The 57671-nt window shown below is 49.3% G+C and carries 39 protein-coding genes and 1 pseudogene (1 of these 40 running past the window's edge); 24 read left to right on the top strand and 16 right to left on the bottom strand.

The annotated features are described in order from the left end of the window. Nucleotides 1–45: the 5' portion of an MgtC/SapB family protein gene (locus H6995_05870; GenBank protein ID MCP5214515.1), read on the bottom strand. 450 nt of this gene lie to the left of the window's left edge; the window shows 45 of its 495 coding nt (coding positions 1–45); the start codon lies at nt 43–45; the stop codon falls past the left edge of the window. Nucleotides 46–56: 11 nt separating this feature from the next. After that, the gene (gene ptsP / locus H6995_05865) at nt 57–2294 is read right to left on the bottom strand and encodes a phosphoenolpyruvate--protein phosphotransferase (protein ID MCP5214514.1); all 2238 of its coding nucleotides are present in this window, start codon (nt 2292–2294) and stop codon (nt 57–59) included. Between the two features lie 372 nt (nt 2295–2666). Between ptsP and H6995_05860 the strand changes: the two genes are divergently transcribed. Continuing rightward, nucleotides 2667–4403: an outer membrane protein assembly factor gene (locus H6995_05860; protein ID MCP5214513.1), complete on the top strand. Its 1737-nt coding sequence runs from the start codon at nt 2667–2669 to the stop codon at nt 4401–4403. Beyond that, nucleotides 4400–7885, top strand: coding sequence for a translocation/assembly module TamB domain-containing protein (locus tag H6995_05855; GenBank protein MCP5214512.1), 3486 nt, complete (start codon nt 4400–4402; stop codon nt 7883–7885). The genes H6995_05860 and H6995_05855 overlap by 4 nt, the downstream gene beginning before the upstream one ends. A gap of 20 nt (nt 7886–7905) precedes the next feature. Here H6995_05855 and H6995_05850 read toward each other — a convergent pair whose 3' ends face one another. Then, entirely contained in the window at nt 7906–8937 is a 1032-nt protein-coding gene (locus tag H6995_05850; protein MCP5214511.1) for a DUF21 domain-containing protein, read from the bottom strand. 209 nt (nt 8938–9146) lie between these two features. On the opposite strand from H6995_05850, the gene H6995_05845 reads away from it, so the two are divergent. The 11 genes and pseudogenes from H6995_05845 to H6995_05795 all read left to right on the top strand — a co-directional run bounded on the left by H6995_05845 (nt 9147) and on the right by H6995_05795 (nt 23284). Beyond that, on the top strand, nt 9147–9938 hold the full coding sequence (locus H6995_05845) for a hypothetical protein (protein MCP5214510.1): 792 nt from the start codon (nt 9147–9149) through the stop codon (nt 9936–9938). 72 nt (nt 9939–10010) lie between these two features. Beyond that, nucleotides 10011–10889: a mechanosensitive ion channel family protein gene (locus tag H6995_05840; protein ID MCP5214509.1), complete on the top strand. Its 879-nt coding sequence runs from the start codon at nt 10011–10013 to the stop codon at nt 10887–10889. Nucleotides 10890–10898: 9 nt separating this feature from the next. Beyond that, a complete protein-coding gene (locus H6995_05835) occupies nt 10899–12563 on the top strand; it encodes a Na/Pi cotransporter family protein (GenBank protein ID MCP5214508.1) in 1665 nt (554 codons plus the stop codon). 62 nt (nt 12564–12625) lie between these two features. Then, a complete protein-coding gene (locus tag H6995_05830) occupies nt 12626–13240 on the top strand; it encodes a DUF4136 domain-containing protein (protein MCP5214507.1) in 615 nt (204 codons plus the stop codon). Nucleotides 13241–13475: 235 nt separating this feature from the next. Beyond that, a complete protein-coding gene (locus H6995_05825; GenBank protein MCP5214506.1) occupies nt 13476–14315 on the top strand; it encodes a mechanosensitive ion channel in 840 nt (279 codons plus the stop codon). Then, nucleotides 14305–15186 carry a magnesium transporter gene (locus H6995_05820; protein MCP5214505.1) on the top strand — a complete coding sequence of 294 codons (882 nt, stop codon included), beginning with the start codon at nt 14305–14307 and terminating at the stop codon, nt 15184–15186. Before H6995_05825 ends, H6995_05820 begins: the two co-directional genes overlap by 11 nt. Beyond that, nucleotides 15186–16493, top strand: a complete 1308-nt coding sequence (gene mgtE, locus H6995_05815) for a magnesium transporter (GenBank protein MCP5214504.1) — start codon at nt 15186–15188, stop codon at nt 16491–16493. Before H6995_05820 ends, mgtE begins: the two co-directional genes overlap by 1 nt. Further along, a pseudogene (gene rimK / locus H6995_05810) lies at nt 16490–17899 on the top strand (30S ribosomal protein S6--L-glutamate ligase). Before mgtE ends, rimK begins: the two are co-directional and overlap by 4 nt. A gap of 1 nt (nt 17900) precedes the next feature. Then, nucleotides 17901–18947 carry a succinylglutamate desuccinylase/aspartoacylase family protein gene (locus H6995_05805; protein MCP5214503.1) on the top strand — a complete coding sequence of 349 codons (1047 nt, stop codon included), beginning with the start codon at nt 17901–17903 and terminating at the stop codon, nt 18945–18947. A 43-nt stretch (nt 18948–18990) separates the two neighbouring features. Continuing rightward, the gene (acnA, locus tag H6995_05800) at nt 18991–21657 is read left to right on the top strand and encodes an aconitate hydratase AcnA (GenBank protein ID MCP5214502.1); all 2667 of its coding nucleotides are present in this window, start codon (nt 18991–18993) and stop codon (nt 21655–21657) included. 259 nt (nt 21658–21916) lie between these two features. After that, nucleotides 21917–23284, top strand: a complete 1368-nt coding sequence (locus tag H6995_05795; GenBank protein ID MCP5214501.1) for a class II fumarate hydratase — start codon at nt 21917–21919, stop codon at nt 23282–23284. A gap of 86 nt (nt 23285–23370) precedes the next feature. Here the strand turns inward: H6995_05795 and H6995_05790 are convergent, their stop codons facing one another. After that, entirely contained in the window at nt 23371–24312 is a 942-nt protein-coding gene (locus H6995_05790) for a serine hydrolase (protein ID MCP5214500.1), read from the bottom strand. Continuing rightward, nucleotides 24309–25898 (bottom strand): hypothetical protein, encoded by a 1590-nt coding sequence (locus H6995_05785; protein ID MCP5214499.1) that lies wholly within the window; start codon nt 25896–25898, stop codon nt 24309–24311. Before H6995_05785 ends, H6995_05790 begins: the two co-directional genes overlap by 4 nt. Here H6995_05785 and H6995_05780 point away from each other — a divergent pair. Beyond that, complete coding sequence (locus tag H6995_05780) at nt 25897–28674, top strand: hypothetical protein (GenBank protein MCP5214498.1); 2778 nt, start codon at nt 25897–25899, stop codon at nt 28672–28674. The two genes, H6995_05785 and H6995_05780, sit on opposite strands and share 2 nt — an antisense overlap. Before the next feature lie 2 nt (nt 28675–28676). Then, nucleotides 28677–29993: a serine hydrolase gene (locus tag H6995_05775; protein MCP5214497.1), complete on the top strand. Its 1317-nt coding sequence runs from the start codon at nt 28677–28679 to the stop codon at nt 29991–29993. A gap of 22 nt (nt 29994–30015) precedes the next feature. Here the strand turns inward: H6995_05775 and gss are convergent, their stop codons facing one another. From gss to H6995_05760, 3 genes are all read right to left on the bottom strand, one after another. Beyond that, entirely contained in the window at nt 30016–31908 is a 1893-nt protein-coding gene (gss, locus tag H6995_05770) for a bifunctional glutathionylspermidine amidase/synthase (protein MCP5214496.1), read from the bottom strand. A gap of 160 nt (nt 31909–32068) precedes the next feature. Next, nucleotides 32069–33445: an APC family permease gene (locus H6995_05765; protein MCP5214495.1), complete on the bottom strand. Its 1377-nt coding sequence runs from the start codon at nt 33443–33445 to the stop codon at nt 32069–32071. 66 nt (nt 33446–33511) lie between these two features. Further along, entirely contained in the window at nt 33512–34879 is a 1368-nt protein-coding gene (locus H6995_05760; GenBank protein MCP5214494.1) for an aminotransferase class III-fold pyridoxal phosphate-dependent enzyme, read from the bottom strand. A 161-nt stretch (nt 34880–35040) separates the two neighbouring features. Between H6995_05760 and H6995_05755 the strand changes: the two genes are divergently transcribed. The 5 genes from H6995_05755 (at nt 35041) to asnB (ending at nt 41152) form a co-directional block, all read left to right on the top strand. Beyond that, complete coding sequence (locus tag H6995_05755) at nt 35041–35814, top strand: gamma-glutamyl-gamma-aminobutyrate hydrolase family protein (protein MCP5214493.1); 774 nt, start codon at nt 35041–35043, stop codon at nt 35812–35814. Nucleotides 35815–35968: 154 nt separating this feature from the next. Continuing rightward, nucleotides 35969–36418, top strand: coding sequence for a hypothetical protein (locus tag H6995_05750; GenBank protein MCP5214492.1), 450 nt, complete (start codon nt 35969–35971; stop codon nt 36416–36418). Beyond that, nucleotides 36415–37842, top strand: coding sequence for a sodium:solute symporter family protein (locus H6995_05745; protein MCP5214491.1), 1428 nt, complete (start codon nt 36415–36417; stop codon nt 37840–37842). Before H6995_05750 ends, H6995_05745 begins: the two co-directional genes overlap by 4 nt. A gap of 112 nt (nt 37843–37954) precedes the next feature. Then, nucleotides 37955–39034, top strand: a complete 1080-nt coding sequence (locus H6995_05740; GenBank protein ID MCP5214490.1) for an aspartate carbamoyltransferase — start codon at nt 37955–37957, stop codon at nt 39032–39034. A 105-nt stretch (nt 39035–39139) separates the two neighbouring features. Beyond that, nucleotides 39140–41152 (top strand): asparagine synthase (glutamine-hydrolyzing), encoded by a 2013-nt coding sequence (gene asnB, locus H6995_05735; GenBank protein ID MCP5214489.1) that lies wholly within the window; start codon nt 39140–39142, stop codon nt 41150–41152. Between the two features lie 32 nt (nt 41153–41184). On the opposite strand, the gene H6995_05730 is transcribed toward asnB, so the two are convergent. Next, complete coding sequence (locus H6995_05730) at nt 41185–42420, bottom strand: Zn-dependent hydrolase (protein ID MCP5214488.1); 1236 nt, start codon at nt 42418–42420, stop codon at nt 41185–41187. Nucleotides 42421–42645: 225 nt separating this feature from the next. On the opposite strand from H6995_05730, the gene speB reads away from it, so the two are divergent. Then, nucleotides 42646–43569: an agmatinase gene (gene speB, locus H6995_05725; protein ID MCP5214487.1), complete on the top strand. Its 924-nt coding sequence runs from the start codon at nt 42646–42648 to the stop codon at nt 43567–43569. A 45-nt stretch (nt 43570–43614) separates the two neighbouring features. Here speB and H6995_05720 read toward each other — a convergent pair whose 3' ends face one another. Next, nucleotides 43615–45048: an aldehyde dehydrogenase family protein gene (locus H6995_05720; protein ID MCP5214486.1), complete on the bottom strand. Its 1434-nt coding sequence runs from the start codon at nt 45046–45048 to the stop codon at nt 43615–43617. A gap of 252 nt (nt 45049–45300) precedes the next feature. Between H6995_05720 and H6995_05715 the strand changes: the two genes are divergently transcribed. Continuing rightward, nucleotides 45301–46158, top strand: coding sequence for a helix-turn-helix transcriptional regulator (locus tag H6995_05715; protein MCP5214485.1), 858 nt, complete (start codon nt 45301–45303; stop codon nt 46156–46158). 8 nt (nt 46159–46166) lie between these two features. On the opposite strand, the gene H6995_05710 is transcribed toward H6995_05715, so the two are convergent. Next, nucleotides 46167–47018, bottom strand: coding sequence for a hypothetical protein (locus H6995_05710; GenBank protein ID MCP5214484.1), 852 nt, complete (start codon nt 47016–47018; stop codon nt 46167–46169). 75 nt (nt 47019–47093) lie between these two features. Beyond that, the gene (locus H6995_05705) at nt 47094–48428 is read right to left on the bottom strand and encodes a glutamine synthetase (GenBank protein ID MCP5214483.1); all 1335 of its coding nucleotides are present in this window, start codon (nt 48426–48428) and stop codon (nt 47094–47096) included. Between the two features lie 223 nt (nt 48429–48651). On the opposite strand from H6995_05705, the gene H6995_05700 reads away from it, so the two are divergent. Continuing rightward, nucleotides 48652–49968: an FAD-binding oxidoreductase gene (locus H6995_05700; GenBank protein ID MCP5214482.1), complete on the top strand. Its 1317-nt coding sequence runs from the start codon at nt 48652–48654 to the stop codon at nt 49966–49968. 153 nt (nt 49969–50121) lie between these two features. Continuing rightward, nucleotides 50122–50682 carry a helix-turn-helix transcriptional regulator gene (locus H6995_05695; GenBank protein MCP5214481.1) on the top strand — a complete coding sequence of 187 codons (561 nt, stop codon included), beginning with the start codon at nt 50122–50124 and terminating at the stop codon, nt 50680–50682. A 12-nt stretch (nt 50683–50694) separates the two neighbouring features. On the opposite strand, the gene H6995_05690 is transcribed toward H6995_05695, so the two are convergent. From H6995_05690 to H6995_05675, 4 genes are all read right to left on the bottom strand, one after another. Then, nucleotides 50695–52044, bottom strand: coding sequence for a glutamine synthetase (locus H6995_05690; protein MCP5214480.1), 1350 nt, complete (start codon nt 52042–52044; stop codon nt 50695–50697). Nucleotides 52045–52112: 68 nt separating this feature from the next. Continuing rightward, complete coding sequence (locus tag H6995_05685) at nt 52113–54383, bottom strand: TonB-dependent receptor (protein MCP5214479.1); 2271 nt, start codon at nt 54381–54383, stop codon at nt 52113–52115. 285 nt (nt 54384–54668) lie between these two features. After that, complete coding sequence (locus H6995_05680) at nt 54669–55022, bottom strand: cupredoxin domain-containing protein (GenBank protein MCP5214478.1); 354 nt, start codon at nt 55020–55022, stop codon at nt 54669–54671. A gap of 11 nt (nt 55023–55033) precedes the next feature. Then, nucleotides 55034–57304 (bottom strand): copper-translocating P-type ATPase, encoded by a 2271-nt coding sequence (locus H6995_05675; GenBank protein MCP5214477.1) that lies wholly within the window; start codon nt 57302–57304, stop codon nt 55034–55036. Nucleotides 57305–57671: the final 367 nt, after the last annotated feature.

Here is a 57671-nt window from a genome sequence, read left to right as displayed (position 1 = left end):
GTGCCAATCGTAGGGGGCAATAGAAACTATTTGTTCAAAATCCACCTCTTCTCTCCTTAACGAATTAGCTCTGCCAACCCTAAGTCTTTTATCATGCTTCCAACCAGCGCTCGTATTGCTTGAGGATTATCCATCTTCAACGCCTTGCCAACAATCCTCTTCGCTTGCACGATAGAAAGGTTTCTAATTAACCATTTAATAGAGGGCAGCTTTGCCGCACTCATACTCAATGTGCGTAGCCCTAATCCCAATAACAGCACCACTGCCACCGGATCGGCCGCCATCTCTCCACATAAACTAACCGGCATATTGATCGCTTTTGCGCTTGCTAGAATGCGTTTGAGTTCATGCAATACCGCCGGGTGAACATGATCATAGCGTGATGCAACTCTGGCATTGTTCCTGTCCAGCGCCAGTAAATACTGGCTGAGATCATTTGAGCCTATTGAAATGAAATCCACTTTCCCCTTGAGAAAGCTGATTTGCGCAATCATCGCAGGCACTTCAATCATTATTCCCAATAACGGCCGCACTATTGCTACGCCGCTCTCATGCAGTTGATCGCAGGCATCCGCCAAGATACTTTTAAATTCCTCAATTTCCCGAATAGAAGTCACCATCGGCAATAATAAGTGCAAATTATTAATGCCTTCAGATGCTCTTAACATCGCTCTTACTTGCGTCATTAATAGCGGGCTATTATCCAAAGTAAAGCGAATCCCACGCCAGCCTAACGCCGGATTTTCCTCATCACTGATCGGAAAGTAAGGTAATTGTTTATCACCGCCGATATCCAGGGTACGCATATAAACCGGTTTACCCTGATAGGCTTCCAACACCTGTCGATAAACCTGGAACTGTTCATCCTCGGAGGGAAAGCTGTCACGAATCAGAAAGGGGATTTCTGTCCGATAGAGCCCCACACCCTGAGCACCGTTATTTAATCCGGGAGAAATATCAGTCAATAATCCGGTATTGGTGTAGAGTTTGACCCGCTCATTATCCAGGGTCAGGGCTGGCTCGTCGCGCAAGCTCTGAAGCTGACGAGATAACTTATGTCCTTCCTCAACGAGCTTGCCATATTCTCTTAACAACATCTCGTTGGGAGCGACATAAACCTGGCCCTGGTCGCCATCGACAATTAACCGCTTGTGCTCGGCCAATCCGCTAATCGACCCGGTACCCATCACCGCAGGGATGCCCAGCGCATTAGCCAAAACTGCAGTATGGGACAGTCCGGATCCGCCAAAGCAGACAATCGCTTTAAGCCGATCGGCCGGAGTCGCTGCAATATCCGAAATACTAATCTGCCGCCCCACTAAAACAATATCTTCCAGGCTATCATGCGCTAACGTCTTAACACCACGCCAAGCATTGAACAGCTTATTGCCTAACTGGTGGATATCCTCATGTCGAGCCTGTAAATAAGGATCATCCATAGAAAGAAATAGTTCTGAAAAATACTGTACCGTTTGCTTGAGAGCACCCGGCAGCCAATTATTTTCCCGAATACTAGCCTCTACTTCTCCGACAAAGGTAGCGTCAGTGAGAAGCATTTTATAGGCATTGAATATGCCTCCAACGCCCTCACTCATTTCATCACCCAAGGCCAATTGCTCTTCATCAATTTGCTGACTGACACGCGCAATCAGTTCACGCCATTCGGTAATGGCTTCGTCGATATTATCGCAAGGGGAATTAGCAACCTCGTAGAGTTCACCATGATCGCATAGATAGCTATAGCCAATGGCCACGCCTGGCGCACCCTTAACGCCTCGCACTCGTACCGTACGTTCTATATCATCGACAGACTCCTGGTAGCTATCCAACATTAAAGCCAGTTGGGCACCAAGCGTCACCAAAAATCCCTCTTCGTCTTTAGAAAACTGACGCTTTTCCGTAGTTTGCACGACCAAGACCCCGATCACCTTGCCGCCGGATACCAGCGGCACAGCGCAGAAACCATGAAACCTTTCTTCTTCCGTTTCGGCGACGTAATAATAGGTCGGATGCTGTTCTGCGTCGGCAATATTAATTGGGTGTCGGCTGGATGCAACCAAACCAACCAGCCCTTTGCCGACGGGTAGCTTTACCTTTCGGACAGCCTGCGTAGCAAGACCATGAGATGCCAGCAGTATCATTTCACCCTGATCGTTCACCAAATAAAGACTGCATACGTCCACCGCCATGGTATCGCTGATTAATTCAACCATGAGCGCTACCTGCTTATCCGGAGATGCCGCGAGTGATACCGCTTGAACTATGTAAGCTAATTCTTGAATAACGTTTTTCATGTCTACCTATATAAGCCGAATCGCTCAGGAAAGTATGCTTAAAAACTGGATTTTATCTGTGGCAACTATCCTTTTAAGCACAATAATACGCTCTTTCGTGCCTATATAGGATTAATCAAAACAAATATCAAGTACAATAAAAACGTTGTTCAACCTCCCCCTTGTCCTTTCTGGAAATCCATTAAAAAAGTATCAACCCAGTCTGCAAATTAGTGGCGCGAAATTTCCTGCAAGGTTAAGCTTCGCTCTAACTGGCGTTGGTTATTTGCCCACACAAATCATTAACCCTCATTAAGTCGCAACTCACTAAGCTGCTACAAATATAAATATTCAACCAGCGAATTTGCACACAGGAAAATAGTCGTAAGCAGAATGAATTATTTTTTTAAATTATCTGGTTTTAGCCTGTCTGCCTTATTGCTTGCCGGTGCAACCCTTGTTGCCGCGCAGCAACATCCAAAACTCAGCATTCATAACGTTTCCAAAGAGGCAGAAGAAAATATTACCAATCATCTTGCACTACAGGATGAAAATTGTGAGATCAGCGAAAGACGCGCACGCACCCTAGTCGGCGCTGCCGATGAGAAAATTGAAGAAGCTTTGCGCGCCATCGGTTATTACCAGGCCAGCTGGCGAAAAGAACTAACCTTCCAGGATAAATGTTGGCAGTTGCGTTTGGATGTCGAACTTGGCGACCCGATCATTATTACCCAAGTGCAGATAGAGATTTTAGGCCAGGCACAGCAGGATCCAATATTTATCCAGCTCTTGAAGAACACTCCTTTAAAAACCGGCAATAAACTCGATCACGGGGAATATGAGGCATTTAAGCATACCTTACAGAAACTGGCCTTACAGCATGGCTACCCTGAAAGCCGATACCTGAAACAGCAACTTGGTGTGAACATAGAGCAATTAAGCGCCGACATTCAACTCAGCTTTAACAGCGGCCCACGTTACGCTTTCGGCCCGATTTTTTACGAACAAAATTACTTTGATGAAAGCTTTCTTGCCCGCTACCAACCCTTTTCAACAGGGCAACCATTCGACGCCAATCTGGTTGGCCAATTTCAACAAGCCTTGATCAATAGCCGTTATTTTAAAGATGTGAGCGTTGCACAATTGCCGCCAGACCGGGATAAGCTAGAAATTCCTCTGCAAGCACTATTAACACCCGTTGCTAAACACGCCACTTCGCTCGGGCTCGGTATTGCGACTGATACCGGACCTCGCGCCAGCCTCTCCTATATGAATAATCGCGCCAATCGCGCCGGGCACAGTTACGGTGCCGATATTGAATTATCCCAAATCAAATCAGCCGTCAATGCCGATTATCAAATTCCTCTCGCACAGCCAAATCAAGAACAGATAAAGCTCAAGACCGGCTGGGAAGATGTCAATACTGACAACGCTGATAACGAGACTTGGTCTTTGGGTATTTCCCACACAACAGTGACATCACATAACTGGATCCAGACGCTAGACCTCTCCTATCAAGTGGAATCTTTCTCCGTTGCGGAGGAACATGAAACCACCCAACTCTTAATCCCAGGAATTAGCTGGCATCGCAGCCACGCCAATAACCTCGCCTATCCAACTTCCGGCTGGCGCATTCACGCTAGCATGCGCGGTAGCGCTGAACAACTGGGTTCAGACATATCATTCCTGCAGCTGAGCACTTCTACCAAATATATTCTCAGCCTGGGCAAAGGACGTCTATTAGGACGTCTTGAAGCCGACGCCACCATGGTGAATCAATTTGCCCAGCTGCCGGCATCATTGCGGTTTTTTGCTGGTGGCGATAATAGTGTCAGAGGTTATGATTATCGAGAGCTAGGTCCCACCAACAGCGACAACCAGGTTATCGGTGGTAAACATTTGTTGGCCGGATCCTTAGAGTTCGATTATCCACTCTTTGATAAATACGGCATTGCACTGTTTTATGATACGGGTAACGCCTTCGATAATAGTCAATTTACACTCAAACACAGTGTTGGCTTTGGTGGTCGCTGGCGCTCACCTATCGGCCCTATCCGCTTGGATTTTGCCTTCCCCATAGGCGACGAACAGTCGTTTCGCCTACATCTATCCATGGGGCCCGATTTATGAGAGCACGCATTGTCGCTAAATGGGCGCTGCTGCTAAGCTCTGCGGGAACACTGCTATTGGCAGTTTTGCTGAGTTTTACTTACGCGCTGCTCACCACACAAGCTGGATCGCGCTGGCTCGTCAATCAGGCGCTAGGATTTCAGAATAATAAAATTTCCTGGCAGTCCATTGAGGGCACCCTGATGGACGGCATTAAAATAACTGAAGTGCAAGCAAGCTTACCAGACTTAGAACTATCGGCAAATACGCTATCGGGAAAGTGGGATTTGCTGAGTTTTCTGGGTGGTCAATTTCAAATTGAGCAACTCTATGCAAAAGACTTACTGATTATTAACAACGATAGCACGGAGGCCCCCACTAATACGCCTTGGCCGACAATCAATTCGCCGTTTCCTGTTAATATCAATGATCTCAGCCTTGACCAGATTCGCATCCGCAAGGCTGACTCAGAAACTCGTATTGAGACCATCCGTTTTTCCGGCATCATCGGCCTGCTCACCACCCAAATCAAAAAACTCAACCTGCGCCAAGACCAACAGTGGCTTGAGGTCAGCGGCAAGCTGGGAGCCAGACCTCCCTATAAACTCGACCTTAATCTCCGTTGGCAGGCGACCTTATCTGATGGCAAAACATTGGATGGTATTAGTGAGATTAAGGGTGATCTGGCAGAAATTAAGCTCAAACATCGTTCAACGGCTCCTTTCCAACTCGGTCTGTCAGGCCTCGTCACAACTGACTTCAACCCTAAAAAAATGGCATTGGATTGGAATCGCTTTACCTCTGTTATAGACGCACACTGGCAAATAGAGAATTGGCAAGCGCCCGCCTATCAGCAGAGCATCAGCTCAACCGGGCAGTTAAGTCTGAATGGGACAGTCAATGATTACCGCGCCAACGGCCAGTTTGACCTGACTACAGATCAAACGACAAAATTACCCAAGCTTCAAATCACTCTCAATGCCAACGGAGATATGGAGACTATCCGTTTCCAACAATTATCCATCAAAAGTGACAGCACCAACATCCATGGGCAGGGTAAGGTTTCCTGGCAACAGGATCTCACTTGGAATTTAGCACTCAATGGCGACAAAATTAACCCCGGCTATTTCTGGCCCGACTGGGCAGGAGAAATAACTACAAGCCTCCGCTCTCAGGGTTCTCTCACAGCACAGGGCTTAACACTCGAAGCACAGATAGAGCAGATGACAGGCACACTACGTGGCTATCCCTTGTCCGCCTCCGGCAAGATCGGCTACCACGCGGGGGTTTTTTCCGCGACAGGATTCCAACTGAAACAGGGTGATAACCAACTTGTGCTGGATGCCGCCTTTGATCAAGCTTGGCAGGCAAGCTGGACTCTCACAGCGAATGATTTAGCCGCCATCTACCCTGGCTTGAAAGGCCAGGCGCGCTCGCAGGGAACGCTGGCCGGAAGCATACTGCACCCCCAGTTCAACGCTGAGATAATGGCGCAATCACTCACCTATGACGATATTGTTATCAACTCATTAACCGCCAACCTCAGCAGCCAAGATAATGATACCTACCAGCTCCGTTTAGATGCCGTTGATTTAGTGAGCGGTTCACAACTACCCACCCAAATATCACTATCAGCAGTCGGCACCCAGGCCGCACATCATTATGATTTTTCTGCCAAGCAAGCCGATCTGGCACTGCTCATCAAAGGGAGTGGCACATGGCACCAACAGCAATGGCAAACCGAGCTCGCCACCGCGGACATTAACTCTGAAACTTTGGGACAATGGCAATTAACTCAGCCAACGCATTTGCGCGTGCAAAAAACTCAGGCTAATCTCAGCTCAACCTGTTGGCAGCGGACAAACAATGAGGTCTGCTTCGAAGTCAGCTACGCAACACAAACCGGCGTTAATCTCGCCGCCACCATCCATCGCTTGCAGCTGGCCACGATGAATCATCAGCTACCGGAAGATACTCAGATCAATGGTGAGCTAAAGGGTGCGATAACGCTTTCCGGCCCCCTCGACAACCTAACTGGCGAGCTTAATTTGGCCACGGATAATGCCCGCCTGATGTTGAACCCTGCAGATGGGAAACCCAACCAGATTCAACTCCACGCCATCAATATCGCAGCCCTTCTCAAGGACCATACCCTCAGCCTCAATGCTAAGGGTCAGTTACTTGAAACCGGTTTTGCCGAGGCCCATCTGCTCTTACCCCTCACTAAGCTCGATACGCCTCTGAGCGGTAAACTTATCGCGCAATTTAATGATTTGAGCTGGCTCGATCCTTTCGTTGTTTTCTTAAGCGATCTGAACGGGGAAGCCGATATCACGATACAACTGGCGGGGACACGCAAGCAACCACTAATCACGGGTAGTGCAAACCTTGAAAAACTATCCGCGTTTGTGCCTCGCTTAGGGGTTAACTTGAAAAACGGCACATTAACCCTGAACAACCAGCATTTGCGAGATTGGACGATAACCGGACAGCTTGATTCAGGAGAAGGTTCGGTGCATCTCGATGGTGCGGCAACACTCAACAGTCTAACTGACTGGCAAGGCCATTTGGCGGTCGAGGGGAAGGATCTGCAAACGCTGGAGTTGGAAAATATCAAAGCCCTAATCAGCCCTAACCTCGTGTTCGACGCGGCCCCAAAAAAGCTCAAAATCCAGGGTAACATCGAAATCCCACAGGCAAAAATAAATCTCAAAGAGCTACCACCAAGTACCGTTTCCGTTTCCAAAGACGAAGTCATTCTGGATAGCCGAAAAACATCCGAACAGCAGCCATCAACCTTGGCGATATATACCGATATAAAACTGATACTGGGCAAACAGGTGGCCTTCAAAGGTTTTGGCGTTACCGGCGAATTGACTGGAAGTTTACGTCTACGGGAAGCGCCTGAGCGGCCATTGCGCATAGATGGCATTGTGGAGATACCAGAAGGCTTTTACCAAGCCTACGGCCAAAAATTAACCATCAACCCTGGACGATTTATTTTTCAGGGATCACCAGAAAACCCGGCAATTGATGTACGCGCGTCACGTCAGGTCGACGAGATTGTCGTCGGAATTCAGATCGGCGGCACAGCAGAAGCGCTTTCGAGCGAGTTGTATGCCATACCACCATTGCCACCGACCGAAACCATGGCGCTGTTAATCACCGGCAAGCCGCTCAACAGCGCGACTCAAGCGGATGCCAGTGTGTTGATGTCCGCAGTCGCCTCTCTCGGCATAACCCAGAGTGCGGGATTGACTCAGCGTTTACAACGGAGTTTCGGGCTGGATGTGTTATCACTGTCAAGCAATGGCGGTATCGAACAAAGCGCAGTGACCATCGGCAAATATCTGACACCCAAACTTTTTATCAGCTATGTACAGGATATATTGACCCCCAATGCCAGCGTCAACCTGGAATATTCCTTATCGGAAAAACTCAAGGTAAAGGCTGAGTCGGGTACCAGCCAGAGCATGGATATTCTCTATCGTATCGAGCGTTAGCCTCCTTTTTGAACGGGAAGCTAGCTCTTGAGCGACTCAAGCGAGCTGTGCAGGCCGATACCCTTGAGTAGGCGACCCAATATATCCGCACCGGTGATAATGCGTTTTGTCGCTGACCACAAAATAATAATGTCGTTTTTTAACGGCGCATCCGACTGAGCCTTGGTTGGTTTAAAAGCAGAAATGACAGTCCCTAAGTGTGTATTTGGATCCGTCACTACAATCGGTTGGTGACAAAAAACATACGGGTTCAGTATTCTATCATCGGCCGTATAAATGGCACGTAGGTAAGCATCCGCATCGAGCGCTAACATCGGAAAATTATGGTCATCGAGCAAAATAATCCAGGCCCGGCCCACCTGGGCTATGCGTTGTGCAAAAGCTCGTTGCGACTCGCGGGTATCAGGAAACACTGGCTTAGTCTTTTCGATAGGCAAGCTCATAATACTTTCAGCAGCAATTATTTCCCCTTCCTGGGAAACCGGCACATCGTCCATTGCCAGAAAGTTAAGCGCACCAATACCTTCTACAACATCAACCTCCGACTCAACTGCATTGATATGTTTATGGATTAATTGGCGTAAATCGCGCTCACGAAAATACTGAATGCCTTCTTTACCCAACCAAAGGTCTAGCAACAAGGCTGTCGGCTTGACCAGAAAATACAACAGCATCTGATAGAAACCTAATAACGGCGCGAGTAGAGATGCCATTCGCAAAGCGTTTCTCGAAAAATACGCCTGCGGCAGAATTTCACCCCCAATAGTGATGACAATGGTGGAAAAAAAGAAGGCGCTGAGCCCCACCATCACTGAATTCGATAACAGCGTCAGCAGCACATTAATCCCAACATTCCCCCATAACACTGTTGCCAACAAGAAGTTAGCGTCGTTGCGCAGGGCTAGCACTTTGCTGGCCGCGGGATTCCCATTCGCCACCTCAACTTCCAGACGCAATCGACTCATGGTAAAAAAAGCCAAGTTAAGCCCGGAAAACATCGCTGATTGGCTTAGACAAAAAAGTATTCCGGCCCAAGTGAGATAAGAGGACATCTCGGAATTCTGTATGGTTTCTATCACTACTTTGATCCCGTTATGATTTAATCCGTTTAGTCCATCGAGTTTATCAGTTACCAAGATTAATTTTCTGATAAGTTTGAACTTTGTATCCTTGGTTATCATACTGAGCCATATCAGCAGTCTATCATTTTCACAACCACTTGAGCAGAACATTTCAGTTAACCCTAATGGGCCTTAAGCGTATGAAAAGTAAGAAAAATACAGATATTTGGTCAACCCCGTGGAAAGTTGAGCAAAAGCCATTACGTGTTGAAATTGGCGACCTTTCGTTAACGATCAACCACCAAAACCACGAATGGCAATTAGTCTATTTCTGGACCAAAAAAGAGAATCAGGGCGAATTCTCGTGCCATTACATCGATGAGTTTCCAGAGACGCCAACGTCTTTAAGTGGTATTCACAATGGTCTGGCCCGCATTGCGATGGAAACCATGACGGATGAGTTGACCTTCAATCCACAACTGGCGGACCGACCGGTAGTCGTGCGGCCCTATTCGCCGTTGTTGATTCCAGCCAATAATAAAATAACGCTCTATATCAGCGCTCCGCTTTGGCTCTGTATTAATTTTTCAAAGAAAGTAAAACGCGAACTACCCGTGCAACAGCTCTCTGATACATGGATGGGCTTAATCACAGGCAAAGGCGAGCTTTGCTATGGATCCTATACACATGCCCGGCTTGATCAGGACATGCTCCTCCGACTCCCCTACCGGGCATTGACGCCGGTCACCATGCGCAACAAAAGTAACGCCGACTTCACCCTTGAACGTTTGAGTATCCCCGCTCCCTATTTATCTTTGTACGCGGGTGACGGCCAATTGGTGACTGAGCCTCTGTCTATTGTCATGGATTCGGAAAAACATCAGGGTGTGGTTGAAATTGGTAAGGTTTCGGGCAAAAAAGCCATCACGCCACCACGCAAGAAAGCCGATAAGGGAATTCTGGTTAACACTTGGGAAAACCTATTTGCATAACAGTGCGCGCTAAAATAGAGTAATTGCAGAACAGACACGCAGTAACATCTTTCAACTACTGGTATTTTGAGAATGAATGACATAGTAACTGTCCCAAATGTAGAGGAGGCGATTAGCCTAATTGCTGTGCTAAGAGCAATCGCTATGCTGGTCATCGGCTGGGTCGCAGCAAAACTAAGTGCTCGATTTTTCAAACGGGCCGCCGCCTTTAAATTAAGCGCACACCATCTCTCCCTGTTCGGACGCTTGATATTTTATACCGTGTTCACTTTATTTTTTGCTACTGCCATTCACCAACTCGGTTTTAAAATATCCGTGCTACTCGGCGCCGCAGGGATTCTGACGGTAGCATTGGGTTTTGCTTCGCAGACTTCCGCATCAAACCTGATCAGCGGTTTATTTTTACTGGGTGAAAAACCCTTCGAGTTAGGCGATGTCCTGCGCGTCGACGGCGACACCGGCGAGGTCATCAGTATTGACCTGTTATCCGTCAAATTACGCACGCCGGATAATCTGTATGTGCGTATTCCAAACGAGCTGTTGATTAAAAGTAAGTTCATTAACCTGACTAAATTCCCGGTGCGGCGTATCGACCTTGTAGTGGGTGTTGCCTACCGCGAAGATTTATCTCAGGTGATCAGGCTATTGCTGGAACTGGTCAATAGCGAACCACGCTGTATGGAGGAACCGCAACCTTTCTGCACGGTGACAAACTTTGGTAGCTCATCGGTTGATTTGCAGCTCTCGGTTTGGGGGCGACGCGAGTTATTCCGGGAGCTTAAAAGCGATTTAATGATTGCCATTAAATCCACCTTCAATACTCACGGTATAGAAATCCCCTTTCCCCATCTATCGCTTTACAGCGGTTCTAAGACAGACCCACTCCCCATTTTTCAGGTCGGCGAGAAAAACCAGCACTCCGCGTCATCCGATAATGGCACCCCACACTAGGCTGTTAGCATGTTGACCTGGAATGCAGTGTCACAACTTTTTGGTGGCCTCGGCTTATTTCTGCTCGGCATGTGGCTGCTGACCGAAGGACTAAAGTTAGCTGGCGGTGGCAAGCTACAGCACGTTCTTGCCACCTGGACAGTCACGAAGTTCCGCTCCTTTATCTCCGGTTTCACGCTGACCGCCATTGTCCAGTCCTCCAGCGCCGTGACGGTGGCCATTATTGGTTTCATTAATGCCGGATTATTAGACCTGTCGCGCTCCTTATGGATTATCTTCGGCAGCAATGTCGGGACCACCATGACCGCCTGGATTGTCGCACTGATCGGATTTAAATTTAAAATTGATGCCGCAGCACTACCAGCCATTGGTATCGGTGCCATCCTACACTTATTTGGCACCGATGCCCGCGCCAAATCTCTCGGTGGCGCATTAGCCGGTTTGGGATTATTATTTTTAGGCATACAGATATTACAAAACGCTTTCGTTCATATCGAACAGATGGTCGACCTTTCCAGCCTGGTACAAAATGATGCCTGGGGTATGCTAGCAATGGTTTTGCTTGGCTTGGCATTGACCGCCGCCATGCAGTCCTCCAGCGCCGCCATGGCCATTGTCTTGACCGCTGTATCCACTGACCTATTACCTCTCGCCGCCGGAGCGGCGGCCGTTATTGGCGCTAATGTCGGCACTACCATCACTGCCATTATTGCAGTGCTCAAGGCAACCGCAAATGCACGCAGAGTTGCCGTTGCGCATATGATATTTAACCTTATTACGGCACTGGTGGCGCTGACTTTACTGAGTTTTTTCCTGGTGCTGGTGCAGTGGTTACAGCAGGCACTCAACCTGGAGCCAGACGCCGCTATTTCTCTGGCATTATTTCACACCGTTTTTAATCTACTGGGTGTCGCTCTGATGATTCCACTTGAGCCGAGACTGAGTCGATGGTTATTAACGCTATTCACCCCTAGCGAGTCACAGACGATAAAGCCGCAATACTTGGATAAGAACATTATTTCCATGCCCGATCTGGCGCTCAACGCTGCAATTTTGGATCAGCAGCGCGTATTGGCCGAACTAAGATTTCAGATCTTCAACATGCACAGGGGTATCAACGTATCCAATGAACCTATCGCCAACTTATACAGTTTGATTTCAGCGATCAACAATTACGTGGTTGAATGTTCGCAACAACAACTATCGCCGGACATTGCGACCGCCTTCCAAAACGTCATTCATACTAACCTGGAACTCTCCATCTGTCTGGATAATATCGAGGAATTTTCAGAGCTACAGATATTAAAATTATCCTTAGCGACAGCCGAGCGGGAGATCATCTCCCAGCTCGAATCAGAAGTCACAACTATCATCAATACCTGTAGCGAAAAACCAGGAGTCGATTTCCCGAATAATGGCGTCGAACAAAAACTCGCTGTGTTTGAGCAGCATTTTGCGACAACCATTCAATTTGTTATAGAGGGCGTCCGCGAACAACGAGTGCCCACCCAAACCATGGATGATTTACTAAAAAAATTAGGCGCTTTACGCCGAATGATTCGACATTATGTGAAGGCTTGGGGTTATATACAAATACTATTACAGTTGCGAAAACCGGGAACAGAAGCACTTGAAGCACCAAACCTGAAAGATGAACTTCCCCACAAAAACTAAACCCCAGTCGATATCCTGTTCAGAGCAGAGTCGACTAATAGCGACACTAACAGGAAACATCTATGAAACAACGTAGCGCTTACCGGAAAATGTTTAGTTCTTTTCACAAAGCCCTGTATCACCTGCCGTTTATGCTTGCGATACTTTTCATCGGCTCCGGCTGTTCATCCAATGCCGTCGATTCCGACGCACTTTCCGAATCCATGGCCATTGCCTTCAGTCAACCCGACTTCTGGCTTGAACCAAAATCAAGTTTTTATTGGCACTCTGATGTTGTTTTTTTCCATAACGACAACCGCGAAAACCCAGAGGAAACCCGGCTCTTTTTACAGCAGGAGATACAAAGCTACCTAGCCGCGAGGACATATCAATTTCCCAACAATAGAAATCTTGCTCAATATGGCTTGGTCGCTGTTGTCGTGCTCGGAAAAACTGTGACTGCCACCGATATCCTCAAGCAGTTTAAATTGACGCCTTCTTTTCAAACATCAAGTCGTTTTGAAAAAGGCACTATTGTCATCGCCATTTTGGACGCTATGACGGAAAAAATCTTATGGCGTGGTGCACTACAGGCAAACATTGATCTCAACCTCTCACCAGCAGTTCGTCAGCAACGCGTACGCGAAGGAATAAGCCGACTACTGAGGCATGTGCCAAGCCAAAAACCGGACGTTTGATGCCACAAGATTGACGCTCAACCTGATCCGATTTTATGGACAGATCCGTTATATATTGAATTCAGTCTTTACCATATCGACACTGGATAAAATGGAATACCGACCAAACACAGTTGGCGTAAATACCCAGAATTCGGGTACTATGAGCTATGCGTCGATTGATTGAAATTCCAAAAAACCATCGCTAAATAGGCAGCTAATCTCTTCCTGGCTCACTTTATTTTGGAGAAACATCATGCCAAGCGCGACAGAATTCTCAGAGCAGTTTAAGAATACGATTCTCACTTCGAGCAATGAGGTTATCGAAAATCTACCCAGTATTGCTGGCGCAGTAATACTGCTTTTTGCGGGCTGGCTGGTGGCACGCCTCATCCGCCTTGCCGCTATCAAATTCCTCAACCTCATGAATCATTTTTTAGAGCGACTTTTGACTGGCCGCACCAGAGCCGTTGTGCGTTTTTCCAGCGGTGTGACACGCCTGGTCGGCGGGGTGCTGTTCTGGATCACTCTATTTATTTTTACCACGGCGGCCCTGCGTATTGCCGGTTTGGCAGGTATCGCTTCGTGGCTGGAACGTATTGTTGAATATCTTCCCTCTATCATTACCGGTGGCTTGATCATACTCTTCGGTTACGTCCTCAGCTCCTTGGTCAAGGATGTCACTCTCGCTGCCGCGCATTCCGGCGAACTCGCGGAAGCTGAGATTATCAGTCGGCTGGCGCAAGCTATTACCTTTGTCACGGCGCTCATTATCGGCATTGATCAGATTGGCATTGATGTCACCTTTATTACGACCATGCTGGGCGTTTCAACGGCAGCCCTCTTAACCGGATTTGCCCTGGCCTTTGGCATTGGCGCACGCACGCTCGTCAGCAACCTGATTGCTTCACACTATATTAAAGAACTGGTTGAACCCGCCCAAAAAATTCGTATCGGCGAGTGGGAAGGCACCGTGCTGGCAATTTCCGCTACTTCCGTAATTCTCAACACCCCGGAAGGACGTATATCCATTCCGGCCAAGCTTTACCAGGAACAACCCCTGGTGGTGCTGGTTGAGGATACCGATGATGAATAACGCCAACTTCCTGAGCCTGGCGTTCCTCGAACACCAGCCCAAGGCGGCGGCATCTATTTTGCAGGAATTTCCCGCAGAGCAACTGGTCGACTTCTACAAGCAAACACCCATCGCCCTGCTCGTGCCCGTGGTCGAACACATGGCAAGCTGGCCCGCCGCTCGCGCCTTGTCATTGTTGCCGGAAAAAATGTCGGCAAATATCCTGCGCAACCTACCTGCTAACGAAGCAGAAACCTTATTACGCCTGATGGCAAACGAACAGCGCGGTGCTGTGCTGAAACACATGCCGGATGCCATCGCCAAAAGCTTCGCTCGCAAACTGAACTACCCGCTCAGCACCGTTGGCGCCTGGATGGATACCGCTATCCCCTACTTTACTACTGACAGTTCAGTTGACCATTGTTTGGATTTGGTGAAACGGCAAAAGAGTCATCTGGGCGGTGTTGTGATAGTTGTCGATAACCGCCGTCATCTGGTGGGGCTGGTTGAGGTGGAACGACTACTGACCAGCGACGGCGGGCAAAAACTTGCTGAATTGCTCAATACCGACATTGAGGCGCTGCCGACGCGGGCGACACTTTGGGAGGTGGAAAATCACCAAGGTTGGACACAGTTCCCGACCTTACCGGTAATCGATCACAACAACATTATGCTCGGTGCACTCACGCACAGCGCACTGCGGGCTGGCATGATCAAATCCTCCCACCCCAGCGACAAGAACCTGAAATTTTCACTGGTGGCGCACATGGGAAAAGCCTTTATTGTTTCCTTAACCGGTTTACTGCATGTCATTTCAGGTGTTTCAGAAATTCAGGAGAAAACACTGCCAAGTTCACCACGCACGGATAACGATATGGGAGGCAATGGCTGATGGCCTCAGAAATCTCGGAAGTAGTTGAAGTTTTGAACCGCCACTTTTTACAGGACTATCCTGTTGATGCGGCGATCTACTTGGAATCTATGGCGGCTACTGACATATTACCCGCACTCAAGGAGCAACCAGCGCAAGTGCTGGCGCCGGTATGGAGCAAACTCGTTCCCCGAGTCGCAGCGACACTGACCACTCTGTTGCCAAAAACCTTGGCAACTCAGGTGTTGACAGAAATCGCTCCGGATAACGCGGTAAGAATTCTATTCCAGATGGCTGAAAAAGCACGTCAGGAGCATCTTGAATTGTTGGATACGGCAACGCGTAACGAAATAACCCGCCTCATGTCTTATCCGGAAAATTCTGCCGGGCGCATTATGGATACACGCGTGCCCTCCTACCGTGGCAGCATGCGGGTGGAGGAAACGCTGAACGCTCTGCGCCGAACCAAAATGAAAACGGCGCGCTCGCTGTTTATCGTTGACTCGGACGGCCGTATCACTGCGCGAGTGCTATTGCAGGATTTGGCATTAGCGGACCCTTCGGCGACGCTCGATAGCCTATCTTCACGCGTGCGTGCCACCGTACAGGTGTTAGCCACCCATGAAGAGGTCGCCGACGCCCTCGCCAAACATGCCTTGTTAGACCTGCCGGTGGTGGATATCAATGGTGTGCTGCTTGGCGTTATCGTGCACGCCAGCCTGATCCAAACCGCGCAAGAAGACAGCGCTTCCGACATTCAGGCCATGGTGGGTGTGAGTCGTGAAGAAAGAGCTTTATCCAGCCCGCTGTTTGCAGTTAAAAAACGCATGCCCTGGTTGCAAATTAACCTGCTCACCGCATTTCTGGCGGCGTCAGTCGTCGGCCTATTCGAAAACACCATAGCGCAGTTTACCGCGCTGGCAATCCTGCTTCCCGTGGTCGCCGGCCAATCCGGTAACGCCGGAGCACAGGCGCTGGCAGTAACCATGCGCGGCCTGGCATTACGCGAAATCACCATTCGTCACTGGTTAATTGTCATGTTCAAAGAAGTCCGTGTCGGCTTCCTAAACGGCCTTTGTATTGCTTTAACCTGCGGTTTAGGTGTATATGTTTGGAGCGGCTCACTCGGCCTGGTAGCGGTCATCTGTCTTTCAATGGTACTGGCAATGGTTGCCGCTGGTTTTGCTGGCGCGGTAGTACCCATCGCACTGGTGCGCCTAGGACAGGATCCGGCACAATCTTCATCCATTATTCTGACGACTGTCACCGACGTTGCAGGATTCTTTTCATTTCTGGGTATAGCCACACTACTAATGCGATTTCTATGACGCAAAAACCAACAAAAACCAAGTCAAAACTTATTATCGGCTGGCGTGAATGGTGCAGCCTGCCGGATCTAGGCTTACCCGGTATCGCCGCAAAGATAGATACGGGCGCAAAAACGTCATCCTTGCATGCCTTTAAAATTAGACCTTTTACCCGCAAAGGAGAACAATGGGTTAGATTTGTCGTCCACCCCATTCAACGTCACCGCCAACCTGAAATCTGCTGTGAGGCGCGAATGGTGGATGAACGCCCGGTAACTAGCTCCAACGGGGTCAGCGAACAGCGGATTGTCATCAGCACCAACCTAGCGCTTGGCCCCTACCATTTCCCAACGGAAATAACCTTAAGCAACCGTGACGAAATGGGGTTTCGTATGCTGATTGGTCGTAAGTCCCTAGTAAGACGATTTGTGGTTGATCCCGGTGTTTCTCTCACCCTAGGCGATTATAACGCTATCGACCTTTATCCCGATTTAAAGACTTAAGAGGTACAACCAATGAACATTGCCATTTTATCGCGTAAAAAATCACTCTATTCAACGAGCCGCTTAATGGAAGCGGCCAGAGAGCGTGGACACGAAGTACGAGTGCTAGATCACTTACACTGCTTTATGGATATCACTTCGAGTAAGCCCAGCATTCACTATAAAGATGAAGAGTTTGGATCGAGTGACTTTGACGCTGTCATTCCACGTATCGGCGCGTCCGTCACCTTTTACGGCACCGCCGTCGTGCGCCAGTTTGAAATGATGCAGGTCTATAGTGTTAACGAGTCCGTCGCCATCTCCCGCTCTCGCGATAAATTGCGCTCTTTGCAACTATTATCCCGTAAAAAAATTGGTATCCCCGCCACTGCCTTTGCTCACTCGCCGGATGATATTAACGGTTTGATTCGTGAAGTCGGCGGCGCTCCCTGCGTAGTTAAATTACTTGAGGGCACGCAGGGTATCGGCGTGGTTTTGGCGGAAACAAAAAAAGCTGCCGAAAGTGTCATTCAAGCCTTTATGGGGCTGAAATCCAACATCCTGGTACAGGAGTTTATAAAAGAAGCGAAGGGCTCTGACATAAGGTGTTTTGTGGTTGGCGGCAAAGTGATAGCGGCCATGCAACGCCAAGCACCCCCCGGCGAGTTTCGCTCCAACATTCATCGCGGCGGCAAAGCCCAACTGGTAACCTTAACCGCTACCGAACGCCGTACAGCAGTAAACGCGGCTAAGGTGATGGGGCTTAACGTCTGTGGCGTAGACTTGCTGCGCTCCTCCAGAGGCCCGCTGGTAATGGAAGTGAACTCGTCCCCTGGTTTGGAAGGTATTGAAAAAGCAACTCAAAAAGATATCGCCGGACTGATCATCGAGTTTATTGAAAAAAATGCCGGTCCTAACAAAACCAAAACTCGCGGTATCGGTTAGTATGGCCCGCTCATCCTTTACCATCTGCGGGGAAACCATCGCGCCTGGCGCCAGAGCAACGCTCGCTCTGCCACTACCGAGCCAGTCCTCCTACACGCCTTTATCGATGCCCATTCATGTCATCCACGGCAAACGTCCGGGGCCGGTAGTTTTTATCTCCGCCGCCATTCACGGTGATGAAATTAATGGTATCGAAATAATACGCCGGGTGCGTCACACACGCGCCATTGAGAGCCTGCGCGGTACCCTTATCTGTGTACCCATCGTTAATATTTATGGGTTTTTCAATCATACCCGCTACCTCCCTGACCGGCGCGATTTAAATCGCTCTTTCCCAGGCTCCAAGCATGGTTCGCTCGCCGCCCGTGTCGCCTGTATTTTTGCCGAGGAAGTTGTCAATAAGGCGACGCACGGCATTGACCTGCATACCGGCTCAAACCATCGCGCAAACCTACCGCACATACGCGCTGATCTCGACAACCCCGAATGCGCCCGGCTGGCAAAAGCCTTTGCCGCGCCGGTGATTATCAACGCCAACCTGCGTGATGGCTCGTTGCGCCAGTATGCAATGGAGAAGGGGCTTTCGATGCTCCTCTACGAAGCCGGTGAAGGCTTACGCTTCGATAATTTGTCAATTCGCGCTGGTGTAAGAGGTGTGCTAAATGTAATGCGCGCGCTAGACATGCTGCCGCAGCGAAAAAAGACTGAGGTTCATAAGGTTATCGAAGCACGCTCTTCACAGTGGGTTAGAGCCCCGCAAGCCGGTTTGCTGAGAATTGAAGTCGCTCTGGGCGCTCGCGTGACTGCCGGGCAAACGATTGGAAAAATTGCAGATAGTGTCGGTGAAAATGAAACCAAAGTTGTTTCACCTGTCACCGGCATTATCATTGGCAGAAATAATCTACCCGTGGTGAATGAAGGTGATGCACTTTTCCATATCGCCTTGTTCTCAAACTCTTTAACCGTTGAAAAAGCCATTGGTAACTTTCAGGTCGAACATATCGAAGGGCTGAATCAGGGCGATTATATGGATCCTGCGGTGATTTAAAATTAGCGCTTGAATGAATTAAAGCGCTTAGGAGCTAAATGATATGAAAGCCAGCAAAAATAGCTTTAACAGTTTTTCAACACTTCGCGTCAAAGACAAAGAATACGGCTACTTCAGCCTAAATTCTGAAAGCTTAACAACGCTAGCGAATATCAGCAGACTACCGATTTCCATCAAAATCCTACTGGAAAACTTGTTACGCCATGAAGACGGCGTCACTTGCTCCAAAGAGGATATAGTCGCCCTCGCCCAAAGCGCAGAAAATCCAGGTGACCAGGAAATCGCCTTTCATCCCGCCCGTGTGCTCATGCAGGATTTTACCGGAGTGCCTGCCATTGTCGATCTGGCGGCAATGCGACATGCCTTAACCTTACGGGGCAAAGACCCCGATAAGGTTAATCCGCTCACGCCGGTAGACCTGGTTATCGATCACTCCGTCAGCATTGACGCCTTTGCTTCTTCCTCTGCCTTTGCGGAAAACGTCAACATGGAAATGTCGCGTAACCTCGAGCGCTACGAGTTTTTAAAATGGGGGCAATCAGCCTTCGCCAACTTTCGTGTGGTGCCTCCCGGCACCGGTATTTGCCACCAGGTCAACTTAGAGTATCTGGCGAAAACGGTCTGGACCAGTGACATAGACGGCCAACCGGTCGCTTACCCAGACACTCTCGTCGGTACAGACAGCCACACCACCATGATCAATGGCCTCGGCGTGCTCGGTTGGGGCGTCGGCGGAATCGAAGCCGAAGCAGCCATGCTGGGGCAGCCCGTCTCCATGCTAATTCCCAAAGTGGTCGGCTTTGAATTGTCTGGAAAATTGCGCGAAGGCATCACGGCGACCGACCTGGTGTTACAGATAGTACAAATGCTGCGCAAACACGGCGTAGTTGGTAAGTTTGTTGAATTTTACGGTGAAGGCATGGGAGCGCTATCACTGGCGGATCGTGCAACCATTGCCAATATGGCCCCGGAATACGGCGCCACCTGCGGATTTTTCCCTGTCGACCAAAAAACTCTGACCTACCTTGAGCTCACCGGACGGGAGGCGGAAACCATCGACCTGGTTGAAGTCTATTGCAAAGCGCAAGGGCTTTGGCATGACCATCTATCTCCAACTCCCCAATTTGCCGAACACTTACGCTTGAATATTAGCGATGTGGAAGCCAGTCTGGCCGGACCGAAACGACCGCAGGATCGTGTTGCATTGACTCAACTCAAAACCGCTATTGATCAATTTATCGAACTCGACGGTAAAGCTGGCGCGATTGACCAGAATTTTCCCTTACCAGGCACTGAGGAAAACATGCATCACGGCGATGTGGTTATTGCCGCAATCACATCCTGCACTAACACCTCAAACCCCGCCGTCATGCTGGCGGCTGGGCTACTGGCGAAAAAAGCCGTCGCCGCCGGTTTATCGAGGAAACCCTGGGTGAAATCATCACTCGCCCCGGGTTCAAAAGTGGTCACCGATTATCTGGTCAAAGCCGGCTTACAACCGTACTTGGATCAACTCGGGTTTAATCTCGTCGGTTACGGCTGTACCACCTGTATTGGTAATTCTGGCCCGCTACCGGAAAACGTCGCTAACTGTGTCATCGAGAATAATCTCGTGGTTTGTTCCGTGCTTTCCGGCAATCGTAATTTCGAGGGACGCATTCATCCCTTAGTCAAAACGAATTGGCTCGCCTCCCCCCCACTAGTTGTCGCTTTTGCGCTAGCGGGAACTACGCGCATCGACCTCAGCACAGAACCCTTAGGCGTCTCTCCCAATGGCACCGACATTTATCTCAAAGACCTCTGGCCCAGTAGCAATGACATTGAACAGGCCATGCAGCTAATCGATAAAACCATGTTTCAACAGCAATATTCACAGGTGTTCGCCGGTGATGAAAGCTGGCGCGCCATTGCTACTGGCACGGACAAAACATACCAGTTCGCCGTTGATTCGACCTACATACAACTGCCGCCTTTTTTCGAGAAGCAATACACCGATACTGAGAAGAAAAATATCCAAGACGCACGCATACTGGCGCTTTTTGGCGACTCCGTGACAACCGACCATATTTCACCGGCCGGTAGCATTCCGATCGATAGTCCGGCGGCCAATTATCTGCGCAGCAAAGGCGTCAAAGAAGCGGATTTTAATTCTTTCGGCTCGCGCCGCGGCAACCATCAGGTGATGATGCGCGGGACCTTCGGCAATATCAGAATACATAACCAAATGGTGCCCGGCATCGAAGGCGGCTACACCCGCATCGCTGCCACCCAGGAGCCTATATTCATCTATGATGCCGCCATGCATTATCTGGAGAACAATATTGCAACGGTAATATTTGCAGGCAAAGAATATGGCACCGGGTCAAGTCGCGACTGGGCAGCAAAGGGCACCTTGTTGTTGGGCGTCAAGGCAGTTATTGCAGAAAGCTTTGAACGCATCCACCGCTCAAATCTGATCGGCATGGGGGTTTTGCCCTTACAGTTTGTCACTGGCGATTCGTTAGCATCATTAGCACTAACCGGAGATGAAAGAATTGATATTATTGGCCTCGAAGGTGCCTTCACTGCAAAGAAAAACTATCAACTCATCATTCATCAAGCGAATGGCGCTTCGCGGGAAATTTCAGTCCTTTCACGCCTCGATACGGCAATGGAAGTAAACTATTATCTGGCGGGAGGTATTCTGCCTTTTGTGCTCAAGCAAATGTAACGCTTTTTCAAATTGATACTGGTGTTTTTATTGATCTAAGGCTTACTTTTTATTTTGTTATGACTGGTTGTCTATCGTATCGGCTACTCGGGTATATACCCCCCGGGTCATTGTTGCGAGCCGAATCTAGCACCACAAAATCCGTCTGGCACCCCAGCCTAAAGTCATCTATCATCGTGATAAGTGCTATACCCTTTAGACAGAAGCGTTAGGTAAAAACCCTGTTTAGAAAGGCCGGGGCAAAAACACCAGCTAGGTAATGTCAGTGAAATACCGTATTGAAAAAGACAGTCTGGGAGCAGTGAAAGTACCTGAGAAAGCGCTTTATGGAGCGCAGACTCAGCGTGCAGTGGAAAATTTTCCAGTCAGTGGTCTGCCGATGCCGCGAGCCTTTATCCAGGCATTAGGCCTCATCAAGGCTTGCGCCGCCAGCAGTAACGCGACCCTTAAACAATTAAGCAAACCGATCGCTAAGGCAATTCGCCTGATTGCATTGGATATTGCCGCAGGCAAGTACGATGCAGAATTCCCGGTGGATGTGTTTCAAACGGGTTCCGGCACCAGCACCAACATGAATATCAATGAAGTCATCGCGACTTTAGCCAGCAAGAAGCTGTCAAAGCCGGTACATCCCAATGACCATGTCAATCTCGGACAAAGCAGCAACGATGTGATTCCATCTGCGATTCATATCAGCGCAACCATACGCTTGCACAAAGCTCTGCTGCCCGCATTGCAACACCTACAACAGACGATTGACACCAAAGCCAAAACACTTAAAAACGTGATAAAAACCGGTCGTACACATTTGATGGATGGTATGCCACTCACTATGGCTCAGGAGTTTGGCGCCTGGTCGGCTCAAATTGGCTGTTGTCAGCAACGTATCAGTGACTGTCTGCCGCGATTGAGTCAACTCGCACAAGGCGGTTCTGCGGTGGGAACGGGAATTAACGTACACCCAAAATTTGCCACTACTTTCACTTCTGAATTATCTGAGCTGACAGGCATCAAATTCGAACCAAATCCCTCGTTCTTTGAAGCCTTAAGCTGCCAGGATACCAGCGTGGAATTATCCGGGCATTTACGTGTGGTTGCGGTAGCCGTTATGAAAATCGCCAATGATTTACGTTGGATGAACAGCGGCCCACTTGCAGGGCTCGGTGAGATTGAACTCAAGCCCGTGCAACCAGGTAGCAGTATTATGCCGGGCAAGGTGAACCCAGTGATTCCGGAATCCGCAACGATGGTCGCCGCCCAGGTGATGGGCAATGACGCAACTATCGCCATCGCTGGACAATCAGGCAATTTCCAGCTGAACTTGATGTTGCCTGTCATCGCTTACAATTTACTGCAAAGTATCGAATTACTCGCCAACACCTGCCATCTGCTGGCTGACAAAGCCATCGCCACGCTCAGCGTTTGCGAGCAGAATATCGCTAAAAATTTGAGCCGAAATCCTATTTTGGTGACGGCCTTAACGCCTATTCTGGGATACGCTAAAGCCGCCGAGATCGCCAAACAAGCCTACGCTCAGAACCGATCCATTCTGGATGTTGCTGAGGAATCGACAAAAATATCGCGCCAGGAACTCGAACGTTTACTAGACCCGAAGGGTATGATTTAAGCAATAAAAAATTAACTTTATATCCATATTTTTTAATAAGTTAAACAATTTTATTAATCTATAAAGTTAAATATATTAATTCTCTGTTAGTCTTCCTCTAACGGTATCTGCATCGCCAGCTTATTCTGTAGCGAATCCTCAGCAACAGTCACCAGCGTCCGAATGATATCTTCGCCCTTCTCACTCTCTACCAAGCCGACCAGAATATAACGACGCCAATGCGGCCCCCACACCAGGACTGAATCAGCATGCCATTGCTTCCAAGTCCCTGACTTGCGATACAACCTCGCATCAGGAGCTTCTCGATCCAGTGAGTTGACAAATTTATGGTGTATATCAGGATCTACCATATAACCCAACATACGTTGCGAAGCCCGAAAATTAATAATACGCCCCGTTGCCATACGATAATAAAAGCGTGCCACTTGCGTTGCCGTAGCACCATGGGAAATGCCGTTAACCGGGTCAGGTATGCGCCGACTTTGCTTTGCATAGCGCCTCCCTACCCAGAGACCACCACCGGTTTCCTCATCATAAAACTTAAAACGTGGATCCTTTAGCACTGTATTTACTTTGTCTAACCCGCCCAAACGATCAATTGCCCGGGTCGCTGCTTTGTTACTGGACCTACGTATCATATCACTCAAATCTTTATCCAACTGACGATCTAATACCAGATGCCCAGCTTCTACTGCATCGACTGCCGCCAGCAAAATGGCAATTTTGGGTAAGCTCGCCGCATACATCATGGTATTACCGTTAACGTGCGCAAAACGCGGTCTTTCCGGCTCGCTTAAATCCACTAGCGCCACGGCAAGCTTTGAATTTCTAATCAAGCTTGACCAACCCGGTTGTGCACGCAGACGCATTTCCAACTGTGCCTGTAAGCGAGCATCAACTCTGTCCGTTAACGGCTGCCATCTTTGCTCCGACACAGGCACTGGCAATGATGGCAATTTCGGGCTGCTCTGTCCCAAAATACTTAACGTCAAACCCGCCACACATAAAACACCCATCAAGAATTTCATTCGTTTTTTTCACACTCCGTAAGAGAGGATAAACGCCGATGTTCACGCACCACCAATACCGCTAATAACAGCCAGACAAGTATTAGCATCATATTGAAACCTAGAAATTTTGTGATTTCCAATTTGAGTACGCGGCTACCAATAAGCACCGTTAATGCCGCCAACCCATCACCAAAACGCACACAAAGAGTGTCGATAGCAACCTTAGCTTTATAGATCATTTCACGACTGGTCGTCAGCCAAAGCACCTGTCGCGCGGTATTATTAATAGAGTAATTGACGCCATTCTCTGCGGTTTTTGCGGCACTGATAACGGATAAGGTATTACTCGCACTCATCGCACCATAGGAAACCAGAGATACCAGCGGCGGAGTCAACAGTAATGCTCCAAAACCACCATGACGCTGCAATCGAGATACTACAAAAGCTTGTAATAATAACCCGCTCAGATTCACCCAAAAATAGAGATGGCTGTAAAATACGGCGGTTCCACTTTTGATACCCTCGATATCGGTGATTCCCTCACTCGTCAAGGCTTGCTGTACAGCGGCAAAGAGTATGTTTTCGCCATTGGTCATGACCCAAAACATAACAAAGACCATAAAAGCTGTACAACGTAGATAATAATTACTCCATATCAACCGGTAGGCTCCAGCACCATCTCTTGCTGCCGGCTGTTCACGCAACTGAGCACCATCATGACTTTTGGTGATCCCATATCTATCCACATAATGGGCAAGCCCCAGTGCCAGCGCCAGCGGAACAGCGGCATATAACATAAGATCGAAAGTTTCCACTTGCCAGTACTTAACCAGCCGTTCGGATATCCAGGAGCCCGCCACGGCACCAGCCGACGCGCCTACGGCAATTAATGGAAACAAGCGCCGTCCCCGCTCTTCATCATAGAGATCGGCAGCGAAGGACCAAAACTGGGCCACCAGGGTCACCGCAAATATACCCACCCAGATATAAAAAATCACGCCAAGGTACGGTACCTGCACAAACAGGTTGCCCGGATAAAATAGCCAGAAGACAAACAGGTTGGCAAGAAAGAATAAGCCGACACGTTCGATCAAATGTCGTCGCGGCCAATGTCCGGCCAACTTCGCATAAAGTGGAATTAGCGCTAATAACACCAGGGTTTGGCCAAAGCTGGAATAGGCTTTGATTTCCATCTTCGAAAAACCTGAAATCACCGATACCGCCAACCAGCCTTCACGCACCGGCTTGATAAAATAATAGGCGGTGAGCACTAGAAAAATATTTGCCAACAACAACAACGCTGGGCCAACCTCATCGGATTGTACTTCAGTAAACAGGCGTAAAACCCGGTGTAAAACACCTTTTTCGACAACGGAGACAGGATTCAAGATGGTTGTGTTAGGTAGCGTTAGCTTTGGATTACAGGAATCGGTATGATCAGGTAATATTCTTCGCCAAGCAATGACAATCTTGAGAATTTTATTGATGCCGTTGTTCCCTATTTTTGCCTGCCTAGTGCTGTTGACACCAGCTGCTGTGTTTGGCGCTACCCCAACATCACCGCTTAAACCACCGCCGGAGGAAATACTGGAAGAAGCGCGCATGCTGGTAAAGCAGATGAAAAATAACGAGCGCGGCCCTTATCGTCGTATCCGTTGGTTTTGCAATGATGGCTCGATACATCCCCCCCACGCTTACGCCTGCAAAGACCTTGGCGGTGGACGCCAGCATGCTGAGTACTCCGAAGAGCGCAACCGGCTGGCCCATTTAGGCTGGCATGTAGGCACCGTTATTGCCGCGCTATCTTGGGATGAACTTTGGAGTCCGCCTCGTCACACGCGCCTCAGAGAACTACCATTAGAACGCCACATGATCGACCATCACAACGGCTGGGTGTTATCTAAGGCGCTTGATTATCGCGGTCGGGTACAACTTGAAGATGAAGAAACCGCTGGACGTAAATTATTACTACGCTTGCTGCAACAACCTGATTGGTTATCCCAAAACTATCTGCTGGCGCTACAACTAATACAGACAATTCCGCACCATGGTGCCGAAGGGCGTAGTTATCAGATTCGCCAACTCGCTCAGAATATCGCCGAAAAAGATTCCGCTTTTAATCGTCTGCGCATAGAAATTCACTCCAGACCAAGTCCTACAAGTGCAAACCGTGTGCGGATGTGGGCCTTAGAAAGGGACGACTTACCCCCTGATGTGCTTGCCGACACAACGCTGTTGGCGAACGGGCTTGATGACCTTTATGGTGAATCTGCGCGTCAAACTCGCTTATTGAAAGCAGAACAATTCTTGGCGCAAACGGTGCCTGATGTCGCCAGCCTGCTTGCCGCTGGCCGCCAGCAACAAGGTATCGAACGGGTGGCGCGGCTAACCAAGGCTATGGCAACCCTGCGTGATAACACGCCAGCCGATAAGCCTTCCGCTTCCCTGTACCGTTTAAATCTGGTACTTGCCCTGGCCTCAGAAGTACGTGCCGCCGCATCAGAGCTATTGGTACATAATAGTTTGTCACGGCGCGAATTAATCCTGTTGGCAACCCATCTCTTGCAAGGCGCCTGGGCGTCGGGCTTGCTATCCGAAGGTGAACAACAGGCACTGGCAAAACCCATGCTTAAGCTGTTGCAAGAGGACTCAGCTGCCGGTAGCCTCTACTCCCATGCTGCTAGGCGATTGTCTCTGGCTGCCGCTTGGTCAACAATGACGGTACGCTATACTTTTGCGGAAGCCCTTTCACAATATAGTGCGTTGGATCACAGTGCCGAACGTTTCGTCGATGAAACCCTGCGCGGATCGGTGCTGCTGCCCTTGGGCGAGGTCGCCCAGCGCTTAGCCTTGGACGGCGCTGCCGTAGCCGGACTTTCGCATCATTTTTTCGGAACTCGTAGCAGCGGATTATTGGGTATTAATCCCGGCGTAGCGCGCGCTAAACTAAGGGTTATTAGTAGCGAAGAATTGGCCCTGGGGATTCAGCCCGCAGCAGACGAGATTGTCGTTCTGCCAGAAACAGTTGCTGAACTGACACCCGTTGCTGGCATTCTCACCCTCGGCGAAGGCAACCCTCTCTCCCATGTACAAATGCTCGCGCGCAATCTTGGTATTCCCAATTTGGTTGTCGCACCGACGTTACTGCCACGCCTGCAACAGGAAAGCGGTCAAACCGTGCTCTTAGCGGTATCGGCAGATGGCCGGGTTTACTTGGAACGTGAAGTTAATCTACCCGCTTTTGTGCGCGCTAAAACACCGGCCGCAGAATCTATTGCAACGAGTTTAGTCACTGTGCCGCCACCCAACCTTGAGCAGTTATCACTCTTACCCCTGGCAGAGCTGCATGCGGGATTATCCGGCAAACTGGTTGGGCCAAAAGCGGCAAATGTCGGCGAACTAGCGCGGCGTTTTCCCGGCCGGATCGCACCAGCGGTAGCAATACCCTTCGGTATCTTCGCCGAATACACTGAGTCACAAAGAGTACAGGTTGATGCAGCCTACGGCAGGTTTCGCTTAGGCGAGCTGGATCAGGAAGGATTGAATGCGGTACTTGACCAAATGCGTAATGAAGTGAGCTCAACCCTGCTCAGAGAGGATCTCGTTGAACAGCTGAGAACTGCGATGACGCAGGAGTTTGGAGCGCCCAATAGCTACGGCCTGTTCGTGCGCTCTGATACCAATGTCGAGGATCTACCCCAATTCACCGGCGCAGGTTTGAATGAAACCATACCCAATGTAGTGGGGCTGGAGGCCCAATTGAAGGCCATCCCACGCGTTTGGGGATCGGTGTACTCACGTCGGGCAATGGCGTGGCGCGGGCGCATTTTACAGCATCCGGATCAGGTATTTGCCTCGATTCTGTTAATGAAAAGCATAGCGGCGGAAAAATCCGGGGTACTGGTCACTAAAGATCTGCATAGCGGCCAAGCGGGCCTCACGGTTTCAGCGGCCTGGGGGGTAGGAGGCGCCGTTGACAATGAAAGCGCCGCGACGCTGGTTTTACGTGAAGACGGCAGCAGTTTATTGCTGGCCGAGGCGAAAGCACCTTATCGACGCGAGCTTAATCCAAATGGCGGCGTGCAATGGGTGCCAGCAGAAAGCGGGCCCGTACTGAACACCACAGAACAGCACGAACTCCAGAAGCTGGCGGCAGAGGTTATTGCCAACTACCCACCTGTGCGGGACGACCAAGACGAAACCTTGCCCTGGGATATCGAATTTGCCTTTGCTGATGGCAAACTATGGCTGTTACAAATCAGACCACTGGTGCAACGCGGCCATATCGAAGCGAACCAATTGATTAATCGGCTGTTACCCACACCACAACCGAAGGAATCTATTCAACTCGACGAACTTGCCCTTTCCGCCGGAGGCTAGCCATGAGCAAATTACTTGTAACAATGCTTGCTTGCTGTTACCTGTCGGTCGATCTGTTGGCTTATCCATTAAACGGCACGGATAGTGGTATCCGGCGTTTAGAGGGTTCCCGTCTTGCTCAGGAACAGCCTCGTATCGCAAAACTTCCCTCGGGCGCACTGCTCGGTATCGAAGATATTCAATTACACCTGTTGCAACAGACTGATTGGGATATCAACGCTACCACTCAAGATCCGTCGTTACAGGCGGCGTTAAAAGCAATGTTTAGCGACCGCGATCCTTCCTATAGCATCGCCCTGATAGACTTCACCGACAGTCATAACATACGCTGGGCGGGCCTACGCGAAAATCGCGCTCAAGCCCCCGGTAGTGTTGGTAAGATTCTCTGCATGTTGGCGCTGTTTGATGGCCTGCGCCGCGCATTCCCAGCAATTGAAGACCGCCAGCGCTTACTGCGAGAACATATTATTACCGCTGAGAACTGGGTCATTAGCGACGAGCACAAGGTGCCGCGTTTCGACGCAAGCACAGGGATTATGACTTCCGCCATAATCCAACCCGGCGAAGCTTTTACCCTGTCGGAATGGCTGGATCATATGATTTCCGCATCAGCTAATGCGGCCGGCAGCACCATCTGGAAAGAAGCCATGTTATTAAGGGTGTTCGGCGCTGCCTACCCTCCCTCGCCTCAGCAGGAAGCCGATTATTTTCACCTCACACCACGTCAGACACAAAAAAATCTGGCGCAAGAAATTATCAACGATGCCCTTTTTGCTGCTTCGCTCAACCCAGAATACTTGCGAGTTGGCAATTTTTGGACGCGCACGGGCAAACAGCGAATTCCAGGCATCGGCGGCTCCAGCGCCACCCCCAAAGAACTGGCGCGGTTTTTCTTACGACTGGAGCAGGGGCGATTAGTAGACGAATGGTCCAGCTTGGAAATGAAGCGTTTCCTCTACATGACCAAACGCCGTTACCGCTATGCCTATCCACCAGAGCTAGCAAAAGCGGCCATCTATTTTAAAAGTGGGTCGCTATACCGTTGTAAAGAGGAAGTGGGTTATCGCTGTGGCAAATACATGGGCAACGTGGAAAATGCGATGAATTCTGTCGTGATCATCGAGTCACCAGCAAAGCCCGACACAGAGCAACGGCGTTATTTGGTCGCACTCACCTCCAATGTACTGCGAAAAAATTCCGCCTGGGATCACGCCCGTATCGGCGCCGCCATCGAAGAACTAGTGCGCCATGGCAACGCCGTTCCGGTAAACGACCTTGGCGACAATGCCGTCATCAGAGATGCTGGACTCAGCGAATAAGCATGGTTGCTATTTTTGTCTGTTACATCTCGGCATCCGGCAACACCCGTAGCGGCATGGTGTCACTATTGAGTTTAATCACCAACGAGGGGTCGACCCGTACGCCACTCCCCGCATAAGTGCCCGCTGCCGTAAAAGTACTGAGCTGCACGTTGTAACCCTCGATCATGGGGAGTTTGAAAAATTCCTGGAAAATCATATTTTGGCTTTCAAAGCGTCCCTCGGTGCCTTCCAACAATCGGTGATTCTTATCGAAAATACTGATATTCAGACCCGCACGGCCAGCAATGGGCTTGGCGACATAACCTTGCGCCTGCAAATCCTCCGAGAGCTGGAAGGAAGAATTCAACAGGTAATCATGGTTTGGAAACAGCGTCCAAAGTACCGGCAGGATAGCCTTATTGCTGGGAATTAAAGTCCACAGGGGTTCGAACACCATGACGTCTTTACGTAACAGAACATCAACTAACCTCGGCGCTCCGGCATGTTGTTCGCCCGCTGGGTAATTATTGAGTTTTTCTTCATCATCTTCGCATTCGGCACGAATCTGATCCAATGCCGTTTCCCAGGCCCAGGTTTTCCAAACCCAGCGGATTCTATCGCCATCGGCATCCAGAATATTACCCGCCTCATCCCAACTCAGGCCCGTCACGCCATGAATGATCTTACTGCGGATCCCCGCCTCCTCCATCGCTTCCTGCATAAATAGAGCATGATAGGTTTCCTCAAGGTCGCGATCTTGCATAATGTGGAGAACATCCGTCTTCACACCGCTGGCCTGCCAGGCATCGCGTAACTCTGCGTGCAACGCCTGACCCGGATCACGGCCCAGGGTACAGCCAAAATGCTTGGCCCACTTACCCTGAATTTTGCCGCATTCAATATGGCACGAAGCGGAGTCACAGTTATATTCATAGACCTTGAGCCCGCGCTCAGAAAGAGAAAAGTCAAAACGACCGGTGATCATCTGATTACGCCGGTTATTCCAAGATTGCCGGATTTTCCCCCACAATGCGCGAGGGATGTTAAAATTTTCCAGCAATTCAGGATCGCGCAAAACGTAGTCCGTGGCGTGCATAAACAGCTGATGCAATTCATTAGTGGCACGCTTGAGTTCTGCGTTGGCCGTTTCTGAGATGCAAAAGTATTTGTATTGGTCCACCTCAACAGCTGTCATCCTGTGCCCCTGCATCAATTCCACATAGGCCGCTTCATCGGGATTTGCAATGTTCAACCAGGAACGCTCAGCCTGACCGTGATTCGGAACCTCCCGCATCTGCACGTTAAGAAGACGTTTATCCAATGCCGGGAATTTTTCTGCGTAACGATCGTCGTCGGTCTGAATAACCCAGCCGCGAATACTGGCATCGCCAAAGGAACACTCCAACCAATATTCGCCGGATTCCGTCACCTTCGCTTTAATTTCGCGCGCATAGTTTCGACCTGCCGGCCAAATCCTATGCCCCACATTCTGTTCCGCGAAGCGTGTGTAGTGCTCAGTCACTTCCGTCACCACCGCGACATGTCCGGTGTCTTCAAACTCCCCACCTTCATCCCAGATCAGCAGACAGCCCGGCTCGGGATGACGTTTCGAGCCATTGCGAAAGGCATGTAGAGGTAACCTTTTGTTCTCATGGGCGACCCGCACCGAACCAAGGCGAAAAATATCATAAGCCATCGCCACATCATCGAAAATGTAACCTTTGTTCAGATACATCCAGCGTCGCGCAAACTCAACACATTGCCACTTGTAGCCCATATAAATGCCGTCGACGTAGCTTCGATAGGCATGGCGATCAGGTAATTGTTCGTCATCTGCGGTTTCATAATCGGATGAATAAACCGGCACCTCGCCCGGGGCCATCCCCAGAAACGCGCCGAACTTGGCTGGTGGTTCTAGTTTGTGTTCTTGCATTTTCACCTCAGTAAGAATGGCTACGCAATTTACAATACTATTCCCGTTAGCGTACAGAATGCAGTAATAATTTTTTGAGCGATATATGTTTATTGCTTAGGGGAAACTCTGATTAATTCCATAGGAAATAATGAAGAAACCAATTGAACCGCGAAATAGGTTAATGACTACGGAACTTATCTTGCTCTGAACAGCGAATGACTATTTCGCCTAACATAATCATACTAACAGCACCTAACAGCACCGGCCACTGGATGCCCTCGCCGGGTGTATAAACAAAAAGCATTATGGTTAGCAGCAAAACCGAAATGCAGCTACAGGCAAGCACACGGGCGACAAATAGGTTCCCAGGGATGGCGAAGGGTCGAGCACGACGCGGATCAGTGATACGCATTTTGATGAATGCCAGCATCATACCGATATAGGGTAATAAAAAAATGACGGCGCTAAACGCAAACAGCGACCAGAACAGATCTTCGTTCGAACCCGCCATAAAACCATACATAATTAATAGCAAGGTGCTGACCGTACCCATAGCCACAGCCGCGCCAAGCGGTGTCCCACGGCTTTTACTTTCGATGGCGAAGAAGGCAGGCAACTCACCTTCCATTGCCGCTTCCGCTGCCGCCCGATTACAACCCAAGGCCCAGGTAACGCCGTTTGAAAAAAAAGTATAGAGTGCAGCAACGCCTAACGCCAAGGCAAATACCCGCCCTGTTTCCGTTGTGCCAAAGAATAGATAAAGGGTGTCCATCAACCCTTCTACCAGGTTAATTTCTCTGGCTGGGATAGCTGCCAGCACCGCAATAGTAGCTAAGGTATAAAGCACGATAATCATCAGCCCTGAAATAAAAATCGCACGGGGTACATCGCGTGCTGGATTTTTCATTTCTGCGCTACCTGAACTGACCAGTTCAAAGCCTAGCATGCCGTATATGATCGCCGGAATATACTGCAAGCTGGAATTCCAACTGGGCTTCAGGGAAGCCAAGGTTAATTCGTTGGCCATACCATGACTCTGGGTATAAATGAAAGCACCTACGATAATGGCGAGAAATACCACCACTTTAAATATTGCCCCGATATTGGGCACCCACTTGCCAACATCCAGAGTAATGATATTAACGAATACGGCAAACCAAGTCAGGCCAATACCAATACCAATTTGCCAAACCAGCGAAAGCTCTGGAAAGAATAATTGCTTGAAAATACCGGCAAATAAAATATAGATGGCGGGAATCCATACAGCTGTATTCACCCAATAGCTCCAGGTGGCTCTTGACGCCCATCGCCCGCCAAATGCATCACGAATCCAGGCGTAAATTCCACCCTGTTCCGGGTAGGTACAGCCCATTTCCGCAGAGATCAGCGCAAATGGCACAAAGAAGATCAAGCCTAAAAACAACCACCAAAAAATACTCGAAGAACCAACCGAAGCGGCTGCGGTCAAGGTGTCCAGTAAGAGGATAGCGGATACGGTAAAAAGCACCATATCCTTTTGGCCGAGGGTTTTAATATGGTTCACTGTTGCCGTCATTATCCGCTCCCAAGATTATTTTTATCGGCTTTTTTGGTGCCCCGCAAAGGGGTGTAAACCTAGCGGCTAACGAATATTGTAATGCGCCGCAGTCGCATCCAAGGCAAAAAGCAATCGTTCAATCAAGGTATCAATTTCCTGTTTGCTACAGATAACGGGCGGCGCAGAAATAATTGCATCGCCTACGGCTCTCACCATCAATCCGTTGGCTATGGCAGTATCGCGACAGAACAGCGCACCCTCACCGTTTAGCGCCAACTTTTCCCGCGAAGATTTGTCGCTAACCAACTCTAACGCGGCAACCATGCCTTTTACACGCGCCTCTCCTACAAGCGGATGATCCGCCAGTTCTTTCCAGCGCCGCTCTAAATATGGCGCGATATCAGCAACCACCTTTTCAATAATCTTTTCTTCTCTGAGAATATTGATGGTAGCAATGCCCGCTGCGCAGGCCACCGGATGACCGGAATAGGTCAGGCCATGCGCGAAATCGCCGCTGCCGGTACTTAACACATCGGCAATCTTATCCGACACCATAACTCCACCCAAGGGCTGATAGCCGTTAGAAACACCTTTCGCGAAGGTCAACAAATCGGGCTTAATACCGTAGGTCTCGCAACCAAACCAGTTTCCTGTGCGGCCAAAGCCACAAATCACTTCATCGCTGATTAACAAAATTTCGCGCTCGTTACAGATTCGTTGGATTTCCGGCCAATAGGTTTTCGGCGGCACGATAACCCCGCCCGAACCCTGAATCGGCTCCGCAATAAAAGCGGCAATTTTATGCTCACCAATTTCATCGATTTTCTGTTCTAATTCACGCGCCACCTTAAGACCAAACTCATCTCGACTTAATTCGCCGCCTTCTTTAAACCAATGCGGCTGCCCAATATGATGGACGTAATCGAGTCCCGTGTACTGCTTATGCATAAAGTCCATACCACCGAGGCTGGAAGAAGCGATAGTACTGCCGTGGTAGCCATTGATACGGCCAATAAAGTGTTTCTTTTCGGGCTTGCCAAGCAAGTCAAAGTAGCGATGCACCAGTTTGATATTGGTGTCATTGGCCTCTGATCCAGAGTTGGTAAAAAACACATGATTAAATTGGGATGGGGTAACATCCACCAAGGCCTTTGCCATCGTCACCGAAGGCTCATTCGAACAGTTAAAGAAGTTGTTGTAGAAAGGCAGTTTATGCAACTGTTCATTAATCGCGTCAAAGATTTTGGTCTGACTATATCCCAAGTTGCAGCACCAGAGCCCAGACATACCATCCAGAATCTGGTTACCGTCGGTATCGTAGATGTAGATATGCTCCGCACGAGAAATAATCCGTCCACCCGTCTGTTGATACTTTTTAATATCCGTAAACGGATGTAGATGGTGCGCCTTGTCCAGCGCCTGTAATTCCAGTGTTTGGTTTTGGGCATTCATGTAGGTATTCCTATCTTGTTACTTTAAATCAGGCTTTAAATCGTGCCGACAAACCCTACACCTAAGAGGTATGGGGTAAGGGTGTCAAATTAGTGTTAAATATATTGGCACAATTCATTTAGAATTAACTTAACCCAAAAGGGGTGGTTTCAGGAGTTTTTATGCGTTCAAGTCGTTACCCTATCGTTGGCATTCCCTGCGACGTCATCCGCAATGGCATGCATCCCTTTCACGGAGTGGGGGAAAAATATATCAATGCCGTCGCCAACGGCGCGGATGCCTGCCCTTTGTTAATTCCTGCACGGGGTCCCGGTGACGACTTGCAGATTCGCAATGATGATTCAAGCATGGAACGGCTACTCGATACGCTTGACGGACTCTTTTTCCCCGGCAGTCCATCCAACGTGCAACCACACCTATACAGCAAAGAACAAAGTCTTACGCCTGAGGCACACGACCCGCAACGTGATAACACCACGCTACCGCTGATTAAAGCCGCATTAGCACGGAAGATGCCGATACTTGCCGTTTGCCGGGGTATGCAGGAACTCAATGTGGCGCTGGGGGGAACGCTACATCAACGCGTGCATGAAATTCCAGGGATGATGGATCATCGTGAGGATAAAAGCCTATCGAGGGAAGCACAGTACTCAGATACTCATGAAGTGCAATTGGCGCCCGGCGGTATATTAGCGAATTTGGCCAATACCGAATCCATCCGCGTTAACTCTTTGCATGGCCAAGGCATGAATCGACTGGGTAAGGGTTTGCTTGTTGAAGCTTATGCCCCTGATGGTTTGGTCGAAGCCTTCCGCCTGGAAAGTGTGGATCATTTTGTCGTTGGCGTGCAGTGGCACCCTGAATGGCGTTTTCAAGAAAATCCTTTTTCACGTGCCTTGTTCAAGGCTTTTGGCGTAGCCTTGAGATCGCGATAGCAGTCTCCCGTTCCACCCTATCAAAACGCTAGATTACTGGCTCGGAAAAAATTCTGCCGCCATTGCGTCGGGATTTTTTAGTCGATTGGGTCATTTGATTTGACTGCTCACATTTGTTACGGTGCCTCCTAATCCAGCTGATTTGCCCGTTTCCATGCTCACAGATTTACGGATATTACTGTTAATATTAACCGCCTTTCCCGCAATTCTTGTTGCTGCGATAATGCCTTCCTCCCTCACCGTTAACACCGAACTTTCGAAAGAGGGGTTTGTTACGTTGTATTGGGATGTACAGCAGGATACGCAGAACAACGCAACCCCGGCGAGCCTACAAATTTCAAGGGATGCGGCGTTTACCCATCGCCTACGAGAATTGCGGCTACCGCAACAAAACAAGGTACACCTAAGTGGCTTTGAAAATGGTCTCTACTATGCGCGCCTAGTGGGGGAACAACGACAACCGCTCTCCGCCATCATCCAATTTCGTGTGCAACACCACAGCCTGAAAAACGCATTCCTGTTATTCGGTATCGGCCTGCTACTCTTTATTTTATTACTGGCTTGTCTTCTGCAATTTACCCGTAAACATGCACAAAGACCATGATTGACTCTCAGATACCGACACAGACCGCGCTTATTATTTTACTTCTTTTTGGCGCGGGCTGGATTGCTTTTGGCTGGTGGCTCGGGCGTCGTAATAAAACCCTTGAAGACTATATGCTGGCAGGGCGTAACGTCGGGCTGGCCCTCGCCTCGGCCACGGCCATGGCAACCTGGATTACCAGCAACACGACCCTTGTGGCTCCCCAGTTGACTTACCAGTTTGGCATATGGGGCATGGTTGGTTATTCCATGGCCGCGCTCGGACTTATTTTCTTTGCACCCATGGCGCAACGCATCAAAGCACTAATGCCCAGCGGATACACCTGTGGTGATTTTATCCGCCTGCGTTTCGGCAGAACGGCCTGGTATGTTTTCCTGGTAGTTTCCTTTTTCTACGCCATGGGTTGGCTGGTCAGCCTCGGTATGGCCGGAGGCATTCTGTTAGAAGCCTTGAGCGGACTAGATTATCACCTCGGCATGACGGCCATTTTAGTGATCTGTGTTTCCTACACATTACTCGGTGGGTTGCGTGCAGTTATTGCAACAGACTACATTCAGACCTTGATTATTCTCTTTGGCGTCCTCTTTATCGGCTATGTTTGTTGGCGCGATGTCGGCCTGACAACGATTTACCAAAATGTCTCAACAGAACAACCTCAGTTGTTAAACCTGCTTTTCCCGGCAGCGATTATGTTTTTGTTCAATAATATTTTTTTCGGCATCGGTGAAATTTTTCATTCCAATGTCTGGTGGTCTCGGGCTTTTGCCTTTCGGAAAGGGCTCGGCAAACGCGCTTATCTGCTGGCCGGATTGCTCTGGCTGCCGATTCCGATTGTTACCGGCTTTATTGCCCTTGCCAGTTCCTCTTTAAATGTTTATCCGCCAAGTCCGGATATGATTGGCCCCCTGGTAGCAGCTAAATTATTGGGTGAAATCGGCGCCGTATTTGTGTTTATCGTAGTCTTTTCAGCGTTAGCGTCCAGTCTCGACTCGCTCCTTGCCGCCACCGGCGACCTGCTGACCGAAGATATCTACCGTGGCTTGTTGCGTCCAGCCTCTGACAAACAGCACTTATTCAAAGTGAGCAAACTGGTGGTGCTGGGGCTCGGTCTGACAACCTGGGTGCTTTGCTTGCCACGTCTGACAACCTTGGGTGAATTGCTCAATTTTACCGGAGCTTTTGTTGCCAGCACTATTTGGCCCATTGTTTTTGGCTTGTATCGCCGCCGCTTAACGGGCGCTTTCGCGGCACTGGCAATGGGGTTGGGTACACTCAGCGGCTTATTCGGTTATTTTCAGATTGGCTTTTACGTGGCGGCGTTAACTTCCTGCCTGATATCCCTGCTGATATGCGTCATCGGCTTGTGGTTACAGGACGCTCAATTTGATTGGGCGCGATTACAAAACGCAAAGGAGGAGCTTTGATGATCAGCCTAACGCTATTTGAGTTGTTAATTAGCGGTGCGTTACTGGTGACCTGTCTGTCTCCATTGATTTTAATTGGCCTGTTGATCAGGGACTGGAAAAAAGGTGATTTATGGTAACGAAAATTGGTGAAGAGGCGGTGGCGTTCAAACGTGAAGCGCCAGATGTCTATGGCGATGCGCATCCCAAAGCGCTATTAAGAGAGGTACAGGAGGACGGCGATCACCTGAAAAAATTAGCGTCACAACACATTGTTTCTTCCGATCAGTTTGATCGCCAGACACTGCTCCAGCTATTCCGGCTCGCGGCCAAGTACGAAAGCAACCCTGACCGCTATAGCACGCCGCTACAGGGGAAGATACTGATCAGCGCTTTTTACGAGCCCAGCACACGGACACGCCTTTCCTTCGAAAGCGCCTGGCATCGTCTGGGCGGAGACATCATGTCGATTACTGATCGCTCGACAACGGGCATCGCCAAAGGAGAGTCACTGACGGATGTCGGAGAGATGTTCAATAATTATGGCGACTGTGTAGTGCTTCGCGATAGCGGCGAAAGCGCCGTCAAGGAAATGATGCAGACACTACGCATTCCGATTATCAATGCGGGTAATGGATTGGATGAGCATCCAACTCAGGCGCTGGCGGATCTCTACACCATTTTCAAATGGCACCCTCAACTCCTGAACAAGGACTCTGAACTGCATCAGCCTATTAAAATCGGCATTGTCGGGCTACCCAATAAAATGCGGACTGTGCGCAGCTTATTAAAAATGCTCGCCATATTTCCAGAAATTATCGATGAAATCATCATTTTCCATGATACCGGCATTGATACCATTTTCGATGAGGGACAGCGGGAGCAATTGGAAAAAGCAGGTCTTCAGGTACAGGTTAGTAGTGACTTGAACGGCCTGTTGCCGCGACTTGACGTCATATACATCAATGCAATCGCCTGGGTGGGGGAAAGTTTTGAATCCTTCGGCAGGCGCTTTGTGCTCAGCAAGTCGAGCCCATTAAAAGCCGACGCGATCATAATGCACCCTCTCGCACGCGGCGAAGAACTAGCTACCGACCTGGATGAAACGCCGCATAACTGGTATTTCTCGCAAGCACGCGGGGCCGTCTTTTTGCGTATGGCGCTACTGACCTGTATGTGCGAACGCACCGAGCGGGTAATGGACGTAGTGTGACCTTCAACGCATAGGCTAATCCAATCATAGGTATTCATATGACCAACTTCCGATTCGGACTAACTTCTCCTTAGTCCGGTTTTTTGTAACACAAAGGAGCATTATATGTGTGGTATTGCTGGTGTTTTTCACCGCGACGCGCAACAACCGATCGACTCACAACTATTAGTCAACATGGCGGCCATTCAACACCATCGCGGCCCCGATAATTTCGGCTATGCTAACCCGGCTGGCTTGGGCATGGGTATGAGTCATGCGCGCCTGTCAATTATTGATCTCAACGAGGAGCGAGGCCGCCAGCCGTACGTATCACCCGAACAAAATCTTTGGCTAGTACATAACGGCGAGTTTTACGATTTCCAGCGCATTCGCGCTAACCTGGTTTCAACTGGCGACCGTTTCGCCAGCAAAAGTGATTCTGAAATTATTCTGCACCTCTATCCACGCTATGGTATGGAAAAAACGCTGGACTATTTACGTGGTGAGTTTGCTTTTGCCCTGTTCGATAAGGCCGAAGACTGCCTTTACCTGGTACGCGATCGGTTCGGCGTTAAGCCCCTATATTGGGCGGAGACCGAAGACGGCGTCGTTTTCGGTTCGGAACTGAAAGTACTGTTTGCTCATCCCGGCGTGAAACGCGAGCTCACAGCAGAAGGTGTCTACCACCAATTAATTCAAGTCATGGTGCCCGGCAGCACCGCCTTCAAAGGTGTGCATCAAGTGCCGCCCGGACAGCTGATTAAAATTCAACGCAAAGACGGCCAACTAAAAATTCATCAACAAAAATACTGGGATATCGACTTTCCCGTGGCCGGGGATTATGTCAATCAACGCGATGAAAATTATTACATCGAAGGGGTCAGAGAGCAGTTACTGGAAGCCGTACAACATCGTCTGCAGGCGGATGTTCCAGTAGGCTGTTACCTGTCCGGCGGTATTGATTCGTGCTCCATTCTTGGCCTATCCGCCGCCGTACGCCAAGATCCCGTTAAAGCATTCACCATCGGATTTGACAGTAGCGACTATGACGAAACCCCAATTGCCCGCGAAATGGCTGAAATGACCGGCGCGGAACAATTGGTACTATCCCTCTCCGCCGAACAACTGTATGACCATTTCGCCCGCACACTCTGGCACACCGAAAGAACTATCTACAATACCCTGGGGGTCGCCAAGTTATTGATGAGCGAAACGGTGAAGAAAAATCGCTATAAGGTCGTGCTGACCGGTGAAGGCTCCGACGAGCTATTCGCTGGTTATCCCGCCTTCCGCAAAGATATGTTTCTGTATGGCCTGGACAACCTGCCTGCCAGTTTGCGCAAAGAATGGCAGGCCAGCCTGGAAGCCAGCAACCAATTATTTCGTGGCGCTATGTTGCCACGTGAAGATTTTAGCTCGGCAGCAATGAATGCTGTGGTGGGCTTCACTCCCAGCTGTTTACAAAACTGGCTACACTGTCATGATTTCGCCATGCCGTTGATTAATCCGCAATGGCGCCAGCAATTAGCGGACTATGACGCCGGTGACGCCATCGCCGCGACATTCGATAAAAGCCAGCTGGATGGCAGGCATCCCTTAGATAAAGCGCAATATGTCTGGATCAAAACCATGCTTGAAGGTCAAATCCTGACTTGGGGCGGGGATCGGGTAGATATGGCAAACTCAATGGAGGCACGCCCTCCATTTTTGGATCACCATCTGGCACGGTTCGCAACCCAGGTACCACCGCAACTACGGATCAAGGGTGCAACCGAAAAATACGTCTTACGCGAAGCGATGAAAGGGCTGCTGCCGGAAACCCTGTATAAACGGCAGAAGTTTGCGTTCATGGCGCCGCCAGCGCATACCGACAAAAAGAAATGGCGCTCGATGCTGGGTCTGATGCACGAATACGCGAACAGGGAGAAGGTTGAGGCTGCCGGCCTACTTGATTATCAGGCGATAGAAACGCTGCTAAATAATCACGAAAACCCAGCGATGGATAACGAGACTAAAGTTCAGTTAGATGCCATGATCAATCATATTCTTGGCGTGCAATTGCTGCATCACCACTTTGTTGCGCAGGATGTGCCGAAATTCGCCGCACAACGCGCAGAAGCATTAAACTGGACGGCATAACCTGAGTTACTCGCAAAACGCTGCGGACAGTCTTATTCCGCCGCCAGTTCAATGACCGTATTCAACAATACATTGCAGCCCTTTTCGACATCCGCCCAGTGCGACCATTCGTCTGGCGCATGGCTAATACCGCCGATACTGGGAATAAATATCATACCAGTCGGTGTAATATCAGTGAAAAACTGAGCATCGTGTCCGGCGCCGCTGGGCATGATTTCATAGCTATAATTCAGTTTGCGGGTATGTGCTTCGATCAGCGACATAATGTCTTGCGAACAACTTTTCGGCCCCAACCAACTCATTTGTTCATACTCAAACATCAAGCGGTGCCGACGCGCAATCGATGATAAAGCTTTGCGACAGTTGGCCGCCAATTCGTGCATAACCTCCTCAGACATATCGCGGCCTACCAGAGTAAAATCCGCCTCTCCGGGGATGGTGTGGGCGTAGCCGGGTTTCAGTTCAACCCGTCCGATAGTCAGACGCGATTTATCGGTACCGTCCTCGTCAATGATACGCTGAATTTCATGGGCGAAATCCGCCACCCCCATAAAGGCATCGCTGCGCATATTCATCGGCGCCGTTCCCGCATGATCGGCTTTGCCAATCAATTTGATCAACCACTTGAATACACCGGAAATACCCTCGACAACGCCAATGCTATTACCGCTGGCTTCTAGCACCGGACCCTGTTCGATGTGCAGTTCAAGAAACGCCTTTATGCTTTCCGGTGTACGGTAAGCGTGCAGTGCCTGATGATAATCCAATCCCCGTTGGGCCATCGCGTCGACCAAGCTTAAACCTTCTGGCGCTTTGGCATGTTCCAGCCAGTCCAGCGTCAGTGCGCCGGTCAATGCCTGAGCGCCCAGCATCCCGCCAAAACGCCCCTCTTCTTCACTGGTGGCGATTACTTCAATCGGGTGTTTCAGGGGTATTTTTTGCTCCTGGATCACCCTAATACACTCAAGACCTGCGATCACCCCAAGCACACCGTCAAACATTCCCCCGGCGGGTACCGAGTCCAGATGCGAACCGATTAGAACCGCTGGCTGCTCATCATCTCCCAAGCGTCCGCAAACATTACCCACGCCGTCCATATGCGTAACCAGCCTATGTTGGCGAAAATAATCCATTAACCAAGTGCGTGCCTGCCAGTCGGCTTCACTAAATCCTTGTCGATAAATACCTTTCTCGGCGGCGTTGCAACCGAACTCGGATAAACGGTAAAGGTCTTTTTCAATACGCTGAATATTGACGGAACAGTTGATAAGAACCTCCTCGGCTGCTAAGACAGGAATTACCAATCTACGCAAGTTGAATCGTTATTTCAAATCCAAGCGGATTATTCATGAACCGTTTGCTGATTGAAATAAGGGGGCAAACTACCCCAAAGGGCTATTTTCTTTTTTTCTGTTGCGCTTTAGTCTAAGAAACCTCTGATGGATTTCTTAATGTCTTTGCATTACTGATAATCAAGCTGACGGGTAAAAGCCATGTACAAAAAACGCAAACAAACTCTGGGCCGTATGGAGCCATCCCTGTATGCCAACCCTTTCGGCTATTTGCAATGCCCCCTAACGCGGGATCTCACGCAAGCCGATGTCGTGGTATTAGGCGTACCCTATGATCTGGCGACATCAGGCCGCGCCGGGGCCCGCTCCGGCCCGGCAGCGATTCGAAAAATATCCAGCAACCTGACCTGGGAGGAAAAACGCTGGCCCTGGCGTTTCAATCTGCATGAAAAACTGCGGATAATTGACTACGGTGATTTGGAGTTCCCTACCGGTGATAGCGAAACCTTCGTCTCGCTATTGGAATCCACTGCGGCACAAGTACTAGATGCCGGAAAAACTCTTTTATGTCTGGGTGGAGACCATTTTATTTCCCTACCCCTGATGCGGGCACACGCGAGAACACACGGACCCATTTCGATCATTCATTTCGATGCACACACAGATACCGAAGAATCCGACAACCCCTATAATCACGGTGCCATGTTTTATCAGGGGCCGAAGGAAGGTATTATCGATCCTTCGTATTCGGTGCAGATTGGCATCCGCACCGAGTATCCGTTCGAGACTCACGAATACCTGGTGATTGATGCGGATAAAGCCAACGCCTGTTCAGCGAAAGAAGTCGGCCTTGCCATCAAACAAAGAATCCAAGATACACCCGCCTACGTCACCTTCGATATTGACTGCCTAGATCCGGCTTACGCACCTGGTACCGGGACACCGGTTGCAGGCGGCATGAACACCAACAAAGTATTGCAAATTCTACGCGAACTGGTGGGTTGTCGTTTAATCGGGATGGACATTGTCGAGGTCGCCCCGGCCTACGATCATGCTGAAATAACCGCGCTCGCAGCAGCAACTATCGGCCTGGAATTTTTAAACGTACTGGCCGCTGCAAAGTAAATAAAACGAGAACGGCCCCGGAAAAGGGCCGCGCTGAATAACTGACTAGGCTGGGGGGTTGTAACCGACGATGCCCTTAAGTTCAAGGAAGTCATGGAAGGCAAAGCTGCCCCATTCGCGACCGTTACCGGATTGTTTGTAACCGCCAAAGGGCGCATTAGGGTCAAAGTTATTACCATTGAGGAAGATTGTGCCCGCGCGAATTTTTCGGGCAATCGCTCGCGCGTGTTCGATATCGCCTGACTGCACGTAACCGGCCAATCCATAGGGCGAATCGTTGGCTATCGCTACCGCTTCGTCCTCATCCTGATAAGGCATAATGGCTAATACCGGACCAAAGACTTCCTCGCGTGCCACCAGCATGTCATTTTTCACATTGGCGAACACGGTAGCTTTGACAAAGTAGCCACGCTCCAGGCCATCCGGCCGCCCCACACCGCCAGCCACTAATTCACTACCCTCATCAATAGCGGCCTGAATCATTGATTGCACCTTGCTAAATTGTGCGCTATTGGCCAATGGCCCGATCACCGTCTGCTTGGATTGGGGGTCGCCAGCAATGGTTTCCTCCGCTGTCGCCTTGGCAATTTCAACAGCACGATCATGCAGACGGGCGGGAACTAGCATACGTGTTGGCGCATTGCAGGATTGTCCAGTGTTACGGAAGCATTCGGTGGCGCCTGCCGCCACAGCTGCGTCAAAATCTGTATCTTCCAGAATAATATTAGGAGACTTACCGCCTAGCTCCAGCGCCACACGCTTAACCGTATCCGCCGCCGCCTTTGACACCTGAATGCCGGCCCGGGTTGAGCCAGTGAGCGATACCATATCGACATCCGGATGCGCTGTCAGCGCCGCGCCAACACCGAGCCCGTCACCATTGACCATATTAAAAACACCGGGCGGCACACCGGCATCGTGCATAATCTGAGCAAAAAGATTGGCGGATATCGGTGCCAGTTCACTGGGCTTTAACACCATGGTACAACCGCATGCCAACGCAGGCGCAACCTTACAGGCGATCTGATTCATCGGCCAATTCCAGGGCGTAATAAAACCACACACCCCTATGGGTTCTTTGACAAGCTGACTGCCACCCAAGGATTCTTCAAAATCGTATGACTGCAACACTTTGCGCACAGTTTTAAAGTGAACCAGACCGATCGGTGCTTGCGAGTTGCGCGCTAAACGGATCGGCGCTCCCATCTCAGAGGAGATCGCCTGCGCCATTTCTTCCATCCGTTCGCTATACAGTGTAATAATGCGCTCTAACAGCGCCAGTCTTTCCTCAACAGAGGTCTGAGACCACGTCTCAAAGGCGACCCGCGCTACGGCAACTGCCTTCTCAACATCAGCAGCATTGCCCAGTGCGACCCGCCCGATCACCTGCTCAGTCGCCGGATTGATAACATCCTGCATGCGCTCCGTTATAGGGCTTACCCATTCGCCATTAATATAAAAATTATCGTACCCTTTCATTTATTACTCCTCACATACTCAATTTTTCACGCAGCACGCAGAACATATTCGTCTTTAGCTTTACCATTGGCATGATAATGATGTCACCGCCAAAATAACATAACCCGAAGAGGTAGTACTATAACCTATCATCCTGTACGTTTTCGATGAAAACGCGATGGCTTGTTTCTTAGTTGGGCGGCATTAGGGATGTTAAGCACGGTGAAATCAAGCTATCATTTCAACGCATAATTAGAAAATTTAAGTGAATCTATGTCATTCCTTGCAAAATTCAGCACTGCGACAGCACAGCTCGTACCCCGATTACGCTCAGACGTATTCCCGTCAATGCTCGCCAAGTACTTCAAACAACTCGCGGCACTCGATAATGTGGTGATTATCACCTACCCCAGTAAAAAATTGCCTCGTATCGAACATAACGATCTGCCCAGCGGTCAGCGGGCTTCAACTATTGACCGCTTTGTCAAAGGCGCGTTTTTACTGGACCCTTATTATTTGGCAGCGACCAAGAAGAACCAGCGCGGCTTTTATCAGCTCAACCAACTGGCGCCCTCCGGTTTTGATCACAGCGAATATTATCGGACTTACTATAAATCCTCAGGGCTGATTGATGAATGCGGCTATCTAATTCAGCTCGGCGATACCGGCAAAAATTTTGTTAATATTTCACTCGGCCGTATCAGCATGTCCGCTCCGTTCAGCGCAGAGCAACTGCTGCACTTCTCGGAAATAACACCCTTGGTGGAAGCATTGGTCACCCAGCACTGGCATACGGAAGATTTCGAATTCGGCACGCAAAAGGATCTGCGTGGCAGGCTCGAAGCCGCGCTGGAGTATTTTGGTAAAAGTATGCTAACAGAACGTGAAAGCCAGATGGTGCAAATGATCCTGCACGGCTATTCAACTAAAGCTATTTCTTCACGGCTCAGCATCTCAGTAGAAACGGTGAAGCTGCACCGAAAAAATGCCTATGCGAAACTTGATATCAGCACCCAGGGCGAACTCTTTCATTTATTCATCGACTCGCTGATGAGTATCGACAACTACGAAGGCGGGGATCCCTTGATACCCTATCAAAGCGCCATAACTGCACGCTCCTCACCCTCATAAATTTCGCTCTAACTTAGCTTGGGTTTGTTCTTGCGAGCGGTCTCCACCTGCCATTCAAAGACATTCATCTCAATAAAGATGAAGGCAATGATCCAGAGAAACGCATCCCAGAAATCGATAAAGTCGCCTTCCGCCCACCAGTAGGCCGCCGCTAAAAGGAGCACACTGTATAACAGCCCTTTGGTCGCTTTACTCGCCAGCAGGACGCGCCCTGTTAGCATTCCTCTCAACTGTAGCCGTACATCTATTTCCAACACCAACACTACTAGCAGCCAATCGCCGGCGTTAACAACATCGACCCAGGACAACCATTGAGCAGCTTCCAAGGTGCGTTGATCTGTGATGACATTTGATTCCAACATAAGTACCGCAGCGGCTGTTGGATTCAACGATTGGCAGCTAAGAGCATCCAGCACTCTGTACTGGTCATGGCCGGTCATATAGTAAAAAGACGACCCTATCAGACTGCAAAGATCAGTGGCGGATACCGGTGTTATTTCATAAAGCGCGAGACATCTGGCAACGTATCCATAAAAGGCATAGAGAATCGCACAGACACAAAGTGCCCGTATTCCATGCAAGCTAAACTTGAGCCTGCCTTTGATTTTTTCATCGGGAATAACGTAGGTTTCCAGCTCAAAGAGTAACAGCAAGATGACCCAGGCTGTCGTATCCAAGGTAGTCGCAAAGGCTTCGACTAGACGCGCTATCGAAAAGCCGGTCGCGAACAGGTGTTGCGCAGCCAGCCAATCGTCCCTAAAAAACAGAAAAATATTTAAGACTAAAAGCCCGTAGATAGCGTATTTAAACAGGTTAAACCACAAATGAGGCGGATGCTTAGCTGACGCACTCAGACTCATTGACCCTCCACAGGCGTTCCTGCTCGCAGGATATAGCAAACTGCTAAGGAATTAAGGACACTCCTTAACAGGCTACTAAACGTTTAATAACAGATACTCACGCTCCCAGGAACTAATAACGCGGTTAAATTCTTCAAACTCATCCAGTTTAATCCAGCGATAAGCGCGAATAAAGTCCGGGCCGATAATAGACTCCAGATCAGATAAATCATCGAGTCCACGCAACGCTTCCTCAAGCGAACGAGGCAGCGTTATTTCTTCCTCATAGGCATTACCAAGATAAGGTTCTGTCGGTTGAATTTTATTTTTAATGCCCGCATAACCGCAAGCCAGAGTAGCGGCAATAGCGAGATAGGGGTTGGCATCCACCCCGGCAAATCGATTTTCAATACGCGTCGCCTCCGGGCCAGCGCTGGGAACGCGCAATCCGACAGTGCGATTATCATTGCCCCAATGCAAGTTGATCGGGGCAGCGATGTCCTTGGCAAAGCGACGATAAGAGTTTACGTTGGGCGCATAAAAACTGAAGATATCCGGGGTATATTTTTGCAATCCTCCCAGGTAATGCATAAAAATATCTGTTTTTTCACCAGTTGGAATGGAGAATACATTTTCACCCGTTGTTTTATTCACCAAACTCTGATGAATATGCATCGAACTGCCCGGCTCTTTTCTCATCGGTTTCGCCATAAAGGTCGCATAAACGCCGTGTCTTAATGCCGTTTCCCGCATGGTACGCTTGAAAGTAAAAACCTGATCCGCCAGTTCTAACGCATCACCATGCAGGAAATTTATTTCCATTTGCGCCGCGCCGGATTCATGAATCAGCGTATCAATGTTCAAGCGCTGTGCTTCACAGAATTCATACATGGTATTGATGATCGGCTCAAACTCGTTGATGGCATCGATACTGTAGGACTGGCGAGCCGCCTCACGGCGCCCAGAACGTCCAATTGGCGCTTGTAATTCGAAATCCGGGTCTTCGTTCTTTTGGATAAGATAGAACTCTACTTCAGGGGCGACGATAGGCTTCAGACCCATCTCATCATAAAGCGCCAGGACACGACGCAGCACGTTACGAGACGACATAGGGTGTAATTCGCCATCGCTGGTATAGCAATCATGGATAATTTGCGCCGTTGGCTCGTTGGCCCAGGGTACAAGGCGCACGGTGTTTGGATCTGCCGCTAAGACCATATCCTGATCCGTTGGACTAATCAGATCGTCATGCTCATCACAGTATTCACCGGTTACCGTCTGCAATAATATTGACTCAGGCAATCTGGGATCTTCGTTATTAAATTTTTCAGCTTTAATAAATTTCCCACGGGCGTTTCCTGTCATATCCGGAATGAGGCATTCAACCTCACTGATTCGGTGATCCCTAAGCCATTCTTCAATTGTACTCATCTTGTTCCTGCCAGTTGTTATTCATGCCGTGACGCTAAACCAATTAACATCTTATTCATCAGCATCTCCTGAAATTACCACAGACTTGAATTAAAACATAAACCGAATTATCATTCAATTGTTCCCGAATATATATTCGGTTATAAATCATGATAAGCGTTTGTTTTTTAATGCTTATTTCACGGAGCTTCTGATTAGCTCATATTTCTTTAGGTACTTGCCATTGACAACAACCAATTCCCAACACAGCCTATCCAATACCAGCGTCACTGGCTATACGCCTTCCTACTATGCGGCAACAGCAATCCCCTTCGCGCCTTCGCCCGCCTTGGCTGGACAGGACAACGCTGACGTATGTGTCATTGGCGGCGGTTATACGGGGTTATCTGCGGCCTTACATTTAGCCGAACAGGGTTTAAAAGTTATCTTACTGGAAGCGGAAAAAGTCGGCTGGGGGGCGTCCGGCCGTAACGGTGGCCACGTCGGTGTGGGTCAGCGCGTGGGCCAGTTGACCTTGGAAAAAAAGTTGGGTTTAGAAAAATCCAAGCAACTCTGGGATCTGGGATTGGAGGCGGTGGATTTAGTCAGGCACTTGATTGATGAGCACCAAATCGGCTGTGACCTCAAGGAGGGAATCTTACATGTCGCTGCAAAAGCTGGGGATGTGGAGCATCTAAAGCTGGAGTCAGAGCGCTTACGCAACCATTACGGCTACGAAAAAATACGTTTTGTCGAAAAGGCCGAAGTCGATAGCATGGTCGGGTCAAAAAAATTTCATGCCGGTCAATTAGATCTGGGCTCACTCCACCTGCACCCACTCAACTTTACCTTAGGGGTGGCAGCGGCAGCACGCAAAGCCGGGGTAAAAATCTACCAACAGAGTCGCGTGACCCATTACGAAACTGGCCAAGGCGTTAGGGTACATACCAACGCTGGCAGCGTGAACGCGAAACATCTCGTGCTTGGCTGTAATGGCTATCTCGATAAGTTAGAGCCCAAGATAGCCACTAAAATCATGCCAATTAATAATTTTGTGCTCGCCACAGAACCCTTATCCGAGCAGCTCGCGCGCTCACTGATCCGGGATGATGTCGCCGTTCAGGATTCGTTATTTGTGATTAATTATTGGAAGCTGTCGGCTGACAAGCGCCTTATTTTTGGCGGCGGCGAAAATTATTCGAGCAAATTCCCCAGTGACCTTAAATCTTTCGTGCGCAAATATATGCTGCACGTCTATCCGCAACTTGAAGACGTTCGAATCGATTATGCCTGGGGTGGGACGCTCGCGATAACCATGAACCGAATGCCACATTTCGGACAGCTCTCACCCAATATTTATTTTGCGCAAGGTTATTCAGGCCATGGCGTGGCCACAGCCTGTTTTGCCGGAAAACTCATCGCCGAAGCTATTAGCGGCAAGCCAGAGCGTTTAAATCTGTTTGCCAGCTTGCCGGTTCCCGGATTTCCCGGCGGCACGCTGCTACGCTGGCCAGCATTGGTTGCCGGAATGCTGTTCTACTCGCTCCGAGACAAGCTGTAGCGACAGGGTTTGAATTCGTTTTGGCTGACACTATAATCCAGCGCCAATTTTACAACGACGGGTAAGCTTCCATTGAATCAAGCCAATGATGAAAAACTAAAACCGCGCCGTAAGCCACGCCAAGACCGCTCTATTTTGCGCTCGCAGCAGATTATGGAGGTCACCGCGCAGCTATTGGAACGAGTTGGCTTTAACGACCTGACCACTATTCTAATCGCCAAAGAATTGGGAATTTCTGTTGGCTCGCTTTACCATTATTTTCCGAACAAACACGCCATTCTGCGTGCGTTGGCGAAAAATTGGCTAAAGGAGTGGACGCGATTGCTTGATAGCATCGACGCGCTAGCACTTGAACAGATGACCCTTGAGAGTGTTGTCGCCAAGCTCACCGACACCTTTATCGTGGTTTACCGCGAACAAAAAGGAATCTTACCTCTGGTGCAGGCGATGTTTGCGGTTCCCGAATTGCGTGATTTGGATGAGCAGCATGACGAACTGGTCATCTCACGTATGTCATCCATCTTTATTCGTATAGGTTTACGTCAATCTAAAAACGAGCTTTCCAGAATCGCACGCGCCTATCTTGAAATGACCCATGCACTCCTATTGGTCGTTTCTGCCCAGCACGGCATTCGTGCAAAACGTACCTTAGAAGATCTAAACACCGTCACCTGTTGTTTTTTGAGCCGTCACCTTAACGAACAGAGCCGCTAAACTTTAGGGGCGTCATAAGTAGGCTTCATATTCCATAGCGGTCACGTGCTTATCGAACTCATCCATTTCCTGTTGCTTGGTTTCAGTAAAAACACGCTGAAACTCGGTACCAAAATATTCTCTGATAAAGGTTGATTTTTTAAAGGCCTCCAATGCATCTGACCAATGCCGGGGTAAACTGGGTTCACACTGCGTATAGGCGTCTCCCTCAATCGGAGGAACAACCTCCAACTGGTTTTCCAAACCATATAATATGCCCGCCAGAATCGCTGCAACGACCAAATAGGGGTTAGCATCAGCACCTGCCACCCGATGTTCGATGCGCATCGCTTCATGGCTATCGGCAGGCACTCTGATAGAAACAGTTCGGTTGTCATAGCCCCAGGTTGGCGCTAAGGGGGCATGGCTGGCGCGCTGAAAACGTCGATAAGAATTTAAATGCGGCGCGAACAGCAGCATACAATCTTTCATGCTTGCCAAACATCCGGCAATCGCTTGTCGCAACAAATCACTACCTTGATCAGTCCCGTTATTAAAAGCGTTATTGCCATCCTGGTCGAGCAAGCTACAGTGCATGTGCATACCGTTGCCCGCCAGATCACCGTAGGGCTTCGCCATAAAGGTCGCACGCATACCCAGTTTTCGAGCAACGCCTTTAATTGCGCGCTGCAATAGCAAGCCTTGATCAGCCGCCAGCAGGGCGTCCGCCTGATGATAAAGGTTAATTTCGTATTGAGAAGGCGCGGCTTCGGCGATTAACGTATCGATGGGAAGATTCTGTATCGCACCGGCATCACTCACGCCGTGCATCAACTCAGACATATCCTGCATCACATCAAGACCATAGGTTTGTCCGCCCAAAGCGACATGACCACTCGCATTAGTCTGCGAATGCCGAGGGCGACCTTCATCATCGTTATCGGATTGGAATAGATAGAACTCCATTTCACTGGCAAGCACAGGCGTTAAATCCAGCTTCTGAAACCGCGCCATCAGTTTTTTTACAATTGATCGCGGATCATATTCGCAGGGCGCGCCGGACACATCATGCAGCGAAAGCAGCACCTGCCCTGTCGGTCGCTCTAACCAAGGTACTCGCGCCAGCGTTCTAGCGTCGGCTTCACAAATACCATCAACATCGCCATTATCGAAAACCCAGCTTTCAACATCCCTACCCCAAACATCAAATGCAAGGGTTGTTAACGGTAATTTCAGACCACCAGCAAAAGCTGTTTCAATTTTTGCTCTCGGCAGCCATTTGCCCCGGAGTTTGCCATTTAAATCTGGCAGTATGACTTCAAATAACTCAATATCCGGGTATTCTTCCAGGAAGGCATTTAATTGTTTTAATTCTTCGCTCATCAAATTTACTCTACCCAACGGCTAATTTAATTGAGCCAACAAGGTTGGCTCAATTTACCTGCGTATTGCTAAAAGCTCATATCAAAGGTAAGACCAACCGTGCGTGGTTTTGCCGGCCAGACTAGCGTATTGACTAAGCCAAAACCATTTAAATCGTCCTCGTCAGCATTCTCCCAACCGCGTTCAAAATAAACCTCATCCGTTAGATTCTCAACCCAAAGCACGACTGACCAGTTTTTATTACTATCAAATCCGACACGCAATGCTGTTTCGTGCCAGCTATCTACTGTCGCGGTTTTGATATTGCCATGACCACCGTATACCTGATCTTGATAGACGTGCTGCAAGGTTAAGTATAGACTGCCTGTGTCGATCGGATAGGAATAGGTAGCTATTACCGATCCACTAAATTCAGGCGCCATAGGTAGTTCATTTCCCTTGGTGCCGTCACCCGGCTCAAGTTCTTCGGTAATTTCACTATCCTGCCATGCCCAGGCCGCACGAATATCCCAGTTTTCGCCCGGCGTCCAATGCATATCCATTTCAATGCCTTGGCTTTCTGCTTCACCCAAGTTTTTAACCAACTGCGAGCCGCTTTCGAAAATAACCAGCTGCAAGTCCTTATAGTCGTAGCGATAGTAAGCAATGTTGAGCAGCATCGAACCCTCCAGCAGAGTGGTTTTGGCACCAATTTCATAGCTGGTGCTTTCTTCCGGATCAAACCCCAGTGGTTTGCTGCCTGGCGCCAACACCCCGCCAAAATCTTGGGAACCATCATTTTCAATCCCAAAAGTTGAATAGCCTCCTGACTTATAGCCCTTAGCCATATTGGCGTACAGACTCACTTGATCGCTTAATTCATAGTTGACGGCAACGCGTGGCGTAAACTTACTCCACTCATCGTCGTCCTGCACAAAGCCATCGGTAAACCATTCAAATACAAAGGTGTTACCCAAAGCGCCGCCACTGTCGGGCACCGAAATAGACATGTCTTTTTTGTCGACCGTGTACCTGCCACCAACAGTAACATCAAGCTTTTCAGTTGCCTGCCAGGTCACATCCCCATACACCGCCCAGCCTTCATTTTCCAACTTATCAATATTGGTTTCCGACTTAGATGCCAGGATATCAGCAGGATCAATATCGTCTTCCCAGTAGGCCTCAAATATCGGATCATCACAGCCCGTCGCACCACCGACATCATCTGTTTCAATAACGGCTATACAAAGGCCATCTTCGCTATAAATATTTCCAAAGGTGGCGTCTATGTCTTCTTGATAGTAGCTGGCACCAACAAAACCAGTTATTTTACCGCCTCGATCAAAATTCAACCGCAACTCTTGACTCCAATAGTCCACTTCCTGTGATTGGCCGTAGTTATTAACGAACAAAGAGGTGGCGTCATAATCCTCTAAATAATCGAAATCGTATGATTTATAGCCCGTGATTGAGGTCAGTGTGTAGCTATCGGAGAGCGTCCATTCGATATTGGCCTGGGCACTGAAAATTTCGCTTTCGTCAAAACCCTTTCCGTCGGTCAAATCGATCGACACCTTATCTTTAGGCAAACCGTTACGGCCGGTCCAATATACCGAGGGATCCTGTTCACGATCTTCGTAAGTGACTCGAAAAACGGCATCCACTTCATCGCCCGCATAGCGCAGCGCAAATCGGCTCGAGGTAATCTCCCCGCCCCCCAGATCACCGCCTCCGGCGACATTACCCAGATAACCGCCGGCGTCTTTAACATAGGTGCTGCCACGGAAAAACCAACGATCAGATAACGGAATATTGAGGGTGCCGGTAAACTCATATTCATCATACTCGGCAACGCTTGCGCTAATCTTGCCCTCAAATTCCTCAATCGGCTTTTTCGTGATAATACTGATACCCCCGGCGATGGCGTTACGTCCAAACAGTGTGCTTTGCGGGCCTTTGACAACTTCCGCTCGCTCCATATCGTAAAACGACATCTGCACGCCACCATTACGACCGGCCCATACGCCGTCGGTGAATATCGCCACCGACGGATCGCCGCCGATACCGAAATCATTCGTCACAATACCGCGAATGGAAAGCGCATCAATAAAGCTGTCTTCCGTTTTTCCGTTAAAACCAGGCGTCAGATCGACTAAGCCTCGGACATCATCAATCCCCGCCTTCTCCATCATATCGCCACGAAAAGCTGACACGGAAACCGGTACCTCTTGTAGCGTTTGCTCTCGATACTGTGCGCTAACGATAATCTCTTCGATCACCTCTGAATGGACTGCGCCACTAGTGATAGCAAGCGCAATTGCACTGAAACGACTGGTGAGTTTGCTAGCTCTTATAGTCATCTCTACCTCCTCAAGGATTAATTTTTATAGTATTTATGATCAATATAATCAGTTAATCCGACAGACCACAGCAAGGGTTCCTGTTACCGACAACCCACCATTGCTCTTTGCGAAACTAGATCCCCTGAATACCTGTGGAAGCTTACTGGCATTTAGGGTAGAGAGAAAATAACCCTAAAGTGTTGGTTTGTTCACCTCTGAACAAATATCTAATGAATCAACGATTGCGTGATTACTTCATAAAATAGACCCAAACAGAACACATATTTAACGTCCAAAAGTTAATTACTCCACCAACAAACTACCACGGTACATTTGCATCTGGCAGCTAAAGGCATATTCACCTTTCTCCATTGCAGGTAAGGCGATAGTTTTAAATTGGTTCAGAGGTAGCTCTTCGCTGATACCAAAATCTGAAAATAGTACCGTACCTGCACATGGCGATGCATCTTTGCGTATAAACCGGATAGTGGCTGGTTGTCCAGCAGAAAGTTTTATTCGCGATGGCTGATAAGTGCCGTCCTCTACCGTCACGGTAATTACGCCTTCACTAACACTGACTTCGCGTGGTTTGTACAGCCAAAACCACCAGATGATCAGCCCAATCAGTAACAATCCAGCAATGTTAACAATGATCATATCGAGACTCCTTAATGTTCCTGCGCTTTAAAGAAACGCAATCGATTGGCATTACTAACCACGGTGAGCGATGAAAAGGCCATCGCCGCACCGGCAATAACTGGACTGAGTAGTAACCCAAAAAACGGATACAAAACCCCGGCAGCAAAAGGCACCCCAGCGACGTTATAGATAAATGCACCAAACAGATTCTGTTTAATATTGCGCAATGTCGCCTTACTGACCGCGATCGCATCCGCTAAGCCATGCAGTGAACCGCGCATCAGGGTGATATCGGCGCTCTCAATCGCAACATCTGTGCCCGTACCAATAGCAAAACCAACATTCGCCAACGCCAGCGCCGGGGCATCGTTAATACCGTCGCCGGTCATGCCGACAATTTCATTTTGCCTTTGCAGCTCGGCGACTTTTTCGGCTTTTTGTTCGGGTAATACTTCGGCGAAGAACTCGGTGATCCCGACTTTTTTCGCTACCGCTTTTGCCGTCGCGCGGTTATCCCCGGTCAGCATCACCACGCGTATGCCATTTTTTTGCAAGCGTTTAATCGCTGAAATAGAGTCTTCCTTGATCGGATCGGCAACGGCAATAATCGCCGCCAAGTCCCCATCCACGGCAAAATACATGGGAGTTTTGACTTCTTCCGCCATGGTTTGAACAACATCGACGTAGTCGTCTACGTCGATATTTTTATCACGCATCAGCTTTTCATTGCCGAACAGCAACTGCTGCTCACCGACAATACCCTCTACACCATGACCGGCAATCGCCGAGAACTTTTCAACTTTATCCAGTGACATGTTGCGTTCGTTTGCCGATTCCACAATAGCAACCGCCAGGGGATGTTCAGAACCTGCTTCCAAACTTGCCGCTAGGCGTAGCACTTCATCTTTGCTTTCAGCATGAGCAAGATGAATATTCGTCACTTTGGGTGCCCCCAAAGTAATAGTGCCGGTTTTATCCAATATCATGGCGGTGATTTTGGAGGAGGTTTGCAAGGCTTCACCATTACGAATCAGCACCCCCACCTCAGCGGCCTTACCCACACCAACCATCACCGACATGGGTGTTGCCAACCCTAGAGCACAGGGACAAGCAATGATTAATACGGAGGTGGCGGAAACAATGGCAAAGGCTACTGCTGGATCAGGGCCAAAATTCAACCAAGTTAGCGCACTCACCACAGCGATGATCATGATAACAGGGACAAAATAAGCCGAAATGACATCAGCCAAGCGGCCAATCGGTGGTTTCGAGTTCTGCGCACGTTTGACCATGCCGATGATTTGCGCCAGTGCTGTATCTTTACCCACGCGCGTGGCCTTAAAAAGGATTGAACCAGTTTTGTTAATGGTACCACTCACTACTTCATCATCCTGTTTCTTTTCGACCGCCATGGGCTCACCGGTTAACATCGATTCATCCACCGCGGTACGACCGTCAAGCACCACGCCATCAACCGGTATTCTTTCACCGGGCCGTACACGTACTTTGTCATTCAACAATACTTGCTCGATCAGGATATCGATCTCTTTATCATCACGAATGACTCGCGCCGTTTTTGCCTGCAAACCGATCAAACGTTTAATCGCTTCTGAGGTTCTGCCGCGCGCTTTTACCTCCAAAGCAAGACCCAGGTTAATTAACCCTATGATCATGGCGGTCGCTTCGAAATACACATGTCGCGCCATCTCTGGCACGGCGTAGGGGAAAAACACAACTACCATCGAATAAAGCCAGGCGGTGCCGGTGCCCAAGGCAATAAGTGTATCCATATTCGCGCTGTGATTCGCCAGGGATTTCCAGGCACCCACATAAAAGTGCTTACCAGAAAAGACCATCACCCCAAGAGTGAGTAGCCCAACGATCAACCAAACCATGCGTTCTGTATTGGTGGTCACCGTCATCTCGCCGACAATGACACCATAGACCATCAGAGGCACACCCAAGGCTAAAGCAATGGTCATATCGCGCATTAAGCGTTTGTAGTAGACCCAGTCCGCCTGTTCTTTTTCATCCAATGAATCCTGCTCTGACCCATCCTCTTGTACTTTCGCGTTATAGCCCGCTTTTTCCACCGCTTGAATCAGAGCCTCTGGTTTCACTACTCCTTTGACGGTGGCGGTTCTCTGCGCAAAATTCATTTCGGCTTTTTCAACGCCCGGCACATTATTTAAGGCAGCTTCTATTTTTCCGACACAGCTGCCGCAGCTCGCGCCCTCAATGATTAACTCCTGACTCGCAGAACCGGCTGACGAAAGCTCATCAACTTTATTGGTACTCATAAACAACTCCTTCGATTTCTGAATAGGCTCAGCTTTCGAACCCTTCATTTCCACCGTTTAAGAAACCCCGATTAATACCCTAATGAATAAGACTACTATGATCATCTATTAAATTTTGCTTTTCAGCCATTTCTTTTGGTACGTCATGCGGGTGTTAAATGCTACGTCGATATTTGCAGTGCGGAAGGGTTCAGGCCTTGGGCAAGCGCACCAAGCTTACTACCGGGCACACCATGACAGCTGACACACATCACTTCAAAATCGTTGATTCATGCGAGAACCAGTACCTCTTTATCTAGCGAGGGAACCTCTATATTTTTATCGTGACAGGAAACATCGGTTTGTGCTGTGGATTCAAGTTTATGTT

This window comes from Pseudomonadales bacterium (assembly GCA_024234615.1).
Lineage (GTDB): Bacteria > Pseudomonadota > Gammaproteobacteria > Pseudomonadales > IMCC2047 > JAJFKB01.
This window is presented reverse-complemented; position numbering and strand designations above follow the sequence as displayed.

Bases quoted from the DNA above. Each gene is read 5' to 3' on its own strand.
- ptsP (MCP5214514.1), bottom strand. From the start codon at position 2,294: ATGAAAAACGTTATTCAAGAATTAGCTTACATAGTTCAAGCGGTATCA.
- H6995_05860 (MCP5214513.1), top strand. From the start codon at position 2,667: ATGAATTATTTTTTTAAATTATCTGGTTTTAGCCTGTCTGCCTTATTG.
- H6995_05855 (MCP5214512.1), top strand. From the start codon at position 4,400: ATGAGAGCACGCATTGTCGCTAAATGGGCGCTGCTGCTAAGCTCTGCG.
- H6995_05850 (MCP5214511.1), bottom strand. From the start codon at position 8,937: ATGTCCTCTTATCTCACTTGGGCCGGAATACTTTTTTGTCTAAGCCAA.
- H6995_05845 (MCP5214510.1), top strand. From the start codon at position 9,147: ATGAAAAGTAAGAAAAATACAGATATTTGGTCAACCCCGTGGAAAGTT.
- H6995_05840 (MCP5214509.1), top strand. From the start codon at position 10,011: ATGAATGACATAGTAACTGTCCCAAATGTAGAGGAGGCGATTAGCCTA.
- H6995_05835 (MCP5214508.1), top strand. From the start codon at position 10,899: ATGTTGACCTGGAATGCAGTGTCACAACTTTTTGGTGGCCTCGGCTTA.
- H6995_05830 (MCP5214507.1), top strand. From the start codon at position 12,626: ATGAAACAACGTAGCGCTTACCGGAAAATGTTTAGTTCTTTTCACAAA.
- H6995_05825 (MCP5214506.1), top strand. From the start codon at position 13,476: ATGCCAAGCGCGACAGAATTCTCAGAGCAGTTTAAGAATACGATTCTC.
- H6995_05820 (MCP5214505.1), top strand. From the start codon at position 14,305: ATGATGAATAACGCCAACTTCCTGAGCCTGGCGTTCCTCGAACACCAG.
- mgtE (MCP5214504.1), top strand. From the start codon at position 15,186: ATGGCCTCAGAAATCTCGGAAGTAGTTGAAGTTTTGAACCGCCACTTT.
- H6995_05805 (MCP5214503.1), top strand. From the start codon at position 17,901: ATGGCCCGCTCATCCTTTACCATCTGCGGGGAAACCATCGCGCCTGGC.
- acnA (MCP5214502.1), top strand. From the start codon at position 18,991: ATGAAAGCCAGCAAAAATAGCTTTAACAGTTTTTCAACACTTCGCGTC.
- H6995_05795 (MCP5214501.1), top strand. From the start codon at position 21,917: ATGTCAGTGAAATACCGTATTGAAAAAGACAGTCTGGGAGCAGTGAAA.
- H6995_05790 (MCP5214500.1), bottom strand. From the start codon at position 24,312: ATGAAATTCTTGATGGGTGTTTTATGTGTGGCGGGTTTGACGTTAAGT.
- H6995_05780 (MCP5214498.1), top strand. From the start codon at position 25,897: ATGCTGGTAAAGCAGATGAAAAATAACGAGCGCGGCCCTTATCGTCGT.
- H6995_05785 (MCP5214499.1), bottom strand. From the start codon at position 25,898: ATGCGCGCTTCTTCCAGTATTTCCTCCGGCGGTGGTTTAAGCGGTGAT.
- H6995_05775 (MCP5214497.1), top strand. From the start codon at position 28,677: ATGAGCAAATTACTTGTAACAATGCTTGCTTGCTGTTACCTGTCGGTC.
- gss (MCP5214496.1), bottom strand. From the start codon at position 31,908: ATGCAAGAACACAAACTAGAACCACCAGCCAAGTTCGGCGCGTTTCTG.
- H6995_05765 (MCP5214495.1), bottom strand. From the start codon at position 33,445: ATGACGGCAACAGTGAACCATATTAAAACCCTCGGCCAAAAGGATATG.
- H6995_05760 (MCP5214494.1), bottom strand. From the start codon at position 34,879: ATGAATGCCCAAAACCAAACACTGGAATTACAGGCGCTGGACAAGGCG.
- H6995_05755 (MCP5214493.1), top strand. From the start codon at position 35,041: ATGCGTTCAAGTCGTTACCCTATCGTTGGCATTCCCTGCGACGTCATC.
- H6995_05750 (MCP5214492.1), top strand. From the start codon at position 35,969: ATGCTCACAGATTTACGGATATTACTGTTAATATTAACCGCCTTTCCC.
- H6995_05745 (MCP5214491.1), top strand. From the start codon at position 36,415: ATGATTGACTCTCAGATACCGACACAGACCGCGCTTATTATTTTACTT.
- H6995_05740 (MCP5214490.1), top strand. From the start codon at position 37,955: ATGGTAACGAAAATTGGTGAAGAGGCGGTGGCGTTCAAACGTGAAGCG.
- asnB (MCP5214489.1), top strand. From the start codon at position 39,140: ATGTGTGGTATTGCTGGTGTTTTTCACCGCGACGCGCAACAACCGATC.
- speB (MCP5214487.1), top strand. From the start codon at position 42,646: ATGTACAAAAAACGCAAACAAACTCTGGGCCGTATGGAGCCATCCCTG.
- H6995_05720 (MCP5214486.1), bottom strand. From the start codon at position 45,048: ATGAAAGGGTACGATAATTTTTATATTAATGGCGAATGGGTAAGCCCT.
- H6995_05715 (MCP5214485.1), top strand. From the start codon at position 45,301: ATGTCATTCCTTGCAAAATTCAGCACTGCGACAGCACAGCTCGTACCC.
- H6995_05710 (MCP5214484.1), bottom strand. From the start codon at position 47,018: ATGAGTCTGAGTGCGTCAGCTAAGCATCCGCCTCATTTGTGGTTTAAC.
- H6995_05705 (MCP5214483.1), bottom strand. From the start codon at position 48,428: ATGAGTACAATTGAAGAATGGCTTAGGGATCACCGAATCAGTGAGGTT.
- H6995_05695 (MCP5214481.1), top strand. From the start codon at position 50,122: ATGGAGGTCACCGCGCAGCTATTGGAACGAGTTGGCTTTAACGACCTG.
- H6995_05690 (MCP5214480.1), bottom strand. From the start codon at position 52,044: ATGAGCGAAGAATTAAAACAATTAAATGCCTTCCTGGAAGAATACCCG.
- H6995_05685 (MCP5214479.1), bottom strand. From the start codon at position 54,383: ATGACTATAAGAGCTAGCAAACTCACCAGTCGTTTCAGTGCAATTGCG.
- H6995_05680 (MCP5214478.1), bottom strand. From the start codon at position 55,022: ATGATCATTGTTAACATTGCTGGATTGTTACTGATTGGGCTGATCATC.
- H6995_05675 (MCP5214477.1), bottom strand. From the start codon at position 57,304: ATGAGTACCAATAAAGTTGATGAGCTTTCGTCAGCCGGTTCTGCGAGT.